General features: G+C 72.4%; 65 protein-coding genes and 1 riboswitch (2 of these 66 cut by a window edge). Of the genes, 53 read left to right on the forward strand and 12 right to left on the reverse strand.

Annotated features, from left to right (window positions below; translation table 11 throughout):
- From rplB to truA, 29 genes are all read left to right on the forward strand, one after another.
- Positions 1–90 carry the 3' end of a 50S ribosomal protein L2 gene (gene rplB, locus ACFYON_RS06595; protein WP_088998353.1) on the forward strand. It extends 750 nt beyond the left edge of the window, so only the last 90 of its 840 coding nucleotides appear in the window; the start codon falls outside the window, past its left edge; it ends in the stop codon at positions 88–90.
- Positions 91–102: 12 nt separating this feature from the next.
- On the forward strand, positions 103–384 hold the full coding sequence (gene rpsS / locus ACFYON_RS06600; protein WP_007073032.1) for a 30S ribosomal protein S19: 282 nt from the start codon (positions 103–105) through the stop codon (positions 382–384).
- 40 nt (positions 385–424) lie between these two features.
- On the forward strand, positions 425–874 hold the full coding sequence (gene rplV, locus ACFYON_RS06605; protein ID WP_018784552.1) for a 50S ribosomal protein L22: 450 nt from the start codon (positions 425–427) through the stop codon (positions 872–874).
- Positions 874–1,761, forward strand: coding sequence for a 30S ribosomal protein S3 (rpsC, locus tag ACFYON_RS06610; RefSeq protein ID WP_013473694.1), 888 nt, complete (start codon positions 874–876; stop codon positions 1,759–1,761). The genes rplV and rpsC overlap by 1 nt, the downstream gene beginning before the upstream one ends.
- Positions 1,762–1,764: 3 nt before the next feature.
- Positions 1,765–2,190, forward strand: coding sequence for a 50S ribosomal protein L16 (gene rplP, locus ACFYON_RS06615; protein ID WP_007465292.1), 426 nt, complete (start codon positions 1,765–1,767; stop codon positions 2,188–2,190).
- Complete coding sequence (rpmC, locus tag ACFYON_RS06620) at positions 2,190–2,426, forward strand: 50S ribosomal protein L29 (RefSeq protein WP_354870384.1); 237 nt, start codon at positions 2,190–2,192, stop codon at positions 2,424–2,426. The genes rplP and rpmC overlap by 1 nt, the downstream gene beginning before the upstream one ends.
- Entirely contained in the window at positions 2,423–2,698 is a 276-nt protein-coding gene (rpsQ, locus tag ACFYON_RS06625) for a 30S ribosomal protein S17 (RefSeq protein WP_354870387.1), read from the forward strand. The genes rpmC and rpsQ overlap by 4 nt, the downstream gene beginning before the upstream one ends.
- 97 nt (positions 2,699–2,795) lie before the next feature.
- Entirely contained in the window at positions 2,796–3,164 is a 369-nt protein-coding gene (gene rplN / locus ACFYON_RS06630) for a 50S ribosomal protein L14 (protein WP_007465279.1), read from the forward strand.
- A complete protein-coding gene (gene rplX / locus ACFYON_RS06635; protein ID WP_013288626.1) occupies positions 3,161–3,481 on the forward strand; it encodes a 50S ribosomal protein L24 in 321 nt (106 codons plus the stop codon). The genes rplN and rplX overlap by 4 nt, the downstream gene beginning before the upstream one ends.
- The gene (rplE, locus tag ACFYON_RS06640) at positions 3,481–4,050 is read left to right on the forward strand and encodes a 50S ribosomal protein L5 (protein ID WP_354870391.1); all 570 of its coding nucleotides are present in this window, start codon (positions 3,481–3,483) and stop codon (positions 4,048–4,050) included. The genes rplX and rplE overlap by 1 nt, the downstream gene beginning before the upstream one ends.
- A gap of 1 nt (position 4,051) precedes the next feature.
- Positions 4,052–4,237, forward strand: coding sequence for a type Z 30S ribosomal protein S14 (locus ACFYON_RS06645; protein ID WP_007465272.1), 186 nt, complete (start codon positions 4,052–4,054; stop codon positions 4,235–4,237).
- A 98-nt stretch (positions 4,238–4,335) separates the two neighbouring features.
- On the forward strand, positions 4,336–4,743 hold the full coding sequence (gene rpsH, locus ACFYON_RS06650) for a 30S ribosomal protein S8 (protein ID WP_067301438.1): 408 nt from the start codon (positions 4,336–4,338) through the stop codon (positions 4,741–4,743).
- Between the two features lie 16 nt (positions 4,744–4,759).
- Positions 4,760–5,302 carry a 50S ribosomal protein L6 gene (gene rplF / locus ACFYON_RS06655; RefSeq protein WP_018784558.1) on the forward strand — a complete coding sequence of 181 codons (543 nt, stop codon included), beginning with the start codon at positions 4,760–4,762 and terminating at the stop codon, positions 5,300–5,302.
- An 8-nt stretch (positions 5,303–5,310) separates the two neighbouring features.
- On the forward strand, positions 5,311–5,688 hold the full coding sequence (gene rplR / locus ACFYON_RS06660; protein ID WP_354870789.1) for a 50S ribosomal protein L18: 378 nt from the start codon (positions 5,311–5,313) through the stop codon (positions 5,686–5,688).
- Between the two features lie 33 nt (positions 5,689–5,721).
- Positions 5,722–6,336 (forward strand): 30S ribosomal protein S5, encoded by a 615-nt coding sequence (gene rpsE / locus ACFYON_RS06665; RefSeq protein WP_354870395.1) that lies wholly within the window; start codon positions 5,722–5,724, stop codon positions 6,334–6,336.
- The gene (gene rpmD, locus ACFYON_RS06670) at positions 6,336–6,518 is read left to right on the forward strand and encodes a 50S ribosomal protein L30 (protein ID WP_018784560.1); all 183 of its coding nucleotides are present in this window, start codon (positions 6,336–6,338) and stop codon (positions 6,516–6,518) included. The genes rpsE and rpmD overlap by 1 nt, the downstream gene beginning before the upstream one ends.
- Complete coding sequence (rplO, locus tag ACFYON_RS06675) at positions 6,518–6,961, forward strand: 50S ribosomal protein L15 (RefSeq protein ID WP_018784561.1); 444 nt, start codon at positions 6,518–6,520, stop codon at positions 6,959–6,961. The genes rpmD and rplO overlap by 1 nt, the downstream gene beginning before the upstream one ends.
- Before the next feature lie 236 nt (positions 6,962–7,197).
- The gene (secY, locus tag ACFYON_RS06680) at positions 7,198–8,526 is read left to right on the forward strand and encodes a preprotein translocase subunit SecY (protein WP_354870399.1); all 1,329 of its coding nucleotides are present in this window, start codon (positions 7,198–7,200) and stop codon (positions 8,524–8,526) included.
- Positions 8,527–9,180 (forward strand): adenylate kinase, encoded by a 654-nt coding sequence (locus ACFYON_RS06685; protein WP_354870402.1) that lies wholly within the window; start codon positions 8,527–8,529, stop codon positions 9,178–9,180.
- Positions 9,181–9,277: 97 nt separating this feature from the next.
- Positions 9,278–10,132 carry a type I methionyl aminopeptidase gene (gene map / locus ACFYON_RS06690; protein WP_355093706.1) on the forward strand — a complete coding sequence of 285 codons (855 nt, stop codon included), beginning with the start codon at positions 9,278–9,280 and terminating at the stop codon, positions 10,130–10,132.
- 74 nt (positions 10,133–10,206) lie between these two features.
- A complete protein-coding gene (locus ACFYON_RS06695; protein ID WP_387188777.1) occupies positions 10,207–10,749 on the forward strand; it encodes a DUF1707 domain-containing protein in 543 nt (180 codons plus the stop codon).
- A 232-nt stretch (positions 10,750–10,981) separates the two neighbouring features.
- Positions 10,982–11,203, forward strand: a complete 222-nt coding sequence (infA, locus tag ACFYON_RS06700) for a translation initiation factor IF-1 (protein ID WP_007073013.1) — start codon at positions 10,982–10,984, stop codon at positions 11,201–11,203.
- Between the two features lie 90 nt (positions 11,204–11,293).
- Positions 11,294–11,407 (forward strand): 50S ribosomal protein L36, encoded by a 114-nt coding sequence (rpmJ, locus tag ACFYON_RS06705; protein WP_012184307.1) that lies wholly within the window; start codon positions 11,294–11,296, stop codon positions 11,405–11,407.
- 208 nt (positions 11,408–11,615) lie between these two features.
- Positions 11,616–11,996, forward strand: coding sequence for a 30S ribosomal protein S13 (rpsM, locus tag ACFYON_RS06710; RefSeq protein ID WP_013288614.1), 381 nt, complete (start codon positions 11,616–11,618; stop codon positions 11,994–11,996).
- Between the two features lie 18 nt (positions 11,997–12,014).
- Positions 12,015–12,422, forward strand: a complete 408-nt coding sequence (gene rpsK / locus ACFYON_RS06715) for a 30S ribosomal protein S11 (RefSeq protein WP_013288613.1) — start codon at positions 12,015–12,017, stop codon at positions 12,420–12,422.
- A gap of 14 nt (positions 12,423–12,436) precedes the next feature.
- Entirely contained in the window at positions 12,437–13,063 is a 627-nt protein-coding gene (rpsD, locus tag ACFYON_RS06720) for a 30S ribosomal protein S4 (protein ID WP_073828936.1), read from the forward strand.
- A 95-nt stretch (positions 13,064–13,158) separates the two neighbouring features.
- The gene (locus ACFYON_RS06725; protein WP_007073009.1) at positions 13,159–14,181 is read left to right on the forward strand and encodes a DNA-directed RNA polymerase subunit alpha; all 1,023 of its coding nucleotides are present in this window, start codon (positions 13,159–13,161) and stop codon (positions 14,179–14,181) included.
- Between the two features lie 34 nt (positions 14,182–14,215).
- Entirely contained in the window at positions 14,216–14,776 is a 561-nt protein-coding gene (rplQ, locus tag ACFYON_RS06730) for a 50S ribosomal protein L17 (protein ID WP_354870412.1), read from the forward strand.
- 70 nt (positions 14,777–14,846) lie between these two features.
- Positions 14,847–15,680: a tRNA pseudouridine(38-40) synthase TruA gene (truA, locus tag ACFYON_RS06735; RefSeq protein WP_354870415.1), complete on the forward strand. Its 834-nt coding sequence runs from the start codon at positions 14,847–14,849 to the stop codon at positions 15,678–15,680.
- A gap of 7 nt (positions 15,681–15,687) precedes the next feature.
- On the opposite strand, the gene ACFYON_RS06740 is transcribed toward truA, so the two are convergent.
- Positions 15,688–16,893 carry a hypothetical protein gene (locus ACFYON_RS06740; RefSeq protein WP_354870418.1) on the reverse strand — a complete coding sequence of 402 codons (1,206 nt, stop codon included), beginning with the start codon at positions 16,891–16,893 and terminating at the stop codon, positions 15,688–15,690.
- Positions 16,894–17,018: 125 nt separating this feature from the next.
- Here ACFYON_RS06740 and ACFYON_RS06745 point away from each other — a divergent pair, with 125 nt between their 5' ends.
- Genes ACFYON_RS06745 through ACFYON_RS06760 form a run of 4 tightly spaced genes read left to right on the forward strand, consistent with a single transcriptional unit; the run spans position 17,019 to position 21,140 of the window.
- On the forward strand, positions 17,019–17,624 hold the full coding sequence (locus ACFYON_RS06745) for a methyltransferase (protein WP_354870421.1): 606 nt from the start codon (positions 17,019–17,021) through the stop codon (positions 17,622–17,624).
- Positions 17,625–17,665: 41 nt separating this feature from the next.
- Positions 17,666–19,345, forward strand: coding sequence for an ATP-binding cassette domain-containing protein (locus tag ACFYON_RS06750; protein ID WP_354870424.1), 1,680 nt, complete (start codon positions 17,666–17,668; stop codon positions 19,343–19,345).
- Complete coding sequence (locus ACFYON_RS06755; protein WP_355047515.1) at positions 19,342–20,139, forward strand: nucleotidyltransferase domain-containing protein; 798 nt, start codon at positions 19,342–19,344, stop codon at positions 20,137–20,139. Before ACFYON_RS06750 ends, ACFYON_RS06755 begins: the two co-directional genes overlap by 4 nt.
- A gap of 38 nt (positions 20,140–20,177) precedes the next feature.
- Positions 20,178–21,140: an aldo/keto reductase gene (locus ACFYON_RS06760; protein ID WP_354870429.1), complete on the forward strand. Its 963-nt coding sequence runs from the start codon at positions 20,178–20,180 to the stop codon at positions 21,138–21,140.
- A gap of 556 nt (positions 21,141–21,696) precedes the next feature.
- On the opposite strand, the gene ACFYON_RS06765 is transcribed toward ACFYON_RS06760, so the two are convergent.
- Positions 21,697–22,608 (reverse strand): DUF559 domain-containing protein, encoded by a 912-nt coding sequence (locus ACFYON_RS06765; protein ID WP_355095063.1) that lies wholly within the window; start codon positions 22,606–22,608, stop codon positions 21,697–21,699.
- Positions 22,609–22,725: 117 nt separating this feature from the next.
- Positions 22,726–22,837, forward strand: a riboswitch (TPP riboswitch).
- Here ACFYON_RS06765 and thiE point away from each other — a divergent pair.
- The 7 genes from thiE (at position 22,832) to thiC (ending at position 28,614) form a co-directional block, all read left to right on the forward strand.
- Entirely contained in the window at positions 22,832–23,458 is a 627-nt protein-coding gene (thiE, locus tag ACFYON_RS06770) for a thiamine phosphate synthase (RefSeq protein ID WP_354870435.1), read from the forward strand. It overlaps the preceding riboswitch by 6 nt.
- Entirely contained in the window at positions 23,452–24,573 is a 1,122-nt protein-coding gene (gene thiO / locus ACFYON_RS06775) for a glycine oxidase ThiO (protein ID WP_357707301.1), read from the forward strand. Before thiE ends, thiO begins: the two co-directional genes overlap by 7 nt.
- Positions 24,564–24,764, forward strand: a complete 201-nt coding sequence (gene thiS / locus ACFYON_RS06780; RefSeq protein ID WP_354870441.1) for a sulfur carrier protein ThiS — start codon at positions 24,564–24,566, stop codon at positions 24,762–24,764. Before thiO ends, thiS begins: the two co-directional genes overlap by 10 nt.
- Positions 24,761–25,543 carry a thiazole synthase gene (locus tag ACFYON_RS06785; protein ID WP_354870444.1) on the forward strand — a complete coding sequence of 261 codons (783 nt, stop codon included), beginning with the start codon at positions 24,761–24,763 and terminating at the stop codon, positions 25,541–25,543. The genes thiS and ACFYON_RS06785 overlap by 4 nt, the downstream gene beginning before the upstream one ends.
- Before the next feature lie 59 nt (positions 25,544–25,602).
- Positions 25,603–26,229 carry a thiamine phosphate synthase gene (locus tag ACFYON_RS06790; protein WP_354870793.1) on the forward strand — a complete coding sequence of 209 codons (627 nt, stop codon included), beginning with the start codon at positions 25,603–25,605 and terminating at the stop codon, positions 26,227–26,229.
- Positions 26,226–27,014: a bifunctional hydroxymethylpyrimidine kinase/phosphomethylpyrimidine kinase gene (gene thiD, locus ACFYON_RS06795; protein ID WP_354870447.1), complete on the forward strand. Its 789-nt coding sequence runs from the start codon at positions 26,226–26,228 to the stop codon at positions 27,012–27,014. The genes ACFYON_RS06790 and thiD overlap by 4 nt, the downstream gene beginning before the upstream one ends.
- A gap of 16 nt (positions 27,015–27,030) precedes the next feature.
- Entirely contained in the window at positions 27,031–28,614 is a 1,584-nt protein-coding gene (thiC, locus tag ACFYON_RS06800) for a phosphomethylpyrimidine synthase ThiC (protein ID WP_354870450.1), read from the forward strand.
- 47 nt (positions 28,615–28,661) lie between these two features.
- Here the strand turns inward: thiC and ACFYON_RS06805 are convergent, their stop codons facing one another.
- The 4 genes from ACFYON_RS06805 to ACFYON_RS06820 form a co-directional block, all read right to left on the reverse strand.
- Entirely contained in the window at positions 28,662–31,415 is a 2,754-nt protein-coding gene (locus tag ACFYON_RS06805) for a hypothetical protein (protein WP_354870453.1), read from the reverse strand.
- Positions 31,416–31,489: 74 nt separating this feature from the next.
- Positions 31,490–31,798: a cupin gene (locus ACFYON_RS06810; RefSeq protein ID WP_073828925.1), complete on the reverse strand. Its 309-nt coding sequence runs from the start codon at positions 31,796–31,798 to the stop codon at positions 31,490–31,492.
- Positions 31,795–32,745, reverse strand: coding sequence for an LLM class F420-dependent oxidoreductase (locus tag ACFYON_RS06815; protein ID WP_354870456.1), 951 nt, complete (start codon positions 32,743–32,745; stop codon positions 31,795–31,797). The genes ACFYON_RS06810 and ACFYON_RS06815 overlap by 4 nt, the downstream gene beginning before the upstream one ends.
- Before the next feature lie 2 nt (positions 32,746–32,747).
- On the reverse strand, positions 32,748–33,530 hold the full coding sequence (locus ACFYON_RS06820) for an ABC transporter ATP-binding protein (RefSeq protein ID WP_354870459.1): 783 nt from the start codon (positions 33,528–33,530) through the stop codon (positions 32,748–32,750).
- Positions 33,531–33,832: 302 nt separating this feature from the next.
- On the opposite strand from ACFYON_RS06820, the gene ACFYON_RS06825 reads away from it, so the two are divergent.
- Together ACFYON_RS06825 and ACFYON_RS06830 are read left to right on the forward strand one after the other, a co-directional pair.
- On the forward strand, positions 33,833–34,858 hold the full coding sequence (locus ACFYON_RS06825) for an ABC transporter substrate-binding protein (RefSeq protein WP_354870462.1): 1,026 nt from the start codon (positions 33,833–33,835) through the stop codon (positions 34,856–34,858).
- Positions 34,859–34,968: 110 nt separating this feature from the next.
- Positions 34,969–35,796 carry an ABC transporter permease gene (locus ACFYON_RS06830; RefSeq protein ID WP_387187755.1) on the forward strand — a complete coding sequence of 276 codons (828 nt, stop codon included), beginning with the start codon at positions 34,969–34,971 and terminating at the stop codon, positions 35,794–35,796.
- Positions 35,797–35,902: 106 nt separating this feature from the next.
- Here the strand turns inward: ACFYON_RS06830 and ACFYON_RS06835 are convergent, their stop codons facing one another.
- A complete protein-coding gene (locus ACFYON_RS06835) occupies positions 35,903–37,084 on the reverse strand; it encodes an ABC transporter substrate-binding protein (protein ID WP_354870465.1) in 1,182 nt (393 codons plus the stop codon).
- A 447-nt stretch (positions 37,085–37,531) separates the two neighbouring features.
- Between ACFYON_RS06835 and ACFYON_RS06840 the strand changes: the two genes are divergently transcribed.
- From ACFYON_RS06840 to ACFYON_RS06855, 4 genes are all read left to right on the forward strand, one after another.
- The gene (locus ACFYON_RS06840) at positions 37,532–40,558 is read left to right on the forward strand and encodes a nitrate- and nitrite sensing domain-containing protein (RefSeq protein ID WP_354870468.1); all 3,027 of its coding nucleotides are present in this window, start codon (positions 37,532–37,534) and stop codon (positions 40,556–40,558) included.
- Positions 40,555–40,962 carry a roadblock/LC7 domain-containing protein gene (locus tag ACFYON_RS06845; RefSeq protein WP_013288588.1) on the forward strand — a complete coding sequence of 136 codons (408 nt, stop codon included), beginning with the start codon at positions 40,555–40,557 and terminating at the stop codon, positions 40,960–40,962. Before ACFYON_RS06840 ends, ACFYON_RS06845 begins: the two co-directional genes overlap by 4 nt.
- A gap of 62 nt (positions 40,963–41,024) precedes the next feature.
- Positions 41,025–41,387 (forward strand): DUF742 domain-containing protein, encoded by a 363-nt coding sequence (locus ACFYON_RS06850; RefSeq protein WP_030501578.1) that lies wholly within the window; start codon positions 41,025–41,027, stop codon positions 41,385–41,387.
- Positions 41,368–41,985: an ATP/GTP-binding protein gene (locus ACFYON_RS06855; protein ID WP_354870472.1), complete on the forward strand. Its 618-nt coding sequence runs from the start codon at positions 41,368–41,370 to the stop codon at positions 41,983–41,985. Before ACFYON_RS06850 ends, ACFYON_RS06855 begins: the two co-directional genes overlap by 20 nt.
- Positions 41,986–41,996: 11 nt before the next feature.
- Here the strand turns inward: ACFYON_RS06855 and ACFYON_RS06860 are convergent, their stop codons facing one another.
- From ACFYON_RS06860 to ACFYON_RS06880, 5 genes are read right to left on the reverse strand one after another with little or no spacing between them, the layout of a single operon-like run.
- Positions 41,997–43,085, reverse strand: a complete 1,089-nt coding sequence (locus ACFYON_RS06860; protein WP_354870475.1) for a uroporphyrinogen-III synthase — start codon at positions 43,083–43,085, stop codon at positions 41,997–41,999.
- The gene (gene nirD, locus ACFYON_RS06865) at positions 43,085–43,432 is read right to left on the reverse strand and encodes a nitrite reductase small subunit NirD (protein ID WP_354870478.1); all 348 of its coding nucleotides are present in this window, start codon (positions 43,430–43,432) and stop codon (positions 43,085–43,087) included. Before nirD ends, ACFYON_RS06860 begins: the two co-directional genes overlap by 1 nt.
- Entirely contained in the window at positions 43,429–45,948 is a 2,520-nt protein-coding gene (gene nirB / locus ACFYON_RS06870; protein ID WP_387320623.1) for a nitrite reductase large subunit NirB, read from the reverse strand. The genes nirD and nirB overlap by 4 nt, the downstream gene beginning before the upstream one ends.
- Positions 45,945–47,423, reverse strand: coding sequence for an FAD-dependent oxidoreductase (locus ACFYON_RS06875; RefSeq protein ID WP_355094732.1), 1,479 nt, complete (start codon positions 47,421–47,423; stop codon positions 45,945–45,947). The genes nirB and ACFYON_RS06875 overlap by 4 nt, the downstream gene beginning before the upstream one ends.
- Entirely contained in the window at positions 47,420–49,531 is a 2,112-nt protein-coding gene (locus tag ACFYON_RS06880; RefSeq protein ID WP_355094734.1) for a molybdopterin oxidoreductase family protein, read from the reverse strand. The genes ACFYON_RS06875 and ACFYON_RS06880 overlap by 4 nt, the downstream gene beginning before the upstream one ends.
- Before the next feature lie 146 nt (positions 49,532–49,677).
- Here ACFYON_RS06880 and ACFYON_RS06885 point away from each other — a divergent pair, with 146 nt between their 5' ends.
- The 7 genes from ACFYON_RS06885 to glmM form a co-directional block, all read left to right on the forward strand.
- A complete protein-coding gene (locus ACFYON_RS06885) occupies positions 49,678–50,373 on the forward strand; it encodes a class I SAM-dependent methyltransferase (protein WP_354870489.1) in 696 nt (231 codons plus the stop codon).
- A 73-nt stretch (positions 50,374–50,446) separates the two neighbouring features.
- The gene (locus ACFYON_RS06890) at positions 50,447–50,704 is read left to right on the forward strand and encodes a DUF6364 family protein (protein ID WP_354870492.1); all 258 of its coding nucleotides are present in this window, start codon (positions 50,447–50,449) and stop codon (positions 50,702–50,704) included.
- Positions 50,694–50,987: a type II toxin-antitoxin system PemK/MazF family toxin gene (locus ACFYON_RS06895; RefSeq protein WP_354870495.1), complete on the forward strand. Its 294-nt coding sequence runs from the start codon at positions 50,694–50,696 to the stop codon at positions 50,985–50,987. Before ACFYON_RS06890 ends, ACFYON_RS06895 begins: the two co-directional genes overlap by 11 nt.
- Before the next feature lie 122 nt (positions 50,988–51,109).
- Positions 51,110–52,477 (forward strand): nitrate/nitrite transporter, encoded by a 1,368-nt coding sequence (locus ACFYON_RS06900; protein WP_354870498.1) that lies wholly within the window; start codon positions 51,110–51,112, stop codon positions 52,475–52,477.
- A gap of 208 nt (positions 52,478–52,685) precedes the next feature.
- Positions 52,686–53,129, forward strand: a complete 444-nt coding sequence (rplM, locus tag ACFYON_RS06905; protein ID WP_354870501.1) for a 50S ribosomal protein L13 — start codon at positions 52,686–52,688, stop codon at positions 53,127–53,129.
- 20 nt (positions 53,130–53,149) lie between these two features.
- Complete coding sequence (rpsI, locus tag ACFYON_RS06910) at positions 53,150–53,614, forward strand: 30S ribosomal protein S9 (protein ID WP_102658823.1); 465 nt, start codon at positions 53,150–53,152, stop codon at positions 53,612–53,614.
- A 116-nt stretch (positions 53,615–53,730) separates the two neighbouring features.
- Positions 53,731–54,451 carry the 5' portion of a phosphoglucosamine mutase gene (gene glmM, locus ACFYON_RS06915; RefSeq protein ID WP_354870505.1) on the forward strand. It continues 635 nt past the right edge of the window, so only the first 721 of its 1,356 coding nucleotides appear in the window; it begins with the start codon at positions 53,731–53,733; the stop codon falls past the right edge of the window.

Here is a 54,451-nt window from a genome sequence, read left to right on the forward strand (position 1 = left end):
GGTAAGCCCGAGGGCCGCACCCGTCGTAAGGGCCAGCCGAGCGACCGGCTGATCGTCCGCCGCCGCTACGCCACGCGTAAGCGCGGCTGAGGGAGATAAGACATGCCTCGCAGCCTGAAGAAGGGCCCGTTCGTCGACGACCACCTGCTCAAGAAGGTGGAGACGCAGAACGACAAGGGCTCGAAGAACGTCATCAAGACCTGGTCGCGGCGCTCGACGATCATCCCGGAGATGCTGGGTCACACGATCGCCGTGCACGACGGACGCAAGCACGTCCCGGTCTTCGTGACCGAGGCCATGGTCGGGCACAAGCTCGGCGAGTTCGCGCTGACCCGCACGTTCAAGGGTCACGAGAAGGACGACCGGAAGAGCCGCCGGCGCTGACGCCGCGGGCATACGGATAGAGGAACAAGGGGTTACAGCGATGCCAGGAAAGGGCGACGCTCCGGTGCTTCCGGGCGCGCGGGCGGTTGCGCGGCACGTGCGCATCTCGCCGATGAAGGCGCGCCGGGTGGTCAACCTCGTCCGCGGCCTGCCCGCGAAGGAGGCTCTCACGGTGCTGCAGTTCGCGCCGCAGGCTGCGAGCGAGCAGGTGTACAAGGTGCTCGCTAGCGCGATCGCCAACGCGGAGAACAACGAGCGGCTGGACCCCGACGCGCTGCTCGTCAGCGAGGCGTTCGTCGACGAGGGCCCGACCATGAAGCGGTTCCGGCCGCGGGCGCAGGGCCGGGCGTACCGGATCCGCAAGCGCACGTGCCACATCACCGTGGCGGTCGAGGCGGTCGCGCCGGCCGCGCCGAAGAAGTCGGCGAAGAAGGCCGCTCCGGCCAAGCCGGCCGCTGAGGAGCAGAGCACGACGGAGGGTGCCGAGTAATGGGTCAGAAGGTTCACCCGACCGGGTTCCGGCTCGGCATCTCGACCGACTGGAAGTCCCGCTGGTTCGCGGACAAGCTCTACAAGGACTACATCGGCGAGGACGTCAAGATCCGCCGGATGATGTCCAAGGGCCTTGAGCGTGCCGGCATCTCCAAGGTCGACATCGAGCGCACCCGCGACCGGGTCCGCGTCGACATCCACACCGCCCGGCCGGGCATCGTCATCGGCCGTAAGGGTGCGGAGGCCGACCGGATCCGCGGCGAGCTGGAGAAGCTCACCGGCAAGCAGGTCCAGCTGAACATCATCGAGGTCAAGAACCCCGAGTCGGACGCGCAGCTCGTCGCCCAGGGCGTCGCCGAGCAGCTCTCCAGCCGGGTCAGCTTCCGCCGTGCCATGCGCAAGGCGATGCAGTCCGCGATGAAGAACCCCGCCTGCAAGGGCATCCGGGTTCAGGTCTCGGGCCGTCTCGGCGGCGCCGAGATGAGCCGGACCGAGTTCTACCGCGAGGGCCGGGTTCCGCTGCACACGCTGCGGGCCAACATCGAGTACGGCTTCTTCGAGGCCCGTACCACCTTCGGCCGGATCGGCGTGAAGGTCTGGATCTACAAGGGCGACGCCGTCCCGGGCCGCGAGGCCCCGGCCGAGGCCGCCCCGTCGCGCGGCCCGCGCCGCGACCGTGGCGACCGGCCGGACCGGCCGCGCCGTGGCCGCTCGGGCTCGTCCGGTACGACCGCCGGTGGCACCGAGGCCGGCCGGGCTGCCGCGACCACCATCGCGCAGCAGGCGGAGACGCCGGCCGGTGAGCCGGTCGACAGCAGCGCTGTCGCCGCGGCCGCCTCGGCTCCGGTCGGTAACCAGCCGGCAGAAACGCAGCAGGAGGGCTGACAGATGCTGATGCCGCGCAAGCCCCCGAAGGGCTTCCGCAAGCCGCACCACCCGGACCGCAGTGGCGCGTCCAAGGGTGGTAACCGGGTGGTGTTCGGCGAGTTCGGGATCCAGGCTCTCGAGCCGGCGTACGTGACCAACCGCCAGATCGAGTCGGCGCGTATCGCGATGACCCGCCACATCAAGCGTGGCGGCAAGGTCTGGATCACGATCTTCCCGGACCAGGCCCTCACCAAGAAGCCGGCCGAGACCCGGATGGGTTCCGGTAAGGGTTCGCCCGAGTGGTGGGTCGCCAACGTCAAGCCGGGGCGGGTCCTCTTCGAGATGTCCTTCCCCAACGAGCAGATCGCGCGAGAGGCGATGCGTCGCGCGATCCACAAGCTCCCGATGAAGTGCCGCATTGTTACGCGCGAAGTGGGTGAATCCTGATGGCAGCTGGCGTCAAGCCCTCCGAGCTGCGTGAGCTCTCCGAGGAGGAGCTGGTCACGAAGTTGCGCGAGGCGAAGGCGGAGCTGTTCAACCTCCGCGTGCAGGGCGCGACCGGGCAGCTGGACAACAACCGGCGGCTGCAGGTCATCCGTCGGGAGATCGCCCGGATCTACACGATCATGCGTGAGCGCGAGCTGGGTCTCTCGGCCGCGCCGACTGAGGTGACTGCATCATGAGTGAGAACACCACCGCCCCCGCGCGGTCCCGCCGCAAGGTCCGCGAGGGCCTCGTGGTCAGCGACAAGATGGACAAGACCATCGTGGTCGAGGTCGAGGACCGGGTCAAGCACGCGCTGTACGGCAAGATCATGCGCCGTACGCGCAAGCTGAAGGTGCACGACGAGCAGAACTCGGCCGGCCTCGGCGACCGGGTCCTGATCATGGAGACCCGGCCGCTGTCCGCCACCAAGCGCTGGCGGCTCGTGGAGATCCTCGAGAAGGCCAAGTAGCGAAGGCTCGAGCTCGGCCGGTCTCGGTCGGGCGCAGGTTCCGCCAGGCTCCGGCCGCCCCGAGCGGCCGGAGAACCGGCAGACATAGGAGATAGACGTGATTCAGCAGGAGTCGCGACTGCGCGTCGCCGACAACACGGGTGCCCGGGAGATCCTGTGCATCCGGGTGCTCGGCGGCTCCGGTCGGCGCTACGCGAGCATCGGCGACGTCATCGTGGCCACCGTCAAGGACGCGATCCCCGGTGCCGGTGTGAAGAAGGGCGACGTCGTCAAGGCCGTCGTCGTTCGGACCGCCAAGGAGAGGCGGCGGCCGGACGGGTCGTACATCCGCTTCGACGAGAACGCCGCCGTCATCATCAAGGACGGTGGGGACCCGCGCGGTACCCGTATCTTCGGCCCGGTGGGCCGGGAGCTGCGGGACAAGCGGTTCATGAAGATCATCTCTCTCGCGCCGGAGGTGTTGTGACCGTGAAGGTCAAGAAGGGCGACACGGTCGTCGTCATCGCCGGCAAGGACAAGGGTGCCAAGGGTAAGGTCATCGCGGCCTACCCGCGGCAGGACAAGGTCCTGGTCGAGGGCGTGAACCGGGTCAAGAAGCACACCCGCATCAGCACCACCCAGCGTGGCGCCAAGACCGGTGGCATCGTCACCCAGGAGGCCCCGATCCACGTCTCGAACGTGATGGTCCTGGACTCCGACGGCAAGCCGACCCGCGTCGGCTACCGGATCGACGACAACGGCCAGAAGGTCCGCATCGCGCGTAGCACCGGTAAGGACCTCTGATGACCACGGCTACCGAAACCAAGACCCTGCCGCGCCTCAAGGAGCGGTACCGCAACGAGATCGTGGGCGAGCTGCAGAAGCAGTTCGAGTTCGCCAACCCGATGCAGGTGCCGCGGCTGGTCAAGATCGTCGTCAACATGGGTGTCGGCGAGGCCGCTCGCGACGCCAAGCTGATCGACGGGGCCGTCCGCGACCTGGCCACCATCACCGGCCAGAAGCCGCAGGTCCGGCGGGCCACCAAGTCCATCGCGCAGTTCAAGCTCCGCGAGGGCATGCCGATCGGCGCGAAGGTCACCCTGCGCGGCGACCGGATGTGGGAGTTCCTGGACCGGCTGCTCTCGATCGCGCTGCCGCGTATCCGTGACTTCCGCGGCCTGGACGGGCGCAAGCTCGACGGGCACGGCAACTACACGTTCGGTCTGACCGAGCAGTCGGTGTTCCACGAGATCGATCAGGACAAGATCGATCGCCAGCGGGGCATGGACATCACGGTGGTCACGACCGCCACGACCGACGACGAGGGCCGGGCGCTGCTCAAGTTCCTGGGCTTCCCGTTCAAGGAGAACTGAGATGGCCAAGAAGGCGCTGATCATCAAGGCGGCCGCGAAGCCGAAGTTCTCGGTTCGCGCGTACACCCGCTGCCAGCGGTGCGGGCGTCCGAAGGCGGTCTACCGCAAGTTCGGTCTCTGCCGGGTGTGCATCCGGGAGATGGCCCACCGCGGTGAGCTGCCCGGCGTGTCCAAGGCTTCCTGGTAATAGCCCGGCGCGCTCCGGCGCGTCAGCTGAACTGTCTCTTCGCCGTAGGCCCCGGGCCTGGCCCGGGGAACCCCGGCGAGAAAGGTTGACGAGTTTTCATGACGATGACCGACCCGATCGCAGACATGCTCACGCGTCTGCGTAACGCCAACCAGGCGTACCACGACCGGGTGACGATGCCCTACTCGAAGATCAAGGCGAACATCGCCGAGGTCCTCAAGGCCGAGGGTTACATCGCCACCTGGTTGGTCGAGGAGCCCGAGGAGGGCGCCGTCGGCAAGCGACTGGTCGTCGAGCTGAAGTACGGCCAGAACCGCGAGCGGAGCCTGGCCGGCATCAAGCGCGTGTCCAAGCCCGGTCTCCGGGTGTACGCCAAGTCGGACGGGCTCCCGCGGGTGCTCGGTGGGCTGGGCGTGGCGATCATTTCGACGTCCCAGGGGCTGCTCACCGACCGGCAGGCCCGCAAGCGGAGCGTTGGCGGGGAAGTCCTCGCCTTCGTCTGGTAACGGGAGACAGGTAGAAATGTCGCGTATTGGACGTAAGTCGATCCCGGTGCCTGCCGGCGTCGACATCACGATCGACGGCCGGACCGTCAAGGTCAAGGGCCCCAAGGGCGAGCTGAGCCACGTGCTGGCCGAGCCGATCACGGCGGAGCGGGGCGAGGACGGCGAACTGCACGTCAACCGGCCCAACGACGAGCGCAAGGCCAAGGAGCTGCACGGCCTGAGCCGTACGCTGGTGGCCAACATGATCGTCGGGGTGACCGAGGGCTACCGCAAGAGCCTGGAGATCGCCGGCACCGGTTACCGCGTGACCGCCAAGGGCAAGGACCTGGAGTTCGCGCTCGGGTTCTCGCACCCGGTCCTCGTGCCGGCACCGGACGGCATCACCTTCACTGTCGAGAAGCCGACGCTGTTCCACGTGGCCGGCATCGACAAGCAGCAGGTCGGCGAGGTCGCCGCCAACATCCGGAAGATCCGTCCGCCGGAGCCCTACAAGGGCAAGGGCGTGAAGTACCAGGGCGAGGTCATCCGCCGCAAGGCTGGAAAGGCAGGTAAGAAGTGAGCGCCACGCTGCTCAAGCGCCGCCGCGGCGTCGCCGCCAAGCGTGCCGTCGGGCGTGCGCGTCGGCACTTCCGGGTCCGCAAGAACGTCAGCGGCACCGCCGAGCGCCCTCGCCTGGTCGTCACCCGCTCCCTGCGGCACATGGTGGCCCAGGTCGTGGACGACGCCAAGGGTCACACCCTGGCGTCGGCCTCGACCATGGACGCCTCGCTGCGTGGCGCCGAGGGCGACAAGAGCGCCCTGGCCGGCAAGGTCGGCGCCCTGCTTGCCGAGCGTGCCAAGGCCGCCGGCGTCTCGAAGGTCGTCTTCGACCGTGGTGGCAACCGGTACGCGGGGCGTGTCGCCGCGCTTGCCGACGCCGCCCGCGAAGCCGGGCTCGAGTTCTAGAAACCCCGTCACGAGAGAGAAGGAAGGCTGCTGATGCCAGGTCAACAGCGCCGTGGCGGCGGGTCCGGTGGCAACGAGGGTGGTCGCCGCGACAACCGCCGTGAGGGCGGCCGCGGAAACGCGCCCGTCGAGAAGACCCCGCACCTCGAGCGGGTCGTCGCGATCAACCGCGTCGCCAAGGTCGTGAAGGGTGGTCGTCGCTTCAGCTTCACCGCCCTCGTGATCGTGGGCGACGGCGACGGCACCGTCGGTGTGGGCTACGGAAAGGCCAAGGAGGTGCCCGCGGCGATCGCCAAGGGCGTCGAGGAGGCCAAGAAGCACTTCTTCAAGGTGCCGCGCATCGGCCAGTCGATCCCGCACCCGATCACGGGTGAGGCCGCGGCCGGTGTGGTGCTGCTCAAGCCGGCCTCCGCCGGTACGGGTGTCATCGCCGGTGGTCCGGTGCGTGCCGTGCTGGAGTGCGCGGGTATCCACGACGTGCTCTCCAAGAGCCTCGGCTCGTCCAACCCGATCAACATCGTGCACGCCACTGTGGCGGCTCTGAAGGGGCTCGAGTCCCCGGAGCAGGTCGCGGCTCGTCGTGGTCTGCCGGTCGAGGACGTCGCGCCGGCCGCCATGCTGGCGTCGCGGGCGGGGGTGGCGTCCTGATGGCACGCCTGAAGGTCACCCAGGTCCGGTCCGAGATCGGGACCAAGCGCAACCAGCGTGAGTCGCTGCGTTCGCTCGGTCTCAAGCGGATCAACGACGTGGTGGTCAAGGAGGACCGGCCGGAGATCCGTGGCATGATCTTCACGGTCAACCACCTCGTGAAGGTCGAGGAGGTCGAGTAATGACGATCAAGGTGCACCACCTGCGTCCGGCTCCCGGCGCCAAGACCGACAAGACCCGTGTGGGTCGCGGTGAGGGCTCGAAGGGCAAGACGGCCGGCCGCGGTACCAAGGGTTCCAAGGCCCGGAAGAACATCTCGCCGGCGTTCGAGGGTGGGCAGATGCCCATCCACATGCGCCTGCCGAAGATGAAGGGCTTCAAGAACAAGTTCAAGGTCGTGTTCCAGGTGGTCAACCTGGACCGGCTGGCCGAGCTGTTCCCGAACGGCGGCCAGGTCGGCCCGGTCGAGCTGGTCGAGGCCGGCGCGGTCCGCAAGGGTCACCCGGTCAAGGTGCTCGGCACCGGCGACCTCGGTGGCGTGTCTCTCCAGGTTTCGGCGCACGCGTTCAGCGCGTCGGCCAAGGAGAAGATCACCGCCGCCGGTGGCTCGGTCACGGAGCTGTAAGGCGATGTCCACGGCGCCCGCTCAGTTGTTCGCAACTGGGCGGGCGCCATGGTCTACCGGCGACGTGTGCGCCGGGTAACATCGGATTCGGTTTATGTAGCCGGGCGCATCTGCCCGGACCGGGGCCGGGCTGTTAGAGTCCGTTCCCAGCCATGGATACCGGACACTCCGTCCGGCACCACCCCGCCCCGCCAGGGATTCGTCACCGGCGGCCCGCGTCGCGCAGGAGGAAGAAGTTGCTGTCCGCCTTTCTCAGTGCGTTCCGTACGCCTGACCTGCGCAAGAAGCTGCTGTTCACAGTAGGCATCATCGCGGTCTACCGGCTGGGCGCCACGCTGCCCAGCCCGGGCGTCTCGTACGGAAACGTGCAGAAGTGCCTCGACACGATCCAGGGCGGCAGCACTGGCGTGCTGAACCTGCTGGATCTCTTCTCCGGCGGCGCGCTGCTGCAGCTCTCGGTCTTCGCGCTGGGCATCATGCCCTACATCACCGCGTCGATCATCCTGCAGCTGCTGACGGTGGTGATCCCGCGCCTGGAGCAGCTCCGCAAGGAGGGCCAGGCCGGGCAGGCCAAGATCACGCAGTACACCCGCTACCTGACGCTGGGCCTGGGCATCCTCCAGTCCTCGGCGTTCGTGGCGCTGGCCCGCTCCGGGCAGCTGTTCAACAACCAGTGCGACCAGTTCCCGATCGTGCCCAAGGGCACCGGCATCCCGGACTGGCTGACGCTGACCATCCTGGTCATGACCATGACCGCCGGCACCGGCGTGGTGATGTGGCTGGGTGAGCTGATCACCGACCGGGGCGTCGGCAACGGCATGTCCGTGCTGATCTTCACCTCGATCGCGGCCCGGCTCCCCAGCGAGGGCTGGAAGATCAAGACCACAAAGGGCTGGGGGATGTTCTTCCTCGTCATCGCCCTGGTCCTGCTGGTCATCACCGCTGTCACCTTCATCGAGCAGGCACAGCGCCGGATCCCGGTGCAGTACGCCAAGCGCATGATCGGCCGGCGGATGTACGGCGGCACGTCCACCTACATCCCGCTCAAGGTGAACCAGGCCGGCGTCATCCCGGTCATCTTCGCCTCGTCGCTGCTCTACCTGCCTCAGCTCGCGCTGCAGTTCTTCGATCAGAACGACCCGGGCAAGGTCCAGGCGTGGATCCAGAACCACATCGTGAAGGCGAGCGCGCCGGAGCACATCGCGATCTACTTCCTGCTGATCATCTTCTTCACGTACTTCTACGTGTCGATCACGTTCAACCCGACCGAGGTCGCGGACAACATGAAGAAGTACGGCGGCTTCGTGCCGGGCATCCGCCCCGGCAAGCCGACCGCCGAGTACCTCGACTTCATCCTCAGCCGGATCACCCTGCCGGGTGCGCTCTACCTGGGTATCGTCGCGATCCTGCCGAACTTCTTCTTCATCTGGCTCGACAACCAGCAGTTCCAGAACTTCCCGTTCGGCGGCACCGCTGTGCTCATCATGGTCGGCGTCGGTCTGGAGACCGTGAAGCAGATCGAGAGCCAACTCATGCAGCGGAACTACGAAGGGTTCCTGCGGTAGATGCGACTCGTTCTGGTTGGCCCGCCGGGCGCGGGCAAGGGCACACAGGCGGAGTTCGTCGCCGCGCACCTCTCGGTGCCGAAGATCTCGACTGGTGACATCTTCCGGGCGAACGTCTCCCAGGGCACGCCGCTGGGCGTCGAGGCCAAGCGCTACATGGACGCCGGCAAGCTGGTCCCCGACGAGGTCACCATCAACATGGTGCGGGACCGGCTCGCCGAGCCGGACGCGAGCGAGGGCTTCCTGCTCGACGGCTTCCCACGGACCACGCCGCAGGCCGCCGCGCTGGACAAGCTCCTCGCGGACCTCGGCACCGCACTGGATCTGGTGCTGGAGCTCGTCGTCGACGACGACGAGGTGATCCGGCGGCTGTCCGGCCGGCGTACCTGCCGCGGCTGCGGCAAGATCTGGCACGTCGAGTTCGACGCGACCAGCCGGGAGGACATCTGCGACCGCTGCGGCGCGGAGCTGTTCCAGCGGGACGACGACAAGCCGGAGACCATCGCGGCCCGGCTGCGGGAGTACGCCGAGAAGACCGCGCCGCTGGTCGACTACTACGGCGCTCAGGGCAGGCTGGTCGGCATCGACGCGACCGGCCCGGTGGAGGACGTCACCGTCCGCGCCATCGACGCACTGCGCTCGTACGGCGGCTGAGGTCCCACCCGCCACCCGGCGGATAGAGTGCGAACAGCGGGGTACGCGCGACGTGCCCCGCTGCTCCGCGTACGCGCGACGAAAGGTGAACACCGCCATGCGCCGTCCCCAGCTGGACATCCAGCTGAAGACCCCCGAGCAGATCGAACTGATGCGGGCCGCCGGTCTGGTCGTCGCCCGCGCCCTGCGCCGGATGCGAGAGGCGGTGGCGCCGGGCGTGTCGACGGCCGACCTGGACGCGATCGCCGAGTCGACCATCCGCGAGGCGGGCGCCGTGCCCTCGTTCAAGGGCTACCACGGCTTCCCGGCGTCGATCTGCTCCTCGGTCAACCGGCAGGTGGTGCACGCCATCCCGTCGCCCCAGCAGGTGCTGCGCGAGGGAGACCTGATCTCGATCGACTGCGGCGCGGTGCTGGACGGCTGGCACGGCGACGCGGCGGTCACGGTGCCGGTCGGCGAGGTCGACCCGGCGCTGCTGCGGATGACGGCGGTGGCCGAGGACGCCATGTGGGCCGGAATCGCCGCTGCGGCGCGCGGGGCGGCCTCCGGCAAGGGCCGGCTCACCGACATCTCCCACGCGGTCGAGACCGCGGTCCGCAAGGGCGGCCGGTACGGCATCGTCGACGGCTACGGCGGCCACGGCATCGGCACCGAGATGCACCAGGACCCGCACGTGCTCAACCACGGGCGTCCCGGCAAGGGGCCGCGCCTGGTGCCGGGCATGGCGCTGGCGATCGAGCCGATGATCACGATGGGCTCGCCGCGTACGGTCGAGCTGTCCGACGGCTGGACCGTGGTGACCCGCGACGGGTCGATCGCGGTGCACGTCGAGCACTCGATGGCGCTGCTGGACGACGGCGTGTGGGTGCTGACCGCCGAGGACGGCGGCCGGGCCCGCCTGGGCGATCTGGTGACCGCGCGGCAGACGTCGGTCGGCTCTCCGGCCGTCTGATCGCCGACCGCCGACCGCCCCGATCGGCGGCGCGCACCGTGCCGCCTTGGCGATCGGGTGCCATGCTGGTTCCCATGGATGAGCGCAACCGGATGCGGGCGGCCGACGCGGACCGGGAGGCCACCGCCGAGCGGCTTCGAACGGCACTGGCCGAGGGCCGGCTCGACCTGGACGAGTACGACGATCGGCTGCGTCAGGCGTACGGGGCCAAGACCTACGGCGAGCTGGACGCGCTGCTGACCGACCTGCCCGGCACCGCGCCGGCCGAGCGCTCCCTGCCGGCTCCGCGCGCGACCGGGGAGAGCGGCGTGGCCGCCCGGGGGCGGTCGGCGCTGAGCGCGCGTAACGCCTGGCTGCTGGAGGTCTGGGGCCCCTGGCTGAAGGTGGCGCTGATACTCACCGCGATCTGGTTCGTCTCCCAGCTCGGTGAGGGTGAGTTCGAGGTCGACGACTACTGGCCGGTCTGGGTGCTCGGCCCGTGGGGCGCCGTGGTGCTCTACCAGACCGTGCAGGGGCTGGCCACCGGGGCGCCGGAGAAGGACGCCGAGCGGCGGCGACGCAAGCAGGTCGAGCGGGAGACCCGCCGGGCGGCGAAGCGGGAGCTGCCGGAGACGTGACCTGCGTCATATCCGCGCCGTCCGGGTGACCGTCGCGCCGGTCGGTTTGGCGAGCGCGTGCGGGTCGGCGTACACTTTCAGATCGGCGCACAGCGTCCACTCCGCCATGCCCACCCTGCGCTTCGGTGGGAGTCGGAGCCGCGGCTGGCGCGGGTTTTCTGATCATGGTCAGTTCACCCGTGTAAGACGTTGTGGGCCGTCCGGAGCAACCGACGTCAGGACAGCGGAGTACATGCCGAAAAAAGACGGAGCAATCGAGATCGAGGGTCGGGTCATCGAGCCCCTGCCGAACGCCATGTTCCGGGTGGAGCTCGCGAACGGCCATAAGGTGCTCGCGCACATCAGCGGCAAGATGCGGCAGCACTACATCCGCATCCTGCCGGAGGACCGGGTCGTCGTCGAACTCTCGCCGTACGACCTGACCCGCGGGCGCATCGTCTACCGCTACAAGTAAGCCTGACGGCGGCCGGGAGACCCGTGTCCGTCTTCGACGTCCGGATCGCGCACCGCCGCGGCTCCGGGCCAGATGGGAAGTAAGGCAACCGTGAAGGTCAAGCCGAGCGTCAAGAGGATCTGCAACAAGTGCCGGGTGATCCGCCGGCACGGCCGGGTCATGGTCATCTGCACCGACCCGCGCCACAAGCAGCGCCAGGGCTGACGCCCCACACATCACCAACTCGTCCCAGCCGCGGTCGGGTGCGCAGCGCGTACCCCCTCGTGGTTGACCCCCGGTCGGAGGCCGGGGCCCGCTCGGGCAGCGACCCATCCCGGTCGCCGGCGTTCGTCGCCGGAAGGACAGGGACGTCGCGTAGCGGGGTGGGACGGGTCCACACCTCCGCCACACATCACGAGGAGTACGCCCGCACATGGCACGTCTAGTCGGCGTGGATCTCCCCCGCGAGAAGCGGATGGAGATCGCGCTCACCTACATCTTCGGGGTCGGTCGCACCCGCGCCCTGGAGACGCTCGCCGCGACCGGCATCTCGCCGGACAAGCGCGTTCGGGACCTCACGGACGAGGAGCTCGTCGAGCTCCGGAACCACATCGAGGGCAACTACAAGGTTGAAGGCGACCTGCGCCGCGAGGTCGCCGCTGACATCCGCCGCAAGGTCGAGATCGGCTGCTACGCCGGTATCCGGCACCGCCGTGGTCTGCCCGTGCGTGGCCAGCGCACCAAGACCAACGCGCGGACCCGGAAGGGCCCGAAGCGGACCGTGGCCGGCAAGAAGAAGCCCGGCAAGAAGTAACTAGGAGCGCACAGACTTATGCCACCGAAGGCTCGTGCCGGAGCCGCCGTCAAGAAGGTCCGGCGCAAGGAACGCAAGAACGTCGCCCACGGGCAGGCGCACATCAAGAGCACCTTCAACAACACCATCGTGTCCATCACGGACCCGACCGGTGCGGTCATCTCCTGGGCCTCCTCCGGCCAGGTGGGCTTCAAGGGCTCCCGCAAGTCGACTCCGTTCGCCGCGCAGCTCGCCGCCGAGGCCGCCGCGCGCCGCGCGATGGAGCACGGCATGCGCAAGGTCGACGTGTTCGTCAAGGGTCCCGGCTCCGGCCGGGAAACCGCCATCCGTTCGCTGCAGGCAGTGGGCCTCGAGGTCGGGCAGATCTCCGACGTCACGCCGCAGCCGCACAACGGGTGCCGTCCGCCGAAGCGTCGCCGGGTCTGAGAGGTTAGAGAGAGATGGCTCGTTACACCGGTGCTGACTGCCGCCGTTGCCGGCGGGAGAAGATGAAGCTGTTCCTCAAGGGCAGCAAGTGCGATGGTCCGAAGTGCCCGTTCGAGTCCCGGCCGTTCCCGCCCGGGCAGCACGGCCGCGGCCGCACGAAGGAGACGGAGTACCTGCTCCAGCTCCGTGAGAAGCAGAAGGCCCGTCGTGTCTACGGCGTGCTGGAGAAGCAGTTCCGCGGCTACTACGAAGAGGCCGTGAGCAAGGAGGCCAAGACCGGCGAGGTCCTGCTGCAGATCCTTGAGTCGCGGCTGGACAACGTGGTCTACCGGGCCGGCTACGCCAAGTCCCGGGACATGGCCCGTCAGCTGGTCAAGCACGGTCACTTCACGGTGAACGGCAAGAAGGTCGACATCCCGTCGTACCGGGTCAAGGAGCACGACATCGTCGAGGTGCGTGCGAAGAGCAAGGAACTCACCCCGTTCCTGGTGGCACAGGGTGAGGCCGGCTCGCGGACCGTCCCGGCGTGGCTGGAGGCGATCCCGAGCCAGATGAAGATCCTCGTGCACTCGCTCCCGGCCCGTCAGGTGATCGACACCCAGGTCCAGGAGCAGCTGATCGTCGAGCTCTACTCCAAGTAAGGGCTCGTTGCGGTGGCCCGCTCTCCGGGGCGGGCCACCGGAACAGTTGTGTCGTGGGCGTCAAATAGCGGGCGCCCCGGAAGAGAAGAGAAAAGATGCTCATCAGCCAGCGACCGTCTCTCTCCGAAGAGTCGATCAACGAGACCCGCTCCCGGTTCACCATCGAGCCGCTGGAGCCCGGCTTCGGCTACACCCTGGGCAACTCGCTGCGGCGTACGTTGCTGTCGTCCATCCCGGGTGCGGCTGTCACCTCGATCAAGATCGACGGTGTGCTGCACGAGTTCACCACGATCCCCGGGGTCAAGGAGGACGTGGTCGAGCTCGTCATGAACATCAAGGAGCTGTGCGTCAGCTCCGAGCACGACGAGCCGGTCAGCATGTACCTGCGCAAGCAGGGCCCGGGCGACGTGACCGCCGGTGACATTCAGCCCCCGGCCGGTGTCTCGGTGCACAACCCGGATCTGAAGCTCGCCACCCTCAACGGCAAGGGCCGGCTCGACATGGAGCTGACCGTCGAGCGGGGTCGCGGCTACGTCACTGCGGCGCAGAACAAGCAGGCGGGCGCCGAGATCGGCCGGATCCCGGTCGACTCGATCTACTCGCCCGTGCTCAAGGTGACGTACCGGGTCGAGGCGACCCGTGTCGAGCAGCGCACCGACTTCGACCGGCTGATCATCGACGTCGAGACCAAGCCGTCGATGGGCCCGCGTACCGCGCTGGCCTCGGCCGGCTCGACGCTGGTGGAGCTGTTCGGGCTCGCCCGCGAGCTGGACGAGACGGCCGAGGGCATCGACATCGGGCCGTCCCCGCAGGACGCCCAGCTGGCTGCGGACCTGGCCCTGCCGATCGAGGAGCTGGACCTGACCGTCCGCTCCTACAACTGCCTCAAGCGCGAGGGCATCAACTCCGTTGGTGAGCTCATCGGGCGTACCGAGGCCGACCTCCTCGACATCCGCAACTTTGGTCAGAAGTCGATCGACGAGGTCAAGATGAAGCTCGCCGGGATGGGCCTGGGGCTGAAGGACTCGGCTCCGAACTTCGACCCGGCGCACGTCGTGGACGCCTTCGGCGAGGCCGACTACGACACCGACGACTACCGCGAGACCGAGCAGCTCTAGTCCGCGCTGCCGCCATACCTGAGGAGCACCAAGCATGCCCACGCCCACCAAGGGCCCCCGCCTCGGCGGCAGCCCCGCGCACGAGCGGCTGATGCTGGCCAACCTGGCCACCGCGCTGTTCCAGCACGGCAAGATCCAGACCACCGAGACGAAGGCCCGGCGGCTGCGTCCGCTGGCCGAGCAGCTCATCACCAAGGCCAAGCGCGGCGACCTCGCCTCGCGCCGCCGGGTGCTGGGCGTCGTCAAGGACAAGGACGTGGTCTACGCCCTGTTCGACCAGATCGCGCCCCGGTACGCCAACCGCAACGGTGGCTACACCCGGATCGTGAAGACCGGTCCGCGCAAGGGTGACGCCGCTCCGATGGCGATCATCGAGCTGGTGGAGGAGCTTCAGGTCGCCGAGCCGAAGGCGAACAAGAAGACCGCCGCCCGCAAGGCCGCGCAGCAGGACAAGGTCGAGGCCCTGGCCCCGGCCGAGGAGACCCCGCGCTCCAGCGCCGACGACCAGGACGCCGAGGCGCCGGTCTCGGCGTCCGGTGACACCGCCGCCGCCCGCGAGGACAGCGACGAGGCCACCGAGAACGACAAGGCCTGAGATCAGGCTCGACCGGGCCCGGCATCCCCTCGGGGGTGCCGGGCCCGTCGCCGTCGACAGGAGGTACGAGGTGGACGAGCGGATCCGGCTGCGGCTGGACGTCTCGTACGACGGCACCGACTTCTCCGGCTGGGCGCCCCAGCCGACCCGGCGCACCGTGGCGGGCGTGCTCATGCAGACGCTGGATCTGGTGCTCGGCGCGGGCACGGCGACCGGGCTGACAGTGGCCGGGCGTACCGACGCCGGGGTGCACGCCGCCGGGCAGGTCTGCCACCTCGATCTCCCGGCTGCGGTGTGGCGGGAGCACGAGGGGCGGTTGCTGCGCCGGCTGGCCCGGCTCCTCCCGCCCGACGCCCGGGTACGCGCGATGACCGAGGTGCCGGCCGACTTCGACGCCCGGTTCTCGGCCACGTTCCGGCGCTACGAGTACCGGGTCACCGACGCCCCGTGGGGCGCCGAGCCGCTGCGCCGCCGGGACACTCTGGCCTGGCCGAAGCCGCTGGACCTGGCGGCGCTGAACGCCTCCGCCGCCGGGCTGGTGGGGGAGCACGACTTCGCCGCGTACTGCCGGCGCAAGGAGAACGCCACCACGCTGCGCGAGGTGACCCGGCTGGACTGGCGGCGTGATCCGGACGGGATCCTGGTCGCCACCGTGCAGGCCGACGCGTTCTGCCAGAACATGGTGCGCAGCCTGGTCGGGGCGATGCTGGTGGCCGGCGACGGTCGGCGGCCGGTGCGGTGGCCGGCCGGGCTGCTGACCCGCCGTGAACGCTCCAGCGAGGTGACCGTGGCGCCGGCGCACGGCCTCGCCCTGGTCGAGGTGGGTTACCCGGCCGACCCGGCCGAGTACGCCCGGCGCGCCGAGGAGACCCGCCGGTTGCGGGTGCCGGTGGCCGAGGGCTGAGCGCGGCTCAGTCGGTGCCCCGCTGACCGGCGCTGTCGTCGGCCGAGTCCGCGTCGGGCTGCCCGGCCGTTCCGGTGGCCACCCGGCGGTCCAGCACACCCCGGTTGAGGTGCAGCTCGACCAGGTCGTACATGATCTCGCGGGCGGTCGCGTCGTCGCTCGGGAGGCGCTCGCCGTCGGCGCGGGTGACCAGGCAGTAGGCGACGTAGTGGCCGCGTACCTGCCAGGCGACCCGGGCCGCGGCCTTCTCCACCGCCTCGGTGCCGTCGCCCGCCGCCATGCCACGGAACCGTCCCTGGCGCGCGTCGAGCAGCGGCCGGATGCGGTCGCGTACCCGCTGGGCGGTGGCCACGTCGGTGAGGTTGAACAGACCGGCGGTGATCAGGTGGTCGCCGTCGGGGGAGCGGAGCGTGCCCCGCACGACCTGGTTGCAGCCGAGCCGGACCAGCAGGTCGGCGATCTCGCCGGTGGCCGCGACCTGGCACTTCGTGCTGGCCTGGGTCTTCAGCACCCGGTAGGCCGGCTTCTCGTCGGCGACCACCACGTCCTTGAACGGGAAGACCTCATTGGCGGTGAGTGACGCCTGGTCGGTGTCCCGGGAGTCCAGGTCGGTGCCGCCGGACGGCGTGCTCGGCTCGGTCGGCTGCGGTGTGGGCTGGGCGGCGGGCGGCGTGGCGGTGCGCTCGTCCAGCAGTGCGGCGACTGCGAGCCCGGTGAGCGAGAGCAGGAGCAGTACGGCGGCGCCGCCGACGAGCGTCTGCCAGAACCGGCCGCCGCCGCGGCGCTCGGTGCGCCGGGTCCGGGACGGCTCGGAGGCGGCGGCGCGGGCGGTCGGGCTGGCTTGGATCGGCACCGTCTGCCGGTTCGCCGCGGCCGGTACGGGCGCCGGCATCGGCGGCGCGGGCTGCGGCACCGGGGAGGGCTCCCGCGGTGGCGCGGGGCGTCCGGGTGTGGGTGCCGGGGCCGGTGGCGCCGGCATCGGGGCGCGGTCGTCGGCCGCCTGCTCGTCGGGGCCGGCCTGTTCGTCGGGGCCGGCCGGCGGCAGCGCCGGTTGCGCGGTGGGGCGCGGCGGCGGGGGCAGCGACGGCGTGGGGAAGCGGGAGCGTGACGGACCCGCGGGCGGGGGCGTCGTGGCTGCGGGCCCGTTCGGGGCCGACCCGGGCTTCGGGTACTCCAGGAAGGCGTCCTCATCGGACTCGTACCGGTACACCATGTGGCATAGAGTAAGACTGATTGTCCCTTTCAGGGGTAATATCGGGAAATTCTGGCGGAGTGGCGTCGGACCCTGCCCGTGACACCGTCGCCGGAACCGCTGCGGCCCGGTGCGAGAATGCGGGCGTGACCGGCGACCACTACTTCACCGCTGAGCCCTCGACCCCGGCCCGCCCGCGCGAGGTCGAGTTCACAGTCGCCGGGCGCGACTACACGCTCGCCTCGGCCGGCGGCGTCTTCTCCGCCGACCGGCTCGACCCGGGCACCGCAGTGCTGCTGCGCAAGGCCGAACTGCCGGCCGCCGACGTCACCGGCGCGCTGCTCGACATCGGCTGCGGCTTCGGCCCGATCACCTGCGTCCTGGCCACCACCGCACCGAAGGCCACCGTCTGGGCGGTGGACGTCAACGAGCGCGCCCGCGCCCTCACCACCGCCAACGCGGCCCGGGTCGGCGCCGCCGAGCGGGTACGCGCCGTCGCGCCGGACGAACTGCCGGACGACGTCACCTTCACCCAGATCTGGTCCAACCCGCCGATCCACATCGGCAAGCCGGAACTGCACGGCCTGCTGCTGCGCTGGCTGCCCCGGCTCGCCCCGGACGGCGTGGCCTGGCTCGTCGTCGCCCGGCACCTCGGCGGCGACTCGCTGCACCGCTGGCTGGCCGAGCAGGGCTGGTCAGTCGAACGGCACGCCAGCCAGAAGGGCTACCGGGTACTGCGCGTCACCCGGTAATCCGGTGTCGCCCACCGGCCCGGCTCGGGCAGGATGCCCGCGTGGGATACGTGGACGTGGCAGGAGTCGGGCACATCCTCCCGGACGGGCGTGAGCTGTTCAGCGACGTGTCGTTCCGGGTCGGTGAGGGCGCCAAGGTGGCGCTCGTCGGTCCGAACGGCGCCGGCAAGACCACGCTGCTGCGGATGGTCGCCGGTGACCTGCCGGTGAAGACCGGCGCGATCGCCCGCTCCGGCGGTCTCGGCGTGATGCGGCAGTTCATCGGCATGATCGGGGACGATTCCACGCTCGCCGACATGGCGCTCTCCCTCGCCCCGCCGGCGCTGCGCGACGCCGGGCTGCGGCTCGCCGAGACCGAGGCGGCCATGCGGGCGGCCGAGGTCCGCGGCAAGTACAGCTCCGCCGCCGGCAAGACCCAGCTCGCGTACGCCGAGGCGCTGGCCGTCTGGGGCGAGACCGGCGGGTACGAAGCGGAGGTCCTCTTCGACACCGTCACCACCATCGTGCTCGGCCTGCCCTGGGACAGCGCCCGGGACCGGCCGGTACGCACGCTCTCCGGCGGCCAGCAGAAGCGCTTCGCGCTGGAGTTGCTGCTGCGCGGCCCGGAAGAGGTGCTGCTGCTCGACGAGCCGGACAACTTCCTCGACGTACCCGGCAAGCGCTGGCTGGAGGCGCGGCTACGCGAGTCGGGCAAGTCCGTGCTCTACGTCTCGCACGACCGGGAACTGCTGGCGCAGACCGCCGACCGTGTGGTCGCGGTGGAGGGCGGCAGCGCCTGGGTGCACCCGGGCGGCTTCGCGAGCTGGCACTCCGCCCGGGTTGCCCGGCACGCCCGCCTCGACGAGCTGGGCAAACGCTGGGACGAGGAGCACCAGAAACTGCGTGAGCTGATGCTGATGTACAAGCAGAAGGCCGCGTACAACGCCGGGATGGCCTCCCGCTACCAGGCCGCGCAGACCCGGTTGCGCAAGTTCGAGGAGGCCGGGCCGCCGCCCGTACCCCCGAAGGACCAGGACATCCGGATGCGCCTGACCGGCGGGCGGACCGGCAAACGCGCGGTGATCGCGGAACAGTTGGAGCTGGACGGCCTGACGTACCCCTTCGACCTGGAACTCTGGTACGGCGACCGGGTCGCGGTGCTCGGCGCGAACGGCACCGGCAAGTCGCACTTCCTGCGCCTGCTGGCCCGGGGCGGCACCGACCCGGAGCCCGGCAACACCCCTGTCGACGGCGCCGCCGCGCTCGCGCCCGTCGCGCACGGCGGCGTGGTCCGGCTCGGCGCGCGGGTCCGGCCGGGACACTTCTCGCAGACCCACGACCGGCCGGAGCTGATGGCCAAGACGCTCGTCGAGGTGCTGTGGCGCGGCGACGACCACCGGGCCGGCATGGACCGGCACGCGGCCATGGCGGCGCTGTCCCGGTACGAGCTGGCCGCGCAGGGCGACCAGCGGTTCGGCACGCTCTCCGGCGGGCAGCAGGCCCGGTTCCTGGTGCTGCTGCTGGAACTGTCCGGGGCCACGCTGCTGCTGCTCGACGAGCCCACCGACAACCTCGACCTGGCCTCGGCCGAGGCGCTGGAAGCCGGCCTGACGGCGTTCGAGGGGACGGTGGTCGCGGTGACCCACGACAGGTGGTTCACCCGCACCTTCGACCGGTTCGTGCTGTTCCGCGGCGACGGCGACGTGGTGGAGACGCCGGAGCCGGTCTGGGACGTCGGGTGATCGGCCAGGACCTGGCCGAGCGGCTGTGCGCGGTGGACGGCGTGGTCGCGGTGGCGCTCGGCGGCAGCCGCGCCCGCGGCGACCACCGGCCCGACTCCGACTGGGACCTGGGCCTCTACTACCGCGGTGAGCCCGACCTGGCCGGGCTGCGCGCGGTGGCCGCCTCGGTCGCCGACGGGCCGGTGGACCTCACCGCCCCGGGCGGCTGGGGGCCGTGGGTCGACGGTGGCGGCTGGCTGCGCGTCGGCGGCGTGCCCGTGGACTGGATCTACCGCGACCTGGACCGGGTGCACCGGGTCTGGGCGGACTGCCGGGCCGGCCGCTACAGGGTCGAGGTGCAGGCCGGGCACCCGCTCGGCTTCTACTCGCACGCGTACGCCGGGGAGGTGGCGCTCGGGCGGGTGCTCGGCGACCCGACCGGCGAGCTGACCGCGCTGCGGGCCGAGACCGTCGACTACCCGCCCGCGCTCGGCGCCGCGCTGGTCGCCGGTGGCTGGGAGGCCGGGCTGCTGCTCGACGGCGCCGCGAAGGGCGCGGCCGGAGGTGACTCCGGCTACGTGGCCGGCTGCCTGTTCCGGGTGGTCGGGGTGCTCGTCCACGCGCTGCACGGCCGGGCCGGACGATGGCTGGTCAACGAGAAGGGCATGATCGCCTCGGCCGGGCACCTGCCGGGAGCGCCGCCGGAGTTCGCCGAGCGGGCGCAGGCACTGCTGGGCGCGGTGGGGCGTACCCCCGAGGAACTGGCGGCCACGATCGGCGCCGCCCGGGTGCTGGCCGCCGAGGTGCTGGGCTGAGGTGCTCGCCCGTTGGGCGCCCGGCCCGCGGGCATAGAGTGGATCTCGTGAGTGAGATGACCTATCGCCGGCTGGGCGACTCCGGGCTCGTGGTGTCAGTAGTCGGTATCGGCTGCAACAACTTCGGCCGCAAACTCGATCTCGACGGCACCCGGGCGGTGGTGGACGCGGCGCTCGACGCCGGGATCAACTTCTTCGACACCGCCGACATCTACGGCGAGCCGCAGGGCGCCTCCGAGGAACTGCTCGGGCAGGCGCTCAAGGGCCGCCGCGACGACGTGGTGGTGGCCACCAAGTTCGGCATGGCCATGAACGGCGCGAACGGGCCGGACCACGGCGCCCGGGGCGCCCGCCGCTACATCGCCCGCGCGGTCGAGGCGTCGTTGCGCCGGCTCGGCACCGATCACATCGACCTGTACCAGATGCACGAGCCCGACCCGGGCACCCCGATCGACGAGACGCTCGCCGCGCTGGACGACCTGGTGACCGCCGGGAAGGTGCGCTACCTGGGCAACTCCAACTTCGCCGGCTGGCAGATCGCCGACGCCGACTGGACCGCGTCGTCGCAGGGGCGCACCCGGTTCATCTCCGCGCAGAACCACTACTCGCTGCTGGAACGCGGCGTGGAGGACGAGGTGATCCCGGCCTGCGAGCGGTTCGGCCTCGGCATGCTGCCGTTCTTCCCGCTCGCCAACGGGCTGCTCACCGGCAAGTACACGCGCGGCGAGGCGGCCCCGGCGGGCAGCCGCCTGGCCGGTGGCGGCCGGTACGCCGAGCGGCTCGCCGCCGCGCGCTGGGACGTCATCGAGGCGATCGAGGCGTACGCGGCCGAGCGCGGGATCAGCATGCTCCAGGTGGCCATCGGTGGCCTGGCGGCGCGTCCCGCGGTGACGTCGGTGATCGCCGGTGCCACCACCCCCGAGCAGGTGAGGGCGAACGCCGAAGCCGGCACGTGGCAGCCCACCGACGAGGACCTGGACGCCCTGGACGCCATCCTCTGACGTCCCTGCCCGCGCGGACGCGCCCGCCTGCGCGTCGGGCCCGCGCGCGTTCGGCCCGTCCGCGCGTTCGGTCCGCCCGCGCGTTGGGTCCGCTCGCGCGTCGGGCCCGCTCGCGCGTCGGGCGTGCGCTCGCGCGTTCGGTCCACCCGTGTTCGGTCCGCCCGCGCGTCGCAGGTGCGTCCGCTCGTCGGCGTGCGAGCGTCGGGGCTTGCCCCGGCTCGGCGGGCGTGCGCACACCGGGGCCGCCCGCGCGCGCAGGCACCCATGGCGTTCCACTCAGAGGCAGCGCCCACGATGGGTGGAACGGTATGGGTGTCAAGGAGGCATTGAGACACTCATGGCGTTCCACTCGTCGCCAGATTCAGTCGCGGGTGGAACGCCATAGGTGTCTGCGGGCGGCCTCCTGACGCCCGTGGTGTCTCGGCCGGCCCGGCCCGGCCCGGCCAGACACCGGGTGGCGGTGGCCGGGCCGGGGGCGCGGCGGGGCGAGACTCGGGGCTGCGGGCTGCGGGCGGCGAGCTGGAGGGTGCGGAGGGCGGCGAGCCGAGGGCGCGGATCAGTGGTTTGCTGCGGTGGCACGACGTTCGGCCAGGGCCTGGCGTACCAGGGCGACAGTGGCGTCGGGTCGGCGTAGCACGTCGTCGGCGGTGAACCGGAGTACGACCCACCCGGCCGCGCGCAGCGCGTTCAGGCGCGCCACGTCCCGCCGGAAGTTTGCCCGCTCCCGGTGGTGGTCGCCGTCGTACTCGACCGCGAGGCGGAGAGCCGGCCAGGCCAGGTCCACCCGGGCCACGAAGCGTCCGCCGGCGCGCACCTCGTGCTGGGCGGTGAGCGGGCCGAGACCGGCGTCGAGGAGGAGCAGCCGCAGTCGCGTCTCCATCGGGGACTCGCTCAACGGCTCGGCCAGCGCCAGCACCTCGCGCAGCAGCGGAGCGCCCGGCCAGCCCGGCCGGTCGGCGGCGTAGGCCCGCAGGGCGGGCAGCTTCACGACCCGGCGACGCAGCAGCGCGTCGACGGCGACCAACGCCTCGGCGAGTGAGCCCTGTCGGCCCAGGTCGAACGCGGTACGCAGCGGGGTGGTGACCGGCAGACCGCCGACGAGGGTGCGGTCCCGCTCCGGCAGCGGCGACCGGACCAACCGCAACCGTGGGTGCGGTCGCAGTCGAGCAGCAGTCGGCAGCAGCACGGTGACCGGCGCGTCGCGGGTGAGCACGTCCGCGCCGAACAGCCAGGCGGCGCTGCGCCCCGCCAGCACGCCACCCGGAGGCAGGCGCAACGCCACCGCCTCGCACCACATCCGGTGGTCGTCGGCGCGGTGTCCGTCCCGGTGCACGTACACGTCCGGCAGCAGGCGGATCCACGTCGGCCCGCGCAGCATCGTCCAGGTGAGCAGCCCTTGGGAGACGGCGCGGCCGCCCCGGAACGGCAGGATCGCAAGGTTGCGCGGAACGCGGGCGGGAACGGACATCCGGGCAGCGTGTCGTGAGGAGACGGTCACCCGCTGTCCCAATCCGGCGGACGGCTGGTTCCTGGAAAAACCTCACCCGGCCTTCCGTACGGGCGGGAGGCGTCGTACGGTAGGCCGCAAGTAACCCACGGGAGCCCGGTGCGGACCGGGCTGAGAGGGGGGCTGGGAGCCCCCGACCGTCGAACCTGATCCGGGTAATGCCGGCGCAGGGAGGAGCGTTGCCGTGCTGTCCCTGGGACGACTGCATCTCGTCACCGACACCCGGCCGGGGCGTGACCCGCTCGCCGTGCTGCGTGCCGCCCTGCCGGTGGCCGGCGCCGAACTCGTCGTGCAGGTGCGCGTGGAGGACGACGCCACCGACCGGGAGGCGTACGAGCTGGCGTGCCGGGTGGCGCAGGAGTGCCGGCCGTACGGGGCACAGTGCCTGGTGAACGACCGGCTGCACGTGGCGCTGGCGGTGGGCGCCGCCGGTGGCCACGTCGGCGCGGACGACCTGCCCGTGGCCGCCGCGCGCCGGGTGCTCGGCCCGGACGCCGTGCTGGGCGCGACCGCCCGGGAGCCGGTGGGCGCCCGCGCGGCGGTGGACGCGGGCGCGAGCTACCTGGGCGTGGGCCCGTGTCACGTCACCACGACCAAGTCCGGCCTGCCGGATCCGATCGGCCCCGAGGGGGTACGCGCGGTCGCCGAGGCGGTGGGCGTGCCGATCATCGCGATCGGTGGGGTGACCGCCGCGGGTGTGCCGGCACTGCGGGCGGCCGGGGCGTACGGGGTGGCGGTGGTCGGCGCGCTCAGCACGGCCGCCGATCCCGCACACGCCGCGGCCGAGTTGATGCGGGCGCTGACGTGGTGAGAGAGGGCCCTTCCGCTACCGGAGGCGTTGACAGAGGGCCCGACGTGGCGGTGGTGGGCGCCGGGCCGGTCGGACTCGCCGTCGCGTGGCGGTGCGCGCAGCGCGGACTGCGTGTGGTGGTGCACGACGACCGGCCCGGTTCGGGCGCCTCGTCGGTGGCCGCCGGGATGCTCTCGCCGGTCGCCGAGGCGTACTTCGGTGAGCACGAGCTGACCGCCCTGCTCGTCGGGTCCGCCGCCCGCTGGCCCGGTTTCGCCGCCGAGCTGGCCGAGGCGAGCGGCGTCGACCTCGGCTACCGCACCGAGGGCACGCTCGTCGTCGGGCTCACCGCCGACGACCTGGCCGAGGCGGGGCGGCTGTGGTCGTACCAACGGGGTCTGGGACTGCCGATCACGCCGCTGCGCCCCTCGGAGCTGCGCGACCGCGAGCCGGCGCTGGCGCCGCGCGTGCGCGGTGGCGCGGTGGCCCCCGGCGACCACCAGGTCGACCCGCGCCGGCTGGTCGCGGCGCTGCGCACGGCCGCCGGACGGGCCGGGGTGGAGCTGCGCCCGGCCCGCGTCGGCGCGCTGTCCGAGGTGGACGCCCGGGTCACCGTGGTCGCGGCCGGTTGCGGCGCGGCGGCGCTGACCGGTCTGCCGGTCCGCCCGGTGAAGGGCCAGGTGCTGCGGCTGCGCGCGCCCGGTGGCGGTCCGCCGGCCTTCCGGCACGTGATCCGGGGGTACGCGGACAGCGAGTCGGTCTACCTGGTGCCCCGGGACAGCGGTGAGGTGGTGGTCGGGGCGACAGTCGAGGAGCGCGCGGACACCGAGGTCACCGCCGGCGGGGTGCTGACGCTGCTGCGCGCCGCCGCGGAGCTGGTGCCGGAACTCGTCGAGTACGAGCTGGTGGAGGCCGTCGCCGGGCTGCGCCCCGGTACGCCGGACAACGCGCCGATCATCGGGCCGCTGCCCGGACGGCCGGGGGTGCTCGTGGCCACCGGGCACCACCGGCACGGCATCGTGCTCACCCCGGTCACCGCCGACCTGGTCACCGAGCTGATCGTCACCGGCGAGCCGGATTCCGCGCTCGCCCCCTTCACCCCGGACCGCTTCGGGAAGGAGCGCACGTGGAACTGATCGTCAACGGCACCGGCCGCACGCTGCCCGACGGTGTCACGGTCGCCGAGGTGGTGCGCGCCGTCACCGACCGGGAGCGCGGGCTCGCGGTGGCGGTGAACGGCGAGGTGGTGCCGCGCGGCGGCTGGTCGGCGAGCGTGCTGCGCGACGGCGACCGGGTCGAGGTGCTCAGCGCCACCCAGGGCGGGTGAGCGGCATGTCCACGCTGGAGATCGGCGGGGTCACGTTCGGCTCCCGGCTCGTCCTCGGCACCGGCGGCGCGGCCAACCTGCACGTGCTGGAGCAGGCGATCCGTGCCTCCGGCACCGAGCTGGTGACGCTGGCGCTGCGCCGGGTGGACACCACGCCCGGCGGGTCGGGCGGGCTGCTCGACCTGGTGGAGCGGTGCGGCGTACGGCTGCTGCCGAACACGGCCGGCTGCCGGACCGCCGTGGAGGCGGTGAAGACGGCGCACCTGGCCCGGGAGGCGTTCGACACCGACTGGGTGAAACTTGAGGTGATCGGCGACGAGCGCACGCTCCTGCCCGACGGGGTGGAGCTGCTGCGCGCCGCCGAGGAGTTGGTGGCGGACGGGTTCACGGTGCTGCCGTACACCTCGGACGATCCGGTGCTGGCGCGGCGGCTCGCCGACGTGGGATGCGCGGCGGTGATGCCGGCCGGCTCGCCGATCGGTTCCGGGCTGGGCATCGGCAACCCGCACCACATCCGGCTGATCCGGCAGTCGGTCGACGTGCCGGTGGTGCTCGACGCGGGCATCGGCACCGCCTCCGACGCGGCGCTGGCGATGGAGTTGGGCTGCGACGCGGTGCTGCTGGCCAGCGCCGTGACCCGGGCCGCCGACCCGGTGGCGATGGCCACGGCGATGCGCTACGCGGTCGAGGCCGGCCGCCTCGCGTACGGCGCGGGCCGGATCGCCCGCCGCTTCCACGCGCTGGCCTCCACCCCCGACGACGGACGGCCCGACCTGTGACCGCCGCCCGAGCTTTGGACGATCTTGGTACGGGGGCGCACTCCAAGGGGCGGCCAGATATCAAGAACTACACCGGCCCGACCGGGGTCGTGCTGCTTACCGATCGAAGGGTGGCCCGGGGGGCGCTCGTCGATGTGGTGGCGCACGCGGTGGGCGGGGGAGTGCGGTGGGTGGTGCTGCGGGAGAAGGACCTGCCCCGCGCCGAACGCCTCGCGCTCGCGGTCGACCTGCGCGCGATCCTCGCCGAGGCGGGCGGCACGCTGATCGTCGCCGGACCCGATCCACTCGACGGGGACGCGGTGCACCTGCCCGCCGCCGGCCCGTACCCGCCGCCCGTCGTCGGACTGGTCGGCCGATCCTGCCACGACACCGCCGAGCTGGCCCGGCTCACCACCGAGCACTACGCGACGCTGTCGCCGGTCTACGAGACCCGCACGAAACCCGGCTACGGCCCGGCGCTGCAACCCGATGGACTACACGAGCTGATCGCGGCGAGCCCGGTCCCGGTGCTCGCCCTCGGCGGCATCGAAACCCCGGCGCAGGTCACCGCAGTCGTCGAGGCAGGCGCCACAGGAGTAGCAGTGCTGGGCGCGATCATGCGCGCCCAGGACCCCGCCGAAACCGCCACCACGCTGGGCAGAGCCTTCCAGGAGGCGGTCACCGCAACCACCGGAGAAGACAAGTGACGCCGAGAACAGTCCTCACCATCGCCGGCTCCGACTCCGGCGCGGGAGCAGGCATCCAGGCCGACCTCAAGACGTTCGCCGCGCTCGGCGCGTACGGCACCAGCGTGCTCACCGCCGTCACCGCGCAGAGCACCCGGGGTGTGGACGCCGTCCTGCCGCTGCCCCCGCAGACGGTGCGCGACCAGATGGACAGCGTGCTCGGCGACTTCGACGTGCGTGCCGTGAAGACGGGGATGCTCGGCACGCCGGCGGTCGCCGACGCGGTGGCCGAGGCGGCCCGGGGCGGGCGCCTGCCGCACCTGGTCGTCGATCCGGTGCTGGTCGCCACCAGCGGGCACCGGCTCGGCGTGGTGGAGGCGGTCGAGCGGCTGCTGCCGTACGCGGTGGTGGCGACACCCAATTGCGCGGAGGCCGCTGCCCTCACCGGAGGCCCGGTGGGCACCGTGGCGGAGATGGTCGCGGCGGCCGAGGCGCTCGCCGCGCGCGGACCGGCGTTCGTCGTGGTGACCGGCGGCGACGTGGACGCCGACGGCGAGTCGGTGGACGTGCTCGCGGGCGGCGGAACCACGCGCCTGCTGCGCGCGCCCCGGGTGGACACCCGGCACAACCACGGCACCGGCTGTTCGTTCTCGGCCGCCGTCGCGGTCCGGCTCGCCGCGGGCGACGCGGTGCCGGTCGCTGTGGAGGCCGCCAAGGAGTACGTCACCCGCGCGCTGACCGGCGCGCAGGGCTGGGAGCTGGGCGCGGGCCGCGGGCCGCTCGACCACTTCGGCTGGTCCGCATGAGCGACAGGAGGCTGTCATGCAGGCACGTCGCAAGGTGTACGTGGAAGGGTCACGCCCCGACATCCGGGTGCCGTTCGCCGAGGTGACGCTGACCGGGGACAACCCGCCGGTACGGCTCTACGACACCTCCGGTCCCGGCTCCGACCCGGAGGTGGGGCTGCCCGCGCTGCGCGGGCCGTGGATCGCCGAGCGCGGCGACGTCGCCCCGGTACGCGGCGCCGGCACGCCGCTGGCGGGGACCCGTCCGACTCAGCTCGCCCACGCGCGGGCCGGGATCGTCACGCCGGAGATGGAGTTCGTGGCGATCCGTGAGTCGGTGTCACCGGAGTTCGTCCGGGACGAGATCGCGGCCGGTCGGGCGGTACTGCCGCTGAACGTCAACCACCCGGAGTGCGAGCCGGCCATCATCGGCAAGGCGTTCCTGGTGAAGGTGAACGCCAACATCGGCACCTCGGCGGTCACCTCGTCGGTGGCCGAGGAGGTGGAGAAGCTGACCTGGGCGACCCGGTGGGGCGCGGACACCGTGATGGACCTGTCCACCGGCAAGCGCATCCACGCCACGCGCGAGGCGATCGTGCGGAACGCGCCGGTGCCGATCGGCACGGTGCCGATCTACCAGGCGCTGGAGAAGGTCGGCGGTGACCCGGTGAAGCTGAGCTGGGAGGTGTTCCGCGAGACGGTCATCGAGCAGGCGGAACAGGGCGTCGACTACATGACCGTGCACGCGGGCGTGCTGCTGCCGTACGTGCCGCTGGCCGTGGACCGGGTCACCGGGATCGTCTCCCGGGGCGGCTCGATCATGGCGGCCTGGTGCCTGGCGCACCACGAGGAGAACTTCCTCTACGCGAACTTCGCCGAGCTGTGCGAGATCCTGGCCCGGTACGACGTGACGTTCTCCCTCGGTGACGGCCTGCGCCCCGGGTCCATCGCCGACGCCAACGACGAGGCGCAGTTCGCCGAGCTGCGCACGCTCGGCGAGCTGACGAAGGTCGCCTGGGAGCACGACGTGCAGGTGATGATCGAGGGCCCCGGGCACGTGCCGATGCACAAGATCAAGGAGAACGTGGACCTCCAGCAGGAGTGGTGCCACGAGGCGCCGTTCTACACGCTCGGACCGCTGACCACCGACGTCGCGCCCGCGTACGACCACATCACCTCGGCGATCGGCGCGGCGATGATCGGGATGTTCGGCACCGCGATGCTCTGCTACGTCACCCCGAAGGAGCACCTCGGGCTGCCCGACCGGGACGACGTGAAGGCGGGCGTGATCGCATACAAGATCGCCGCGCACGCGGCCGACCTGGCCAAGGGGCACCCCGGCGCGCAGGCGTGGGACGACGCGTTGTCGAAGGCCCGGTTCGAGTTCCGCTGGTCCGACCAGTTCAACCTGGCGCTCGACCCGGAGACCGCGCGGGCGTACCACGACGCGACGCTGCCCGCCGAGCCCGCGAAGACCGCGCACTTCTGCTCGATGTGCGGGCCGAAGTTCTGCTCCATGAAGATCACGCAGGAGCTGAAGGACTATGCCGCGCGGGGCATGCGCGGCAAGTCGGAGGAGTTCGTCGCCTCCGGCTCACGGGTCTACCTGCCGCTGGCCTGAGCGAGGCCGGGGCGGGCCGTCACGATCCGGCCCGCCCCGGCCGCCGTTCAGTCGCGGTGGTGCCGCCCGGTACGCAGCGAGCGGGAGTCGTCGGCGTTGTCGTCCGAGGCGAGACCGGCAACCCAGTCGACGTACTCGTCGTCGGCGGCGGCATCCGGCTCGGCCGTACCGTCGGCCGGCTCCGGGTCGGCCTTGGGCCGGTTACGCCGGAACAGGCCGCGCCGGGTCTTCGTCTTCCCGGCGGGCACGTCGACGTCCTCCGGGCCGGCGTGCCGCCCGCGCCGCAAGTCCGGCTCGCTCGCCTCGGGCAGCGCGGTGTCGGCACCGGCCTCGGCCGGTACGGCGGTCGCCGGCTCCGGTCGGGCGACCGGCAGTGCGGCTTTCGCCTCCGGCCGGGAAACCGGCCCGGCGGGACGGGCGTTCGTGGCGAGCGCGTCCCAGCCGGCGCTCGCGCCCGGCTCGGGCAGACCCCGATGGCGGGGCCGCGGCGCCGGCTCGGCGGGGGTGGTCGCCTCCGCGCCGTCCCGGGTCGGTGCGTCCGGTTCGGCGGTGACGCGCTGCGGGCGGCTCGCCCGGGTGATCGGCCAGGCCGGTCGTACCTCGCCGGGCGCGCCGGCGACCTCCTCGAACATCGGGAACCGGGGCCGGGACGACGGGACCGGCGCCGGGTCGTCGTCGAAGAAGAAACTGCTCCGGGTACGCCCGGCCGATGCGTCCTCGCCGGCTGGGGAGCCGGTGCGGGGCGCCGGGCCGCCGAGGGAACCGTCGGGAGTGCCGGAGTTCACGCGGCCCGGCGTCGAGGCCGCGCTCGCGTCGCCCCGGGCCGGGTCCGCGGCCGGTGGGATCGGGGCGGTGTTCGCGGCGTCCGGGGCCGGGCGGCCCGGCCCGCCGGTCACCGTCGGCGGGACCGCGGTCGAGCCGGACCGCGCGCTGGTGGCCGTGGGCGCGGCTTCGGTCCGTCCGCCCGGCACGTCCGGCCTGGCGGCGGCCGGGTTGCTCGGCGTGGTGCCGGCCGGGTTGCTCGGCGTGGTGCCGGCGGGGCGGCTCGGCGTCGTCGGCATGGCGTCGGTCTGCTCGGCCGGCGTCGTCGGTGTGGCGTCGGCCGGGGCGGCGTCGGCCGGGGCGGTGTCGGGTGCGGCCGGGCCGGCGGCGCGTGGCCCGGCCTTCGGGGTGCGGCCGCGCCGGGAACGGGCGGAGCGACCGGTCCCGGCAGTGGACTCGGCCGGTGGCACGGCGGCGGTGGTGCCGTCCGCGTCGGCCGGGACCGGTCCGGCGAGGTCACCGCCGTCCGTCCGCGGGCCGGGGACGTGGCTCTCGGTGGTGCCGCCGGTGGCCGGCGACGCGTCCCCGGCTGTGGTGCCCGGGGAGGTGGCATCCGCGGTGCGGGGTGCGGTGGAAGCGTCGGCGGGTGACACCGGCCCGTCGGTGGACCGGCCGGCGCGGGTACGCCGGGGCCGGGTCACCCGTGGCGTGGTCGCCGTCGGTTCCTGAGCCGGCCCGGCATCGCCCCTCCCGGCGGCCGTGCCGGCGGTGCTGTCCGCGTGGGCCGTGTCCGTGCCGCTGTCCGCGCCCGGTCCCGCGCCCGAACCCGGGATCGGGCGGCCCGCGGCGAGGACGTCGATGGCCGAGGTCCGGCGCCCCGGGGGCAGCAGCCCCGGCATGGGCTGGCCGTGGGTCGTCCTGTCAACGGTGGCCGGACGGTCGCCCGCCGGCTGATCGGCGGTGGGCAGACCGGGGACGGCGGGCCGGTCGGCGGCGGGAAGATCGGCGCCGACCGGCGCCGACGTCGTGGTCGAGCCGCCGGGCTCCGGCCAGTTCCAGTGCGCGGGCGCGGCGGCGCCGCTCGTCACCGGAGGTGTGGGCGGGGCGGCCGGCGCGACCGGGGTGGACGAGTGCGGCAGCGGCGCGAGGATGTCGGTGGCCTCGACGGCATCGGGGTCACCGGTGACGGTGACCGGTCGCGGCAGCATCGTGGTGGCGGTCGAGCCGAGCGCGCCGGCGATCACGGCGATCAGCGCGCCGTAGTAGGGCGCGACCTGGTAGCGGTCGGTGGCCGAGCCGGGACCGGCGGTCAGGTAGGCGAACGCGACGAGCACCGGGCCGGCTGCCCCGGCCGCGCCACCGACCAGCGGCGGCCACCCGGCCCGGCGGGCGAGCACGCCGACCGCCCCGCCGGCGAGCAGGGCGAGCACGGGCAGCAGCAGCATGGACAGGCGTTGGGCCGCCGCCGCATCCAGCCAGGAGGGTTCGAGCACGCCGAGCCGTACCGTGGCCAGCGGGCGGCTGGAGACGATCGTGGGCGCGACGGAGAGCAGCGCCAGCAGCCAGACGATCCCGGCGGTGATCGCCACCCCCCAGCCGAACGGCGGCTTGAGCAGCACGGCGATCGCGGCGCCCGCCCCGACCACCGCGCCGAGTGCGGCGCAGATGCCGGCGGCCCAGGCCGGGTCGACGGAGCCGCCCAGCTCGGCCGCGCGGGCCGGCTGCATGCACAGCGGGGCGACCACCATCGCGCCCAGCGCGCCGACACCGGCGACGGAGAGCAGTTCGGTGGTGCCGGCGGGACCGTCGTCGCGGCGGGCGATGCGCTCGGTGAGGACGGCTCCGGCGACCGTGGCGACAGCGGCGAACCAGCCCACCCAGACGAGCTGGGCGGGCCACCGGTTTGCCGAGACGTCGACGAACGCGCCGTCGAGGCGTACGACTCCGAAGCCGTACGCGATGCCCAACTGGCCGGCCCCGGCCAGTACGCTCACGCCGAGCGCCGTGAGCAGCAGCCTGCCCCACGTCCGAAAGGCCATGTCCGGCACGTTACGGCCCGGTGACCCCGATCGCCACCTTGCCGCCGCGCGGCGCGGCGAACCCGCCGGCGTGGCTACTTCAGCTCGACCAGGCGCGCGAGGTATGTGGTGTCGCCGACATTCGTGAGCATGTGCACCGCGCCCGGATCCCGGTAGACCACGCCGCCGGTCGGCTCGTCGGCGTCGATGGTGGCGCCGTCGATCGTCTGCACCACGTTCTTCGCGCCCTGGATCGCCACCACCAGGTACGGGTGGTCGTGGCGGTGCAGCGGCTGCCGCTCACCCGGCTCCAGCCGGATGTGCCAGACACGTACCCGGTCGTTCTCGTACACGATCTCCTGGCCCACCGGCCCGAGTTCGAGGTCCGCGGAGAGTTCGGTCATCGTGGTCCGTCCAGTCGGGGGAGCACCTCGGCGGCGATGAGCTCCACGTGGTCGAGGTCGTCGAAGTCGATCAGGCGCAGGTGCACCCGGGTGGCCCCGATCGCGGCGAACTCGCCGATCCGGTCGACGAGCTGGGCGGGGGAGCCGACCACCGGGTCCTCCGGCGGCAGCGCGCTCGTGACGTGCAGCGGCGCGGCCCGGCGCTGCGCCTCGGCGTCGGTGCGCCCGATCGCCACCACGATGCCGGCCGAGAGCGTCAGCGGCGCGCGGCCGGTATCGGCCCGCCCGACGCGGTCGCATGCCTCCCGCACCCGCTCGTACGCGGCGGCGGTCTCGGCCACGCTCTTGAACGGCATGTTGAACTCGTCGGCGTAGCGGGCGGCCAGCTCGGGCGTGCGCTTGGGTCCCCGACCGCCGACGATCACCGGCGGGCCGGGCTGCTGCACCGGCTTGGGCAGCGCGGGGGCGTCGGCCAGCCGGTAGTGCTCGCCGGTGAAGCTGTACGTCTCGTCGGACGGGGAGCGCCACAGCCCGGTGACGATCTCCAGCTGCTCGGCGAGCCGGTCGAAGCGTTCGGCGACGGGCGGGAACGGGATGCCGTACGCGGTGTGCTCGCGCTCGTACCAGCCGGCGCCGATGCCCAGCTCGACCCGGCCGCCGCTCATCCGGTCGACCTGGGCGACCATGACCGCGAGCGGCCCGGGGAGCCGGAACGTGGCGGACGTGACAAGCGTGCCGAGCCGGATCCGGGAGGTCTCCCGGGCCAGCGCGGCGAGCGTCAGCCAGGCGTCGGTGGGGCCGGGCAGCCCCGGCTCGTCCCCCATGGCCCGGTAGTGGTCGGCCCGGAAGAAGCCCTCGAAGCCGGTCTCCTCGACCAGCCGGGCGAACCGGAGCTGGTCGTCGTAGTCCGCTCCGCGGTGGGGTTCGGTGAACACCGAGACCCGCATGGTCACCGTCCTCCCACGGGTACGCCCGGGGCGTCCCGCTCCATCAGCAGTTCGTGCAGTTCGGCGCTGATCCGCGCGACGTCGGCCAGGTGTTCGTGGCGACCCAGCGTGCGGGGCCGGGGCACGTTCACCTCGACCACCTCGCGGATGCGCCCGGGGCGCGGGCTGAGCACGACGACCCGGTCGGCGAGCAGCACCGCCTCGTCGATCGAGTGGGTGACGAAGACGATCGTCGCCTTCGTCTCCATGTGCACCCGCTGGAGTTCGCCGGAGAGTTCTTCCCGGGTGAGCGCGTCGAGGGCGGAGAACGGCTCGTCCATGAGCATCACGCGGGGCGAGCCGATCAGCGACCGGCACAGCGACACGCGCTGCTGCATGCCGCCGGACAGCTCGTGCGGGAGGCGCTTCTCGAAGCCGCCCAGCCCGGCCATCTCCAGCAGATTGCGGGCCCGGTCGCGGTGCTCGGCGCGGCGCCAGCCGAAGATCTCCACCGGCAGCAGCACGTTGTCCAGCACCGAGCGCCAGGGCAGCAGCGCCGGCCGCTGGAACAGCATGGCCACGTCGCGTCGGGGTTTCGTGATCGGCTTACCGGCCACGGTGATCTCACCGTCGGTGACCGGCAATAGGCCGGCGATCATGCGCAGCAGCGTGGACTTGCCGCAGCCGGACCGGCCGAGGACGGCGACGAACTCACCTTCGGCGACGTCGAGGTCGATGCCGCGCAGCGCCTCCACCCGTCCCGAACGGCCGTCGAAGGTGCGGGACACCCCGGACAGTCGAATCATCTCCCGCCGGCTCCCTTCCACATCGTCTCGTCCACGTCGTCTCGAACGCGAGCCGGGCTAGCGTAGCGGGGCGGTGTGCTTATAGCACCGTCCGGGGTGGACGTCAGTCCACTTTCCGTCACGCAACTTCGTTTCCGTTCCGAAACCGGGACGGCGGCGGGAGGTCATCTGCCTTCTCGTACTCTGTTGCGCGCGAAGAGTCCCCTCACGACGGCCCAGTCGGCCCAACTCAGCTGCCGACCCCGTCGGACCCACGACCCGACCGGCGAAGAAGTCCTGGTCGGAAAGGACATGGTGCACTGATGAGAAGGCTGACCCGTACGGTCGCCGCCGCGGCTCTGGCGACCGCCCTCGCCCTGGTGGGCGGCTGCAGCAGCGACTCGGACAAGTCCGAGAGCGGCGGCGGCAACGGCGCGGCGCTGGAGAAGGTGACGTACCTCACCTCGTTCGGCAACTTCGGCCGTGACTCCTACGCCTGGGTGGCGAAGGACAAGGGCTTCTTCAAGGAGGCCGGGTTCGACGTCGACATCAAGCCCGGCCAGGGCACGGGTGGGGTGGTTCAGGTCGCCGGTGGGCAGGCGGACTTCGCCCCGGTCGACCTGACCGGCGCCATCCTCCAGCTCGCCAACGGCCAGGCCCAGGGCTTCGTCGCGGTGGCGGCGATCCAGCAGCGCACCATGGCCGCCATCGCCTCGGTCGAGGGCAAGAACATCGCCACCCCCAAGGACCTCGAGGGCAAGAAGCTCGCCGACACCCCGACCTCCGTCGTGCGCAACCTCTTCCCGACGTACGCGCGGCTCGCCGGCATCGACGCCAGCAAGGTGACCTGGGTCAACGGGGAGGCGCAGACGCTGATCGGCATGCTGGGTTCCGGATCGGTGGACGGCATCGGCCAGTTCGTCGTCGGCCAGCCCACCATCGAGACGGTCACCAAGAAGAAGGCCGTCCTGCTGCCGTACAGCAACGTGATGCAGGACCTCTACGGCAACGTGCTGGTCACCTCCACCAAGAACGCCAAGGAGAAGCCGGAGATGGTGAAGAAGTTCACCGCCGCGCTGCTCAAGGGCCTGGAGTACTCCCTGGCCAACCCGGACGAGGCGGGCGAGATCCTGAAGAAGAACGTGCCCGCCGCCGTCCCGGCCGCGGCCTCCGCCGAGCTGAAGCTGATGGCCGCGTACGTCCGGTCGAGCAACTCCGGCACCGCTATCGGCACGCTCGACAGTGGCCGGGTGGCCAAGAGCATCGCGCTCCTGCAGGGCGCGGGCGCCATCAAGCAGAACCTCACCCCGGACCAGATCATCGACTTCAACCTCGCGCCGAAGGCCTGACCGGCCCGCTCGGGCCAACGGGGTGCGACCCGCCGGACACCCCGGTGGGGCGCACCCCCTTCGCGTGCCGGTCGACCGACCGGCGCAGAGAGGAGGACACGTTGACACAGTTGACCGAGGCCCGGCCGGAGGTGCCGCAACCGCGCCCGGCCGCCGCCCGGCGTGGGTTCGCCGTACGCCCGGCCGCGGTCGGGCTGCCGGCGCTCGGCCTGGTGATCGCGGTGGCCGCCTGGTGGCTGGTCACCTCGGGGCTGAGCCTGGTGCACCCGGCGGCGCTGCCGCCCCCGCAGGCGGTGGGGGAGTCGCTGCTCGGGACCACCGAGGTGCTGGTGCCCGCGTTGGGCATCACCACCTGGATGACCCTGTTCGGCTTCCTGCTCTCGTCGGCAGCCGGCGTGCTGATCGGGATGGCGCTGGCCGCCTCCAGCCGGGTGGAGCGGATGTTCGCGCCGCTGCTGGTGGCGGTGAACGCGGTCCCGAAGATCGCGTTCGGGCCGCTGCTGGTGGTGGCCGTCGGCTGGGGGCAGAAACCCATTCTGACCATGGTGTTCCTGCTCTGCTTCTTCCCGATCGTGCTCTCCACCGCCACCGGGCTGACCACCACCCCGGCGGACCTGGCGGAGCTGGGCCGGTCGCTGAACGCCTCGTGGTGGCAGTCGTTCCGCAAGGTGCGTTTCCCGGCCGCGCTGCCGCAGATCTTCGTCGGGCTCAAGGTGGCCATGCCGCTGGCCGCGATCGGCGCGGTGATCGGCGAGTTCTACTCCGACCGCCCGGGTCTGGGCTACCAGATCCTGCAGTACAACGGGGTTGGCGACACCGCCACCGCGTGGGCGGCGATCGTGCTGGTGGCCCTGATGAGCATCGTGCTATACGCCGCGCTGAGCCTGGTCGAGCGCCTGGCCCTGCCCTGGGTCCGGGCCACCACCTCAGCCCGCTGAGAGCGCGGGGGCCGGCCACGACAGGCGTGGCCCCACCGCAACCGGCGCGGGGATCAAGCCTGTCCGCCCGGAGCCGGTTGCGGTGGGGCCACGCCCCCCACGGCGACTAACCCGCGAGCCGCCAGCGACCACCACGGGCCACGAGCGTCGTCAACGCCTGCGGCATCAACCCGGAGTGGTTGTCCGGCGTCATCCGGATCGGTCCGGACAGCCCGTCGAGCTGGGAGGTCTCCAGCACGTCGCGCAGCGCGTCCCGGTCGACCTTGCCCGGCTCGCCGCCGGCCCGCTGCTCGGCGTCGGCGATCAGCTGGACCGCGTCCGCGGCGAACGAGGAGAAGCCGTTGTAGCCACCGAACCGGGCGGTGTAGTCCTGGAACCACTGCCGCCGCGCGGCCTTGGCCGGGGTGGTGGCGATCACGTCGTCGATCACCATGGTCTGGGTGAAGATCAGCGTCGCCTCCTCGGTGGATCGGGCCGACGGGCCCAGGAAGAGGTCACCGGCGGCCGAGGAGTCGAAGAACAGCGACCCGCGGAACTTGCTCTGCCGGGCGGTGGTGGCGGCGAGCGTGGCCTGCTCCGGCGTGGTCCACAGGACCAGCGCCTGCGGCTTGCGCTCGATCAGCTCGTTGATCTGCGTGGTGACCTCAGTGTCGGTGGACCGCACCGACTGGTTGCCGACCAGCTTCACGCTGGTCTTGCTCAGCTCGCGGCGCAGGGCGGTGAGCCCTTCCTGGCCGTAGCCCTCGGCGCTGTGCAGCAGCGCCACCTTGCGGACGTTGCGCCGGTCCAGTTCGGCGGCGAGCGCGGCGGCGCTGTCCGCGGCGTTCGGGGCGAGCTTGAAGACATATCGCCGCTCGGCCACCGGCTCGGTGACGGCGCTCGACGACGCCAGTGCGATCGTCGGAATGCGCTTCTCACCGATCGTGCGGGCCGCACCGACGGCGCATTCGTTGCAGCCGCCCATGATGACGGCGCTCACCCGTGAGTCACCGCTGAAATCATTGATGTTCCGCAAGGATTCCGCGGCGTCCGAGCGGTTGTCCTTGACCCTCAGATCGATCTTCCGGCCGCCCAGCGCGCCGGAGGCGTTCAACTGCTCGACCTTCAGTTCCAGAGCCCGTTGGTAGACCTTGCCGACGGGCGCCGAAGCGCCGGAGAGCTCCAGATCGGCGGCGATCACGATGGGGCTGGTGTCCTGCGGATCCCCGCCGATCCCGCAGCCGGTGAGCGTGGTGGCCAGCACGGCCGATGCGAGCGCCGCGATGCTCGCGGAGCGGATGGGGCTCAACTCAGTCCTCCAGGTGCGGCGCGGGCCGACGCCCGATCACCGCCGCTAGTCCGTCCTCAGTGGAGGAACGGGATTGGTGTGCCGTACGGTGTGCGCGAAGCCTGCAAAACCTTGCCAATGCCGGGGCCTGTGGTCAAGCCGGGGCCCGGAGTCCTGTTTCGGGACGGCTATCCCACATGCTGGGGACACGGAACATTAACCGACAATTACTGCACAGAAGCGCTCGACCACTCTGGAGTGACATCCCCTGTTCAGGGGGTTGGAGAAAAGAAGGTATTAGGTGATCGGGTCCCGGGTTGCGCCACCCCCGACCGTTTCCTGCCCCACTGCGGCTTCCCAAAAACGATCTCGTCTGATGAAATCGCGGCCGTGCCGCGTGCGGCGCTGGCCGCTGCACCAGGCACGGGTCAGTGGGTCGCGCGTGGAAGAAACGACGGAGGCGATGTCGTGAGCACCGGACCTACGACCCTGCCCGGGAGCCCAAACGCCGAACAGCGGAACCGCCGACGGCGCCTGCCCAGGCTGCGCGACGCGCGGATCCGATCCAAACTCGCCCTCATCCTGGTCGTCCCGGTGGCAGCTGTCATCGCACTGGCAACTATCCGACTCATCTCGGTGGGCCAGGGCGCGTACGAGGCGGACCGGATCCGGTCGCTGAGCGCGGTGTCTGTCGACATCTCGGCGCTCACCCAGGACCTGCACAAGGAGCGGATGGCGGCGGCGGTCTTCCTGGCCGACCCGAATCAGAAGCCGGACGCGTACAACCTGCGCGTGCGTCAGACCGACGAGCGCATCGACGCGTACCAGAAGGGGCGGGCCGGTCTCGGCGACCTGCCGGCGGCGATCAGCAACCAGCTCAAGGTGATCGACGCCCACCTGTCCATGTTGAACGGCACCCGGCAGGAGGTGCTGGACCGGCTCCAGATGCCGGTGGCCGAGGCGAGCCTGCGCTACGGCATCGTCCTGGGCGACCTGGTCGCGTACAGCGACGCGCTGGCCCAGCAGCCGGGCGCGGAGAGCCTGGCCGACGCCCGCCGCGCGGTGGCCGCGTTCGCCCACGCCAAGGCCGCGGTGGCCGAGGAGCAGGCGGTGGCCTTCACCGCCCTCGGCGGCGGCCGGATCGACGGCGAGCAGTTCTCCTCCTTCGTGGCCACGCTCACCGGCCAGCAGGAGGCGCTGCTGACCTTCTCCCGGACCGCGACGCCGGGCCAGCGGGCCCTGGTGGACCGCACCGTCTCCGGTGACGCCGTCCAGCTCGCCGACCGGGTCGCCGGCGACATCTCCCGCTCCGTCGAGCGTTCCTCCCTCGTCACCCGCGACGAGGCGTCCGCCGCCATCGGCGCGGTCGACGACCTGATGCGGTGGGCCGAGATCCAGCTCCTGGACGAGATGCTGGCCGACGCCGACGAGGTACGCGCCGACGTGATCCGGCAGGCGATCGTGGAGAGCCTGCTCGTGCTGCTCACGCTCGCCATCGCGGTGACGCTCGCCGTGGTGCTCGCCCGCTCGCTCAACGACTCGCTGCGCCGGCTGCGTGAAGGCGCGCTCGCCGTGGCCAACCACGACCTGCCGGACGCGGTGAGCCGGCTGCAGAACGTCAACGCCATCGGCGACGGCGGCGTGGACGAGATCGTCCAGCAGGTACGGGACCCGATCAAGCTGAGCAACCGCGACGAGGTCGGCCAGGTGGCGGTGGCCTTCAACGTGGTCCACCGCGAGGCGGTCCGGATCGCGGCCGAGCAGGCCGCGCTGCGGACCAGCGTCTCGGCGATGTTCCTCAACCTCGCCCGCCGTTCGCAGAGCCTGGTCGACCGCATGATCGGCGAACTGGACGCGATCGAGCGCTCCGAGGAGGACCCGAAGCGGCTGGCGCAGCTCTTCGAGCTGGACCACCTGGCCACCCGGATGCGCCGCAACGACGAGAACCTGCTGGTGCTGGCCGGTGCCGACTCGGCCGTGCCGCGTCGCGACGACGCGCTCCTGGTCGACGTGCTGCGCGCCGCCCAGTCCGAGGTGGAGCTCTACAACCGGATCGAGTTCGGCACCGTCGACACCGACATCTCGGTCGCCGCGCACGCCGTCAACGACGTCGTCCGGCTGGTCGCCGAGCTGCTCGACAACGCCACCCGGTTCTCGCCGCCGAACACCTCGGTGGTGGCCGACGGACGCCGGATCCGCGACTACGTGCTGATCCAGATCGAGGACCGCGGTCTGGGGCTCAGCGACGACCAGCTCGACTCGCTCAACCGGCGCCTGGCCGCGCCGCCGACCGTGGACGTGGCCGCGTTCCGGCTGATGGGTCTGGCCGTGGTGAGCCGGCTCGCCTCCCGCTACGGGATCCGCGTCGAACTGCGCCGCAACGTCGAGGGCGGCACCGTCGCCCAGGTCACGCTGCCGAACTCGACTGTGGTGCTGCCGGCCAACCGGGGCCAGGCCCCGCTGACCCGGCCGCGTCAGCCGCTCGCGGTCGAGCAGTCACCGCTCAGCCAGGTCGGCGCTGCCGACGCGCTGGCCGGTGCGGGGCGGGGTGCGGCCACCGCGACGCTCGCCGACCAGTGGCGCGGGGCGCCCACCGCCCCGCCGTCCAGGTGGCAGACGCCCGCCGAGACGCGTGACACCACGCCCGCCGTACACCTGGGTGGAGCGACCGGCGCGCTGCCCACGGTGGCGGCGCCCGCCACCGCCGCGCCGGCTCCGGTCTCCGGGGCGGGCTGGTCGGCCGGCCCGACCGTGGCGTACCCCGCGCTCGCCCCCCTGCCCAAGCGGACGCCGGGTGTCGAGGCGGCGCAATCCGCGACCCAGGCCGCACCTCCGGCCTACCAGCCACTCGCCGCGGCGCCGGCGTTGGAGAGCACCCCTGCGACGCCCGTGGTGGCCCGGCCCGAGCAGCGGGCCGAGGCGCCGATATTCCGGGAGATGGAGGCGGTCTGGTTCCGTTCGCACGGAGAGGACGAGACCACCATCTTCAACCGTCCCACGTTCGACGAGCCGCCCGCGCCGGCACAGCCGGCCGTGGCGCCCCCCGCGGCGTCGGCACGTCCGAAGCTGCCCACCCGTACCCCGGGCGCCCAAGCGTCGGGGCTGACCACGCCGCTGGCGTACAGCCCGCCGGAGGTCCCGTCCACGCCTCCGGCGGCCGCGACGCCGCCCCCGGCGCCGCCCGCCGCCGAGCCCGCGCCCGCGCCGTCGATCGACCCGGAGGCCTGGCGTACGGCGGCCGACGAGGGCTGGTCGCGGGCCAGCCGTGCCGCGGATCCCACCACCGGTGGCACCACCCGCTCCGGCCTGCCCAAGCGGGTGCCGCAGGCCCAGCTCGTGCCCGGCGGCATAGAGCCGAAGGGTGGCCGGGACCGCAGCCGGCGCACGCCGGACGAGGTACGCGGCCTGCTCTCCGCCTACCACCGTGGCGTCCAGCGGGGCCGTACGGCCGGCGCCGACCCGAACAGCACCTCGAACAAGGAGACGAACCGATGAACAGGCCGGCGGCCATGCAGGACATGGGGTGGCTCCTCACCAACTTCGCCGACAGCGTCGCGGGCATCGCGCACGTGGTGGCGGTGTCCGCGGACGGACTTCTGCTCGCCTCCTCGCGGGACCTGCCCGGCGACCGGGCCGACCAGCTCGCCGCGATCACCTCCGGCGTGGTGAGCCTGACCGAGGGTGCGGCGCGGATGTTCAGCGCCGGCGGTGTGCTGCAGACCGTGATCGAGATGGACAGCGGCTACCTGTTCCTGATGTCCATCAGCGACGGCTCGTCGATGGCCGTGCTCGCGGCGCGTAGCTGCGACGTCGGCCAGGTGGGTTACGAGATGGCGCTGCTGGTGGAGCGGGTCGGCCAGGCATTGGTCCCGCTGCCGAGGGACGCGGTCCGGTCCTGATCGGGCCGGGGTGCTGACGACTGGAGCCGATGCGGCTCCGAACGAGGGGAGGTGATCGCGAGTTGGAACCGCGACGTGATCCACGTGGCGCGCTGGTAAGGCCGTACGCGGTCACCCGGGGTCGCACCGAGCCGTTGCAGAACATCGCGCTCGAAGCAGTGCTGTCGAGCACGCCTACGCAGTCGGCCGAGGCGCGCTTCGCCGGCCACGACAAGTACCGCATCTCCTCGGTCTGTGAGGGCCGGGCGCAATCGCTTGCGGAAATCGCCGCTTACACCCGGATGCCGCTGGGCGTCACCCGGGTGCTGGTCGCCGACATGGTGGCCGAGGGCCTGCTGACGCTACACACTGCCGCTCCCGCGACGGGTTTCGCGGCGCGGATGAACCTGCTTGGAAGGGTGCTAAGTGGACTTCGCGAACTATGACCCCGACGGGGTGAACCGCGGCCGGGAGATCATCTCCGCGAAGATCGTGATCGCGGGTGGCTTCGGCGTGGGCAAGACAACGCTCGTCGGGGCGATCTCCGAGATTCAGCCGCTGACCACCGAGGCGCTGATGACCGCGGCCGGCGTGGGCATCGACGACGCGTCGAAGGTGCCGGGCAAGGAGACCACCACGGTCGCCATGGACTTCGGCCGTATCACCATGGCCGAGGACCTGATCCTCTATCTGTTCGGCACGCCCGGCCAGACCCGCTTCTGGTTCATGTGGGACGAGATCATCAGGGGCGCGGTGGGTGCGGCGGTGCTCGTGGACACCCGCCGGATCACCGACGCGTTCGCGCCGCTGGACTACTTCGAGAACCGCAAGCTGCCGTACGTCGTGGCGTTGAACCGCTTCGAAGACGCGCCGCACTACGAGCTGGAGGAGATCCGGGAGGCGCTCGCCATCTCCCCGGACGTGCCGATGGTGCTGTGCGACGCCCGGCGGCGCGACTCGGTCAAGCAGGTGCTGGTGACGGTGGTCGAGCACGCCATGCTCCGCCTCCAGGCCGAGCACGGCTACCCGGCCTCGGTGGGCTGACCGCCTGCGGGTCAGTCGACCCGCAGGCGGTATCCCCGCTTGACCACCGTCTGCACCACGCGCGGCGCCCTCAGGCCGGCCCGCAGGCGGGCGACCGCCATCTCCACCGCGTGCTCGTCGGCGCCGCGCGGCAGCGTACGCAGCAGCGCGGTGCGGGAGAGCACCTTCCCGGGCGAGGCGGCGAGCGCCCGCAGCACCGCCATCGGGGCCGGCGCCAACTGGCGCAGTTCCCCGTCCACCACCGCGGCGTGCCCGCGCAGCGTCAGCACGTGCCCGGCCGCCTTCACCGAGACGGTGCGCCGGGGCAGCTCCTCGACGATGGTGCGGACCAGCGCGCCCAGCCGGGCCCGGCTCGGCGCGCTCACCGGCACCCCGCGCCGTACCAGCGGCTCGGCGGTGACGGTGCCGACGCACCCGGCCAGCACGTCGCCGCGCAGCGCCTCCAGCACCGTCTCGGTACGGTCCCCGGCCGCCCGCAGCAGCGCCTCGGCCGCCGGGGCCGAGGTGAACGTGACCGCGTCGACGAGCCGCCCGGCCACCAGGTCGATGAGCCGGTGCAGCGGCGCCGGGTCGGCCGGCGGCGCCCACCGGTAGACCGGCACCTCGATCACCGTGGCGCCGGCCGCCACCAGCGCGTCGGTGCACTCGGGCTGCCGCTCGCCGTGCAGTTGCATCGCCACGACCTGGCCGGCCACCCCGCGCCGGACCAGATGCTCGATCACCTCGTCGCAGCTCTCCGACTCCGGGGACCAGTGCTCACGCAGCCCGGCGGCGCGGATGGCCCCGGTCGCCTTCGGGCCCCGGGACACCACGTACGCGTTGGCGAGCGTGGTGCGCAGCGGCTCGGCCAGCCCCCAGCCCTCGGCCGCCTCCAGCCAGCCACGCATGCCGATGCCGGTGTTCGCCATCAGCACGTCCGGTGGGTGTTCCAGGCAGGCCCGGGTGGCCTCACGCAGGTCGCTGTCGTCGGCCAGCGGGACGATCCGCAGTGCCGGGGCGAGCACCACCCGCGCCCCACGCCGCTGGAACAGCGCGGCAAGTTCGTCGCGCCGCCGGTCGGCGGTGACCCCGATGGTGAAGCCGGCCAGCTCGTCCCGCATCATTCCTCCTGCCGTAACCGCACCTCGACCAGGCCGTCCCGGCAGCGCACCGGATGCCGGCGCAGCGTCACGCCCGGAAGGTCCAGGCACCGCCCCGTGGTGAGGTCGTAGACCTGCTTGTGCAGCGGTGAGGCGAGCGTGGGTACCCCGCCCCGGCTGCCGACCAGCCCTCGGGACATGACGTACGCGCCGCCGACCGGGTCGAGGTTGTCCACCGCGTACAGCCCGCTCGCGGTGCGGAAGACGGCCACCTGTACGCCGTCGACGAGCGCCGCCACGCCCCGGTCGGGGTCGAGCCGGTCCAGCGGGCAGACGGGGGTCCAGGTCAGCGTGACGACGGGGCTCATCGGCGTACCTCCGGCAGGCCCAGCACGACGGGCTGGCGGCGGTGTCCGTCGTCCGGGGGCGCGCCCCGGGCCGGCACCGGCTGGCCCCGCTCCTGGGTGAACGTGATGGACGGGTCGGGCACGTCGGGCGCGTTGACGAAGGAGGTGAAGCGGCGCAGCCGGTCCGGGTCGTCCAGCACGTCGCGCCACTCGTCGGAGTAGCTCGCGACGTGCCGGGCCATCGCCGCGTCGAGGTCGGCGCAGAGCCCGAGCGAGTCGTCCACGAGCACCGACCGGAGGTGGTCCAGACCGCCGTCCATGGCCTCGATCCAGGCGGCGGTGCGTTGCAACCGGTCGGCGGTGCGGATGTAGTACATGACGAACCGGTCGATCAGTGTGACCAGCTCCGCCGTGCCCAGGTCGGTGGCGAACAGGTCGGCGTGCCGGGGCCGGAAACCGCCGTTGCCGCCGACGTACAGGTTCCAGCCGGTCTCGGTGGCGATGATCCCGAAGTCCTTGCTCCGGGCCTCGGCGCACTCCCGGGCGCAGCCGGAGACCGCCGACTTGAGCTTGTGCGGCGCGCGCAGCCCTCGGTAGCGCAGCTCCAGCGCGACCGCCAGCCCGACCGAGTCCTGCACGCCGTAGCGGCACCAGGTGTCGCCCACGCAGGACTTCACGGTGCGCAGCGCCTTGCCGTACGCGTGGCCCGACTCGAAGCCCGCGTCGACCAGCCGGCGCCAGATCTGCGGCAACTGGTCGACGCGCGCGCCGAACAGGTCGATCCGCTGCCCGCCGGTGATCTTCGTGTACAGCCGGAAGTCGCGCGCCACCTTGCCGATCGCGATCAGCTTCTCCGGGGTGATCTCCCCGCCGGGAATCCGGGGCACCACCGAGTAGCTGCCGTCGCGTTGCAGGTTGGCCAGGAAGTGGTCGTTGGTGTCCTGGAGCGACGCCTGCTCACCGTCGAGCACGTGCCCGGTGCCGAGCGACGCCAGGATCGAGGCCACCACCGGCTTGCAGATGTCGCACCCGCTCCCGCGCCCGTGCTCGGCGACGAGCCGGGAGAACGTGCCGATGCCCCGCACCCGGATCAGGTCGAACAGCTCCTGCCGGCTGTGGTCGAAGTGCTCGCACAACGCTGTGGACTGGCGTACCCCGGCGGCGTCCAGCAACTGCTTCAGCATCGGCACGCAGGAGCCGCAGCTCGTACCGGCCCGGGTGCACGCCTTCAGCGCCGGCACGTCGGTCGCCCCGCCGGCGATCGCCGCGTCCAGGTCGGCCCGGGTCACCGCGTTGCAGGAGCACACCTGCGCGGTGGCGGGCAACGCGCCCGCACCGGCGCCCGCGCCGCCGGCCGGCGCCAGCAACGCCAGCGGGGGACCGGGCAGCGGCCCGCCCACACTGGCCCGCAACGTCGGGTACGCGCTCGCGTCCCCGACCAGCACGCCGCCGAGCAGCGTCCGCGCGTCGTCGGAGAGGACCAGCTTCGCGTACGAGCGGGTGGCCGGGTCGGTGAACGTCACGTCGAGGCAGCCGGGGGTGACGCCGTGCGCGTCACCGAACGAGGCCACGTCCACGCCGAGCAGCTTGAGTTTCGTCGCGGTATCCGCGCCGGGGAACGTGGCCGCGCCGCCGAGCAGCCGGTCGGCGACCACCTCGGCGGTGGCGTACCCGGGCGCGACCAGACCGTGGCAGACCCCGTCGACGGCCGCGCACTCGCCGACCGCCCAGATCCGCTCGTCGGCGGTCCGGCAGGCCGAGTCCACCAGCACGCCGCCGCGTGGACCGAGTGGCAGTCCGGCCGCGCGGGCCAGCTCGTCGCGGGGCCGGATCCCGGCGGCCACCACCACCAGTTCCGCGTCGACCGTGCGGCCGTCGGCCAGGTCGAGCGCGGTCACCGTGCCGTCCGTTCCGGGACGCAGGGCCGTGGTGGCCACCCCGAGGTACGGCGTCACGCCCAGCTCCTCCACGTACCGCCGGAGCATCGCCCCGCCCGCCTCGTCCACCTGCACCGGCATCAGCCGGGGCGCGAACTCGACCACGCTCGTGGCGAGCCCGAGCAGCCGCAGCGCGTTCGCCGCCTCCAGCCCGAGCAGCCCGCCGCCGATCACCGCGCCGGTGCGGCGGCCCCGGGCGTGCTCCCGGATCGCGGCCAGGTCGTCCAGCGTTCGGTAGACGAAGACACCCGGCAGGTCCGTGCCGTCCACCGGCGGCACGAAGGCGTACGAGCCGGTGGCCAGCACCAGCGCGTCGTACGGATGTTCACCGGCCGCCGTGGTCACCACCCGCCGCGCCCGGTCGACGCCGGTGGCCGGCTCACCCAGGCGCAGGTCCACCCCGGCGTCGGGGGTGTGCACCGTCAGCTCGTCGGCGTCCATCCCGTCGAAGACGGCGGAGAGCCGCACCCGGTCGTACGCCGGACGCCGTTCCTCGGCCAGGACCGTGACATGCCACCGCCCGTCGGTGTCCCGGGCCCGCAGCGCCTCGACGAAGCGTTGCCCGACCATGCCGTTCCCGACCACGACCAGCTGCCTCATGACGCCACCTCCACCGTCTCGCGTACCTCGTCGGTCGTGGGCGGGTCGACCTCGGTGAGCCAGGCGGCGATGCCGGCCACCGCGTCCCGGCAACTGCCGCAGCCGGTGGCGGCCCGGGTCGCCGTGGACAGCGCCGCCGCCGTCCGGGCGCCCGCCCGCCAGCACGCCACCAGCGCGCCCTTGCTCACGTCGTTGCAGCGGCACACGGTCGCGGCGTCCGGCATCAGCGCCGGTGACGCCGCCGGTCCGGCCGGCGCCTCGCCGAACGCCCGGCCGAGCAGCAGCGCGCGCCGGTCCGCCGGCACCGGCGCGCTTCTGTCGAAGAGCTGCACCACGGTGCCGACCGCCGGGTTGTCGCCGAGCAGGATCGCGCCGGTCAGCCGCTCGTCCCGGATGCGCAGCCGGGCGTACGTGCCCCGGGCCGGGTCGGCGAAGGTCAGCTCCTCGACCGGGCCGCTCCCGTCCGGGGCGCCGGACCCGGCCATGTCGCCCATCGCGGCCAGGTCGATGCCGGCCGCCTTGAGCCGGGTCACCGCCGGCCGGGGCCGGTAGCGGGCCAGCGGATCAGCGCCGGTCAGCACGTCGGCCACCACCCGGGCCTGCGCCCAGGCCGGCGCGACGAGCCCGGTCAGCGCCCCGTCGTGCTGGGCGCAGTCGCCGATCGCGGAGACGTGCCGGTCGCTGGTACGCATCCTGTCGTCGACCACCACACCCCGGTCGACGGCGAGCCCGGCCGCCGTGGCGAGCGCCGTGTCGGGACGTACCCCGCAGCAGAGCACCAGCAGGTCGGCGTCGAGCGGTTCGGTGTCGCCCAGGTGCAGGCGGACGCCGTCGGCGTCGGCGCTCACGGCGGTCGCCGGCGCCCCGAGCCGGGACCGGACGCCCAGGCCGGCGAGCGTGCCCGCGAGGACCGCGCCGGCCGACGGGTCGAGCTGCCGTTCCATCAGGTGCCCGACCGGGTGGACCACAGTCACGTCGAGACCGCGGGCGGCCAGCCCGCGGGCCGCCTCCAGGCCCAGCAGCCCGCCGCCGAGCACGACGACGCGGCGCGCGCCCTCGGCGGCGGCGAGGATCCGTCGGCAGTCGCCGAGCGTGCGGAACGGGACGACCCGCTCGGGCAGCGGCGCGAGGCCCGGCAGCGGCGGCACCACCGCCCGGCTGCCGGTGGCGAGCACCAGGTGGTCGTACCCGTGCCGGTCGCCGTCGGCGGTGACCACCTCGCGGGCGGCCCGGTCGACGGCGGTGACGGCCGCGCCGGTGCGGACCTCGATCCCCGGCCCGACTGCTTCGACCAGCTCCACGTCCGGCTCGCCGATGCGCCCGGCGAGCAGCGTGGAGAGCATGATCCGGTTGTACGCGCGGTGCGGCTCCGCCCCGAGCACGGTGATCCGCCGGTCCCCGCCGCGCGCGTGCAGCTCGGCGGCGAGCCGGGCGCCGGCCATGCCGTAGCCGGCGACGACGATGCGCTCGTTCATGCCGGCTCCACCCGGACCGCGCAGATCTTGAACTCGGGCATGCCGGAGACCGGGTCGAGGGCGTCGTTGGTGACCGAGTTGGCGCGTTGCGCGCCGGGCCAGTGGAACGGCGCGAAGACGGTGTCCGGCCGGATCGCCGTGCTGAGCCTTGCCGGCGCGCGCAGCTCACCCCGGCGGGAGACCACCCGCACCGGTGTCCCCTCGGTCACGCCGATCCGGGCCGCCAGGTCGGGATGCAGCTCGACGAAGCCGCCGGGCGCGGCGCGGCGCAACGCGGCCACCCGCCGGGTCTGCGCGCCGGACTGGTATTGAGCCAGCACCCGGCCGGTGGTGAAGTGCAGCGGGTAGTCGGCGCACACCGGCTCGGCGGCCGGCCGGTGGGTCACCGGATGGAACCGGGCCCGCCCGTCCGGGGTGGGGAAGCGGTCGGCGAACAGCCGGGGAGTGTCCGGGCCGTCCCGGTCCGGACAGGGCCAGAAGACGCCGGTGTCGGTGTCGATCCGGTCCCAGGTGATTCCGGCGTAGTCGGCCGGCCCGCCGGCCGAGGCCCGGCCCAGTTCCGCGAAGACCTCGCGGGGGTCGGCCGGCAGCGGCGTCCCGCCGCCGGTCAGCCGTGCGGCGAGCGCGGCGAGGATCGCCAGCTCGGTACGGACTCCGGCGGGTGGTTCGCGCAGCGCCCGGCGGCGCAGCACCCGGCCCTCCAGGTTGGTCATCGTCCCGTCCTCCTCGGCCCACTGGGCGACCGGCAGCACCACGTCGGCCAGCTCGGCCGTCTCGGAGCGGACGAAGTCCGCCACCACCAGCAGGTCCAGGGCGCGCAGCCGGGACTCGACCCGGGCGGCGCGGGGCGCGGACACGACCGGGTTGGACCCGAAGACAAGCAGTGCCCGCGCGCCGGACGGCGTGCCGAGCGCGTCGAGAAGCTGGTACGCCGGCACCCCCGGCCCGGGCAGCGCGTCCGGTTCGACGCCCCACACCCCGGCGACGTGCGCACGGGCCGCCGGGTCGTCGATGCGCCGGTAGCCGGGGAGCTGGTCGGCCTTCTGCCCGTGTTCCCGGCCGCCCTGCCCGTTGCCCTGCCCGGTCAGGCACCCGTAGCCGGAGCCGGGGCGGCCGGGCAGGCCCAGGGCGAGCGCCAGGTTGATGAAGGCGGTCACCGTGTCGACGCCCTTGGCGTGCTGCTCGGCGCCCCGGGCGGTGAGGATGACCGCGTGGTCCACTGTGGCCAGCGCGCGGGCGGTCGCGTACAGGTCGGCCACCGGCACGCCGGAGAGCCGTTCCACCTCCGCCGGCCAGTAGCCGGCCACCGTCCGTCGCACCTCGTCGAAGCCGGTGGTCCGCTCCGCCACGTACGCCCGGTCCAGCCAGCCCTCGGTGAACGCGATGTGCAGCAGCGCGTTCGCCACCGCGAGGTCGGTGCCGGGCAGGGGTTGCAGGTGCAGGTCGGCCTGCCGGGCCGTGGCGGTGACGCGCGGGTCGACCACGATCACCCGGCCGCCGCGTGCCCGCAGGTCGGCGACGTGCCGCATCAGCGGCGGCATGGTCTCGGCCGGGTTCGCGCCGACGAGCAGCAGCGTGTCCGCGTGCCCGAGGTCGGCGAGCGGGAACGGCAGTCCACGGTCGATCCCGAACGCCCGGTTGCCGGCCGCGGCGGCCGACGACATGCACCAGCGCCCGTTGTAGTCGATGTGCCGGGTCCGCAGCGTCACCCGGGCGAAGCGGCCGAGCGCGTACGCCTTCTCGTTGGTGAGGCCGCCGCCGCCGAAGACGGCGACCGCGTCCGGCCCGTGCCGGTGCTGCACCTCCCGAAGGCCGGCGACCACGCGGTCGAGCGCCTCGTCCCAGGTCGCCAGGCGCAGTTCGCCGCCGGGCCGGTCGCGCAGCAGCGGGGTGGTGAGCCGGTCCGGATGGTCGAGCAGGTCGGCGGCGGTCCAGCCCTTCTGGCACAGCCCGCCCCGGTTGGTGGGAAACTCGCGGGCGCCGACCTCGACACCGTCGCCGGTGGAGCGCAGCGACATGCCGCACTGCAAGGCGCAGTACGGGCAGTGCGTGGCGACCTCGACGGGACGTGGCCCCGTTCGCGTCGCCGTGCGTGCACCGTCTGTCATGTCGGAAAAGCGTGCCGTCGGGCGGTTTCCGGTCCGGGTCTGCTCTGTTTCGGTCCTGTCACGAGCGCTTCACACCGCACGCAGGTGACGAGACCGGCCGCAGGGTTTAGAATGTGAGACAATAATCTCATATTTTGGGAGACGCCATGAGTGTGACGGACGCGTTCGACGCGGTGGCCGGCACCTACGACCAGGCCCGACGCCGCCTGGTGCCCTGCTTCGACGCCTTCTACGGCGCCGCCGTCGAGGTGGCCGCGCCGCCGCTGCGTGCCGCGCTCGCCGCCGGGCGTACCCCCGAGGTGCTCGACCTGGGCGCGGGCACCGGCCTGCTGTCCCTCCTGCTGACCGCGGCCGTCCCCGGCGTTCGCCTGACGCTCGTGGACGGCGCCGCCGGCATGCTCGCGGTGGCCGCCGGGCACCTGGAAGAACGCGGCGTGCCCCATCGCACGGTCCACGCCGACCTGGCCGACCCGCTGCCCGAGGGGCGGTACGACGCGGTGGTGTCCGCGCTGGCCATCCACCACCTCGACGACTCCGGCAAGCGGGCGCTGTACCGGCGGGCGGCCGACGTGCTGGTCCCCGGCGGGGTGTTCGTCAACGCCGAGCAGGTGGCCGGGCCGACCCCGGCGCTGGACCGCCGCTACGACGAGGTGTGGACGGCGCGGATCACCGAGATGGGCTCCGACGCCGAGGAGATCGCCGGTGCCCGGGAGCGGATGCGGCACGACCGCCCGGCCCCGGTGGCCGAGCAGTGCCGCTGGCTGGCCGAGGCGGGCCTGGTGGACGTGGACTGCTTCTTCAAGGAGTGGCGTTTCGCGGTGTTCGGTGGTCGGCGGCCCTGAAGGCCCTGCCCGATTCCCTGATCGGCGGGAACGAGGATGACTGGCGGTCATACCGTTGGGTAGTCTTCTCGGCATGACCGCCAAGGTGACGCTGTCGTTCTCCGACGAGACGATCGAGGAGGCACGCCGGTTCGCCAAGCGGGAAGGGCTCTCCCTCTCCGCCTGGATGGACCAGGCCGCCCGGGAGAAGGCGCTGCGCGAGGTCTTCACCGCGCACGCCGACGCGGTCGGCCGGGCCGGCCTGGACCTGGAAGCCGCCTCCCTGGCCGACGCCCAGGAGGTCGCGCTCGTCCACGACGCCCTGTTCGGCGGACGTCCGCGTGCTGCGTAGAGGCGAGATCTGGCGCATCTCCGGCGCCCGGGAACGACTCGGTCTGGTGATCAGCTCAGACGTCTACAACGCCACCGCGGTGCCCATCGTGATCGTGGCCGAGGTGGTCGAGGAGTCGCTGCTGCGCGACTCGCCGCTCGCCGTGCGGATGGGCGCGTACGTGGTGATGCCCGACCGGATCTCCGCACCGATGAAGAAGTGGTTCGCCGAGTGCGTGGACGTGGCCGACACCGAGACCATGCAGCGGGTCGGCCGGGCGCTGCGGATTCTCCAGGAGTTGTGACCGTCTCACCGGTGCCGCCCGGCGGACGTGCGGTCTCCGTTGCCGGGCCGACGCGCGCGGGGCACGCCGGGGAAACCACCGGCTCCTAGCGTCGCCTCGTCGCCGACGAGGAGGAGTCGCCCGTGAGCACGCTCGTTTCCGCACCCACCACGCCGCCGGCCGCCGACGCCGGCCGGCTCACCGAATGGCGGCCGGAGGACCCGGCGTTCTGGGCCGCCGGTGGCGCCCGGGTGGCCCGGCGCAACCTGTACGTCTCGATCTTCGCCGAGCACGTCGGCTTCTCGGTGTGGAGCCTCTGGTCGGTCATGGTGCTGTTCCTCGGCCCCGGGTACGGCATCGACCCGGCCGGGAAGTTCCTGCTCACCGCCGTGCCGGCCGCGTTGGGGGCGGTGCTGCGCCTGCCGTACACGCTGGCCGTGGCGCGCTTCGGCGGCCGGAACTGGACCATCGTGAGCGCCCTGCTGCTGCTGGTGCCGGCGGTGCCGATGGCACTGCTGATCGAGCCCGGGGTGTCGTACGCCACGCTGATGGTGCTCGCCTGCCTGTCCGGCGTCGGCGGCGGCAACTTCGCCTCCTCGATGGCGAACATCAACCTGTTCTTCCCGGAGCGGCTCAAGGGCCGGGCGCTGGGGCTCAACGCCGGTGGCGGCAACCTGGGCGTACCGGCCGTGCAACTGGTGGGGCTCGCGGTGCTGGCGACCGTAGGCGCCGCGTACCCCCGGTTCGTGCCGGCTGTCTATCTGCCGCTGATCGTGCTGGCCGCGCTGGCAGCGGCCCGCTGGCTGGACAACGTGCCGGGGGCGCGCAACGAGCCGGGCGCGCTGCGCGCGGCCGCCCGCGAGCCGCACACCTGGGTGATGTCGCTGCTCTACGTGGGCACGTTCGGCTCGTTCATCGGCTTCGGCTTCGCCTTCGGGCAGGTGCTCCAGCTCCAGTTCCACGACCGGTTCCCGACGCCGGTGGACGCGGCCTGGCTGACCTTCCTCGGGCCGCTGATCGGCTCGCTGATCCGGCCGGTGGGCGGTCAGCTCGCCGACCGGCTGGGCGGGGCCCGCGTCACGTTCTGGAACTTCGTGGCGATGGCCGCCGGCGCCGGGCTGGTGCTGTACGCCGCCCGGGACCGGTCGTTTCCGCTCTACCTGGCCGGGTTCCTGGCGCTGTTCGTGTTCTCCGGGATCGGCAACGGCTCGACGTACAAGATGATCCCGGCGATCTTCCGGGCCCGGGCCGTCGCGGAGGGGGAGCTGACCGGCGACCCGGAGGCGGCGCAGCGGCGTTCCCGGCGGCTGGCCGGCGCGGTGATCGGCATCGCCGGGGCGGTCGGCGCCTCCGGCGGGGTGCTGGTGAACGTGGCGTTCCGGCAGTCGTTCCTGACCTCCGGCACGGCCGACGCCGCCTACCTGGCGTTCATCGGCTGGTACGCGCTCTGCTTCGTGGTGACCTGGGTGGTCTACCTGCGTCCCGGGTCGCGTACGCTGGTCGGTGTGTGACCTGCGCCATGACGAACCCGCAGGCCACGCGCGGCTCGACCCCGTTTTGACCTGCCACCGGGCGGCCGGGTATCGTTGCCTGCTGTTGTACGACATTCTTAGGCGTGCCGCTCAGGTACGCTTGGTCGTTCGTGCGCGCTGGTCCGGCCGGGAACTCCCGGTCACCTCGGCGCGCGACCCCAGACCGACGACGAGACAAGGTAGACCTGTGCGTACGTACAGCCCGAAGCCGGGTGAGATCGAGCGTCAGTGGCACGTCATCGACGCCTCTGATGTCGTGCTGGGCCGCCTGGCGACCCACGCCGCCACGCTCCTGCGTGGCAAGCACAAGCCGACTTTCGCGCCGCACGTCGACACGGGCGACTTCGTCGTCATCGTGAACGCGGGCAAGGTCGCGCTGACCGGCAACAAGCGTCAGACCAAGGTCGCTTACCGCCACTCCGGTTACCCGGGTGGTCTGAAGCGGGTCGGCTACGACGAGCTGCTCACCAAGCGGCCCGAGCGGGCCATCGAGCTGGCCGTGAAGGGCATGCTCCCGCACAACAAGCTGGGCCGTCAGCTGATCAAGAAGCTGAAGGTCTACGCCGGTGCCGAGCACCCGCACACCGCGCAGCAGCCGGTGCCGTTCGAGATCAAGCAGATCGCGCAGTGAGCGCGGGCGAAGGAAGCAGCATGACCGACATCACCGCCACCGAGGTCGCCCCCGAGGCCACCGAGGCGCCGGCGCCCGTCGCGCGCGCGCCCCGTGGTGACCGCCCGATCCAGACCGTGGGTCGGCGCAAGGAAGCCATCGTCCGGGTCCGGATCGTGCCGGGCACCGGCAAGATCACCTGCAACGGCCGCGACCTCGAGGCCTACTTCCCGAGCAAGGTGCACCAGCAGCTCATCAAGGACCCGCTGGTCACCGCCGAGAAGCCCGAGGCCTTCGACGTGATCGCCAACCTGCGTGGCGGCGGCACCACCGGCCAGGCCGGCGCGCTGCGGCTCGCCATCGCCCGGGCGCTGATCGTCAACGAGCCCGACGACCGCCCGGCCCTGAAGAAGGCCGGCTTCCTGACCCGTGACGCCCGGGTCAAGGAGAGCAAGAAGTACGGCCTCAAGAAGGCCCGCAAGGCTCCCCAGTACTCGAAGCGCTGATCATCACAAGCGTCTTGTACTTCTGACGGACGGCCGGTTCGCCTTCCCTTCCCGGGAGGCGGACCGGCCGTTCCGCGTTTCTCCTCTCATCGGCAGTTCCACGGAGGTTGGCGGGTATGGGCCGGTTGTTCGGCACGGACGGCGTACGCGGGCGGGCGAACGCGGATCTCACCCCGGAGTTGGCGCTGGCGGTCGCGGTGGCTGCGGCGCACACGCTGGCCGAGACCGACAAGAGTCATCCGCCGCTCGCGGTGGTCGGCCGGGACACCCGCGCCAGCGGCGAGATGCTGGAGGCGGCGGTGGTCGCCGGGCTCACCAGCGCCGGGGCCAACGTGGTCCGGGTCGGCGTGCTGCCCACCCCGGCGGTGGCGTTCCTCACCGCCGAGATCAAGGCCGACCTGGGCGTGATGCTCTCCGCCTCGCACAACCCGATGCCGGACAACGGCATCAAGCTGTTCGCCGCCGGCGGGCACAAGCTGCCCGACGAGATCGAGATGCGGATCGAGGCGGCGGTGAAGGCGAACGCCACCACCGCCTGGAAGCGCCCGATCGGCGCCGGTGTCGGCCGGGTCAACGACCTGCTCGACGGCGCCGACCACTACGTGCAGCACCTGGTCGGCACCGTGCCGCACCGCCTCGACGGGATCAAGGTCGTGGTCGACTGCGCCAACGGCGCGGCGGCCGACGTCGCCCCGGTCGCCTACCGGGAGGCCGGCGCCGAGGTGATCGCCATCCACGCCGAGCCGGACGGGCTCAACATCAACGACGAGTGCGGCTCCAACCACATCGACGCGCTGCGCGCCGCGGTGGTCGAGCACGGCGCCCACCTCGGCATCG

Origin of the sequence: Micromonospora sp. NPDC005686 (assembly GCF_042871665.1) — a bacterium.
Taxonomy (GTDB): domain Bacteria; phylum Actinomycetota; class Actinomycetes; order Mycobacteriales; family Micromonosporaceae; genus Micromonospora.

Bases quoted from the DNA above. Each gene is read 5' to 3' on its own strand.
- rpsI (WP_102658823.1), top strand. From the start codon at position 53,150: ATGACCGACATCACCGCCACCGAGGTCGCCCCCGAGGCCACCGAGGCG.
- map (WP_355093706.1), top strand. From the start codon at position 9,278: ATGCGCCGTCCCCAGCTGGACATCCAGCTGAAGACCCCCGAGCAGATC.
- rplV (WP_018784552.1), top strand. From the start codon at position 425: ATGCCAGGAAAGGGCGACGCTCCGGTGCTTCCGGGCGCGCGGGCGGTT.
- rpsE (WP_354870395.1), top strand. From the start codon at position 5,722: ATGCCAGGTCAACAGCGCCGTGGCGGCGGGTCCGGTGGCAACGAGGGT.
- rpsC (WP_013473694.1), top strand. From the start codon at position 874: ATGGGTCAGAAGGTTCACCCGACCGGGTTCCGGCTCGGCATCTCGACC.
- rplO (WP_018784561.1), top strand. From the start codon at position 6,518: ATGACGATCAAGGTGCACCACCTGCGTCCGGCTCCCGGCGCCAAGACC.
- rpmD (WP_018784560.1), top strand. From the start codon at position 6,336: ATGGCACGCCTGAAGGTCACCCAGGTCCGGTCCGAGATCGGGACCAAG.
- ACFYON_RS06810 (WP_073828925.1), bottom strand. From the start codon at position 31,798: ATGACCGAACTCTCCGCGGACCTCGAACTCGGGCCGGTGGGCCAGGAG.
- ACFYON_RS06860 (WP_354870475.1), bottom strand. From the start codon at position 43,085: ATGCGGGACGAGCTGGCCGGCTTCACCATCGGGGTCACCGCCGACCGG.
- nirB (WP_387320623.1), bottom strand. From the start codon at position 45,948: ATGAGGCAGCTGGTCGTGGTCGGGAACGGCATGGTCGGGCAACGCTTC.
- ACFYON_RS06695 (WP_387188777.1), top strand. From the start codon at position 10,207: ATGGATGAGCGCAACCGGATGCGGGCGGCCGACGCGGACCGGGAGGCC.
- ACFYON_RS06740 (WP_354870418.1), bottom strand. From the start codon at position 16,893: ATGGTGTACCGGTACGAGTCCGATGAGGACGCCTTCCTGGAGTACCCG.
- rplQ (WP_354870412.1), top strand. From the start codon at position 14,216: ATGCCCACGCCCACCAAGGGCCCCCGCCTCGGCGGCAGCCCCGCGCAC.
- infA (WP_007073013.1), top strand. From the start codon at position 10,982: ATGCCGAAAAAAGACGGAGCAATCGAGATCGAGGGTCGGGTCATCGAG.
- rplE (WP_354870391.1), top strand. From the start codon at position 3,481: ATGACCACGGCTACCGAAACCAAGACCCTGCCGCGCCTCAAGGAGCGG.
- ACFYON_RS06645 (WP_007465272.1), top strand. From the start codon at position 4,052: ATGGCCAAGAAGGCGCTGATCATCAAGGCGGCCGCGAAGCCGAAGTTC.
- ACFYON_RS06890 (WP_354870492.1), top strand. From the start codon at position 50,447: ATGACCGCCAAGGTGACGCTGTCGTTCTCCGACGAGACGATCGAGGAG.
- ACFYON_RS06880 (WP_355094734.1), bottom strand. From the start codon at position 49,531: ATGACAGACGGTGCACGCACGGCGACGCGAACGGGGCCACGTCCCGTC.
- rpmC (WP_354870384.1), top strand. From the start codon at position 2,190: ATGGCAGCTGGCGTCAAGCCCTCCGAGCTGCGTGAGCTCTCCGAGGAG.
- ACFYON_RS06845 (WP_013288588.1), top strand. From the start codon at position 40,555: ATGAACAGGCCGGCGGCCATGCAGGACATGGGGTGGCTCCTCACCAAC.
- ACFYON_RS06685 (WP_354870402.1), top strand. From the start codon at position 8,527: ATGCGACTCGTTCTGGTTGGCCCGCCGGGCGCGGGCAAGGGCACACAG.
- ACFYON_RS06815 (WP_354870456.1), bottom strand. From the start codon at position 32,745: ATGCGGGTCTCGGTGTTCACCGAACCCCACCGCGGAGCGGACTACGAC.
- ACFYON_RS06725 (WP_007073009.1), top strand. From the start codon at position 13,159: ATGCTCATCAGCCAGCGACCGTCTCTCTCCGAAGAGTCGATCAACGAG.
- rplP (WP_007465292.1), top strand. From the start codon at position 1,765: ATGCTGATGCCGCGCAAGCCCCCGAAGGGCTTCCGCAAGCCGCACCAC.
- ACFYON_RS06885 (WP_354870489.1), top strand. From the start codon at position 49,678: ATGAGTGTGACGGACGCGTTCGACGCGGTGGCCGGCACCTACGACCAG.
- ACFYON_RS06825 (WP_354870462.1), top strand. From the start codon at position 33,833: ATGAGAAGGCTGACCCGTACGGTCGCCGCCGCGGCTCTGGCGACCGCC.
- ACFYON_RS06805 (WP_354870453.1), bottom strand. From the start codon at position 31,415: ATGGCCTTTCGGACGTGGGGCAGGCTGCTGCTCACGGCGCTCGGCGTG.
- ACFYON_RS06765 (WP_355095063.1), bottom strand. From the start codon at position 22,608: ATGTCCGTTCCCGCCCGCGTTCCGCGCAACCTTGCGATCCTGCCGTTC.
- rpsH (WP_067301438.1), top strand. From the start codon at position 4,336: ATGACGATGACCGACCCGATCGCAGACATGCTCACGCGTCTGCGTAAC.
- rpsQ (WP_354870387.1), top strand. From the start codon at position 2,423: ATGAGTGAGAACACCACCGCCCCCGCGCGGTCCCGCCGCAAGGTCCGC.
- rpsS (WP_007073032.1), top strand. From the start codon at position 103: ATGCCTCGCAGCCTGAAGAAGGGCCCGTTCGTCGACGACCACCTGCTC.
- rpsD (WP_073828936.1), top strand. From the start codon at position 12,437: ATGGCTCGTTACACCGGTGCTGACTGCCGCCGTTGCCGGCGGGAGAAG.
- ACFYON_RS06820 (WP_354870459.1), bottom strand. From the start codon at position 33,530: ATGATTCGACTGTCCGGGGTGTCCCGCACCTTCGACGGCCGTTCGGGA.
- ACFYON_RS06875 (WP_355094732.1), bottom strand. From the start codon at position 47,423: ATGAACGAGCGCATCGTCGTCGCCGGCTACGGCATGGCCGGCGCCCGG.
- rpsK (WP_013288613.1), top strand. From the start codon at position 12,015: ATGCCACCGAAGGCTCGTGCCGGAGCCGCCGTCAAGAAGGTCCGGCGC.
- nirD (WP_354870478.1), bottom strand. From the start codon at position 43,432: ATGAGCCCCGTCGTCACGCTGACCTGGACCCCCGTCTGCCCGCTGGAC.
- rplF (WP_018784558.1), top strand. From the start codon at position 4,760: ATGTCGCGTATTGGACGTAAGTCGATCCCGGTGCCTGCCGGCGTCGAC.
- rpsM (WP_013288614.1), top strand. From the start codon at position 11,616: ATGGCACGTCTAGTCGGCGTGGATCTCCCCCGCGAGAAGCGGATGGAG.
- thiC (WP_354870450.1), top strand. From the start codon at position 27,031: ATGCAGGCACGTCGCAAGGTGTACGTGGAAGGGTCACGCCCCGACATC.